Consider the following 56687-nt stretch of genomic DNA (forward strand, 5'->3'; position numbering starts at 1 on the left):
CTGACATCCTGATCCGGCCGCACCCTCAGGACCGGGAACTCTCCCGTCGTATGCAGGAGCGGCTGCTGACCGACCACCAGGCATCACTCGGCGCCACCTTGGTGGACCAGGCCGATCGCTCGACTCTCGCTGTGCTCCGCTCCTGGGGGTGGCTGGACATCGGAGAGCTTCGCAGGCCACTGGGCGTCACCACGTTCCGCGCGCTGATACTTCCCCTCGGGGAACGCACCACGGCAAGGCTCGAGATGCCTGGAGGCGATGGCCCCGGTGGGCCCTGACAGGCGGTCGGCCCGCATTCAGATGCTGGTGGCCGAGCAGGCGGTCCGACGAGGTGCCCGGGTCGGTGTGGTGGACGTGTGCACCGCGGCCGTGGCCGCGCTGCCGGTCGGCGGGGCCGGGCTGTCGGCGATGTCCCGGACCGCGCCAAGCCATCCGCTGTGCAGCACCGACGACATCAGCGAGCAACTGGAACAGCTCCAGCTCACGCTGGGTGAAGGGCCTTGCGTGGACGCCTTTGCACGCGGCTCGGCCGTCCTGACACCCGATCTGCTCACTGTAGAACTGCAGGATCACTGGGTCGTGTTCGCCGATGCGGCCCTGGAAGCAGGAGCCCGTGCGGTCTTCTCGCTCCCCCTGCAGAAGGGAGCGATCAGCCCGGGAGTTCTGGACCTGTACGCCAGCATTCCGACCGTACTGGACACGGAGGAACTGGCCGACGCACTGGCGTTCGCCGATCTCGCGACGCTGCTCCTGCTCGATACAAGGATCGACGAGACGGGCGCACCGACCGACGGGCCGATGCCCGACCGCAGCTTCGAGGACTTGAGCGGATACCGGGCGGAGATCGACCAGGCTGGCGGGATGCTCACGGTTCAGCTCGGAGTCGGCATCGAGGAAGCCTTCGTCCGGCTCCGCGCCTACACCTATGTGCACGGACGCCGACTCGCCGACGTGGCCGCTGACGTGGTGGCCCGTCGGCTTCGTTTCTCACCGGACGCGGAGCCGGATCAGGCCGAGGAGGAAACCTGACGTAGAGGTGCCGGCCGAGGAACATGCCGTACTTCCCGTTCTCTTCAGGCAGGGACTAGTCTCAATCGAGGGTGCCCACGATGGATCAACAGCTTCTGGCCAAGACCTTCGTCGAGCTGGCCGACAACTTGGTTGCCGACTTCGACCTCATCGACTTCCTGCGCCTGCTGACCGACCGCTGCGTCGGCATGCTCGATGCGAGCGCCGCCGGGGTGCTGCTCGCCGACCGGGACGGCAAACTCCGCGTCATGGCCGCCTCCGACGAACAGGTGCGTCTGCTGGAGCTCTTCCAGCTGCAAAACGACGAAGGTCCCTGTCTCGAGTGCTTTCGCACCGGCGTACCGGTGATCATCCCCGACCTGACCCGGGAGGTCGACCGCTGGCCGCGCTTCGTCACGGTGGCCCACCGCAGCGGGTTCGGGGCCGTCCAGGCCCTGCCCATGCGCCTGCGGGACGAGACAGTGGGCGCCCTGAACCTTTTCCGCTCCGCGCACGGCCCCTTCGATCCGGCCGCCACACTCATCGCCCAGGCGCTGGCAGACGTCGCCACCATCAGCCTGCTGCAACAACGCACCGCCCAGCGCAGCACGGTGCTCAACGAGCAGCTGCAGACGGCGCTGAACAGCCGGGTGCTGATCGAACAGGCCAAGGGGAAGCTCGCCGAGCGCCAGGGCATCGACATGGAGCAGGCGTTCAGCGCGCTGCGCGGCTACGCCCGCGCTCACAACCGGCGCCTGGCCGATGTGGCTCGCGCCTTCATCGACGACTCCGAACCCCTTGCCGGTCTGGGGTCCTGACCCACGGCCTGGCGGGGATCCGCTACTGCTCTGCGCCGTCCTCGATCAGACGGCGGTGCGGTTCTGCGGTCATGACTTGGATCGCTCGCGTCAGCTCGGTGCTGGTCTTGAGTTCCAACTCCTGCTCGATGAAGTCGTGGTCGGCCTTGATCACGCCGAGCTGATCTCGGCCGAGCAGGCCGAGAAGATCGTCACGAAGGACCAGGGGAAGAGCGGTGTTGATCTCGGTGCGCTCCATGTCCGCGCGGACATGCTTACCGGTGAGGTCTACGCCGGCTGAAGCAAAGTCGCCGACCTCTGTGTGAGCGAGGTCGCCGACCCCTGTGTGTTCGTGCGCCCCTGCCCACAGCCCGAAGTGCGCACATCCCACCCCCCTCCTACCGTTGAAGGGCAAGTCGCCGACGTGCGGGGGCACCGGTCGGCTCCGTGCGGGAATGGGAAGGTGGTGCGGAGATGGCCACGACGTCGGACACTCCGGTTCTGGACACGATCGCCGCCATGACGGTCGACTCGATCGAGCGTTGTGGGATGGACGAGGGCTCGCTGATCCTCACGCGTATCGCCGCGCTCGTGGCCATGGATGCGCCGGCGGTCAGCTACCTCGCTCACGCGGGTGCCGCCATGGAGGCCAACCTGACCTCCGAGCAGGTGCAGGACGTGCTCGTTGCGATCGCCCCCGTCGTGGGCACGGCGCGGGTCATGTCGGCCGCGGGGCACATCGCCGAGGCGTTCGGGTTCGCCATCGCCATGGCGGAGGCCGAGGCCGAGACGATCTCCCAGGCCGAAGGGAAGAGTCGTAGCTCGTCATGAGAAGGCGGCCCTGTCGTCGCCCCCGCCTCGCGTCTCAGTCCGTGACGAGGTCCTCCGGTGCGGACCGGGCCAGTTCGGCGAGGGTGGCCAGGGCCTGGGAAAGGGCGTCCGGCTGGGGTGTGGCCAGGCCCAGCCGGACGGCGTTCGGCGCGTGGTTGTCGCCGACGGTGAACGCGGCCGCCGGGACCACGCCGATGCCGTGACGGGCGGCTGCCGCGACGAAGGTGTCCGCGCGCCAGGGGTGGGGCAGCCGCCACCAGCAGTGGTAGGAGCGCGGGTCGCTCTGCACCGCGAAACCGTTTAGGTGCCGCGCCGCGATCCGCTGCCGTACCGCCGCCTCCCGCTGCTTGGCCTCGACCAGCGCGGCCACCGTGCCGTCCTGCTGCCAGCGGTGGGCCGCCTCCAGGGCGAAGCGTGCCGGTGCCGAGCCGGACGCGCGCAGGGTGGTGTTGATGTCGGTCGACAGGGCTGCGGGCGCCACCACGAAACCCAGGGTCAGGCCCGGCGCGATGCGCTTGCTCAGGCTGTCGATCAGGATCGTGTGCTCGGGCGCGTGGGCGGCCAGGGGTGGCCGTTCGTTGTGGAGGAAGGACCAGATGGCGTCCTCCACCGCGGGGATGCACAGATTCTGCAGGACGGCGGCCAGGCGCTCGGCTCGGGCCTCGGGCATGGTCAGCGAGAGCGGGTTGTGCAGTCTTGGCTGTACGTAGACCGCGTGCAGGGGGGCGGTGGCGTGGGCCTCCTCGATCGCCTCCGGGATCAGTCCCTCGCCGTCCATGGGCAGGGGGACCAGCGTGATGCCGAGCCTCGTGGCGATCGCCTTGACGACGGGGTACGTCAGCTCCTCGACTCCGAGTCGCGCGCCTGGGGGTACGACGGTGACGATGGCGGCCGCGATGGCCTGCCGTCCGTTGCCCGAGAAGAGGATCCTCGACGGGTCGGGGCGCCAGCCGCCTGCGGCGAGGATGTCGGCGGCGGAGTCCTGTACCGCCGGGAGGGCGGCGGTGCCCGCGGGGCGCAGGGCCTCGGCCAGGGCGTCGGGGCGGAGGAGTCCGGCCAGGCCCTCGGCCAGGAGTGCGCTCTGCTCCGGTACCACCGGGTAGTTGAGCTCCAGGTCGATACGGGTGGTGGCCGGTTCGGTGAGTGCGGGGTCGGTGGCCGGGGAAGCCGCGCGGACGAACGTGCCCCGTCCCACCTCGCCCACCGTCAGTCCCCTGCGGGCCAGTTCCTGGTAGACGCGCGCGGCCGTGGAGTTGGCGATGCCGTGCCGCCTCGCGAACTCGCGCTGCGGAGGGAGGCGGTCACCGGGGCGGAGACCGCCCGACCTGATCTCCTCCGTCACCGCGTCGGCGACGCTCTGGTAATCCCGCACCCTGTTCTCCCCCCTCGGCCGACAGCTTCCTTCATCCCACCCCGCCCCACCCCACCACAGAATTGCACTGAGAGCAATATTCTCATTGCACTGAGTTATTGCACTGCCATATGCTCCGAGGCATTCCGGCGGGGAGCGGTGCTCGTCCGAGGCAGGGGGCGTTTTCATGGTTGATCCGGTCATCGTTGATCCGAGCGGAATCCTCGGCGTGACCGCGGTGGGGCTCGGCATGGTGCTCACCCCCGGCCCGAACATGATCTATCTCGTCTCCCGCAGCATCACCCAGGGCAGACGCGCCGGGATCATCTCCCTCGGCGGTGTTGCCCTCGGCTTCCTGGTGTATCTGCTCGCCGCGAACCTGGGCCTGGCGGTCGTCTTCGTCGCCGTACCCGAGCTGTATCTCACGGTGAAGCTGGCGGGCGCCGCCTACCTCGGCTTTCTGGCCTGGAGCGCCCTGAAGCCGGGCGGCATCTCCGTGTTCGCCCCGCAGGACGTGCCGCACGACCCGCCCCGCCGGCTGTTCATGATGGGTTTGATGACGAACCTGCTCAATCCCAAGGTCGCCATCATGTATCTGTCGCTGATCCCCCAGTTCATCGACCTGGACCGGGGCCATGTGCTGCTCCAGGGCCTCGTTCTCGGCTCGGCCCAGATCCTGGTCAGCATTGCGGTCAACCTCACCATCGTGCTGGCGGCGGGCACGATCGCGGCCTTCCTCGCCCGCCGCCCCTCCTGGCTCCGGGTGCAGCGCTACCTGATGGGCACGGTGCTCGGCGCCCTCGCCGTGTCACTGGCCGTCAACTAGCCTCCGCCGGCCCCGCAGGAACCCACTCAGTTGTTCCACGTCTCGTCGTACGGGTCGTGCGGCGTCGGCACCGGCCGGGATCCGGTGACCCGGAGGAACGGGATCGGGCCGTTGTTGACCGGGTCCCGGGTCTGCTTCGTGGTGTATGTGCCCGTCACCTCCAGCCAGGCGTCCGGCTGGAGGACCGGAGGGATCTTCCCGGTCAGGCCGATCTTCACCGGCTGGGCGTCCGCGGCACAGCAGTTGAGGGCCATGCGGACGAGGTAGGGCGTGCCCGCGCGGTCCACGGCGACGAAGCCGGTGATCCGGACGCTGCGGCCGCCCAGGGAACGGCCGTGGTCGTAGACCGCGCGGCCCGCGTAGTCGACCACGTTGACCGGCACGGGGTCGCCCGCCGGCAACTTCATGTAGCCGTACGGCTGTTGCAGGGCCGTACCGGTGCGCATCGCGCTGTACGAGCCGAGGGCCGGCGGCGCGACCAGGATCAGGGCGAAGAGCGGGAGGACGAGGAGCCAGGAGATACGGGGCTCGTGGTGGACGTGACCGTGGCCCTCATCGCCAGCGGCGACGGCACCATCGGCACCGGCCCCCTTCCTCCGCCGCGCGTTCTTCCACTCGTACCAGGCCGTCGCCAGCGCCGTCACGATCAGTACGACGCCCGCCGCCAGCAGCAGCGGGCGCAGGCCCGCCTTGACGTAGCGCAGATAGAGGTCGGTGAAGCCCGCGTGCAGCAGGGCCGCGCCGATCAGGAACAGGACCGCCGCCTGTGCCTGCCGGTTCACAGCAGCACCGCCCCGGTCGCGACCGCGCCCACGATGGCGAGGACGAAGGTGGCGGGGGCGAAGCGCAGGGCGAAGCCGCGGCCGAAGGTGCCGGCCTGCATCGCGAACAGTTTCAGGTCGATCATCGGGCCGACGACCAGGAACGCCAGCTTGGCCGTCAGCGAGAACTGGGTCAGCGACGCCGCCACGAACGCGTCCGCCTCCGAGCAGATCGACAGCACCACGGCCAGGACGGCCAGGGCGAGGACGGAGAACACCGGGTTGTCGGCGGCCGTGCGCAGCCAGTCCGCCGGGGCCACCGCCTTCAGCGTCGCCGCGGCCATCGCGCCGAGCACCAGGAAGCCGCCCGCGTGCATCATGTCGTGCCGGACGGACCCCCAGAACGCCTCGCCCTTGCTCTGCCCCTCGTGCGAGGCGTGCGCCGGCAGGCGCAGCCAGTCGGTGCGCCCGAGGCGCTGCCACAGCCAGCCCATCAGGCACGCGACCAGCAGACTGGCGACGAAACGGCCCAGCACCATCTCCGGGTTGCGGGGGAAGGCGACGGCCGTCGCCGTCAGCACGATCGGGTTGATCGCCGGAGCGGAGAGCAGGAACGCGATCGCCGCGGCCGGTGTCACACCCCGGCGGACCAGCGCCCCGGCCACCGGCACCGACGCGCACTCGCAGCCCGGCAGCACCGCGCCCGCCACCCCGGCCACCGGTACGGCCAGCGCGGGCCGGCCGGGCAGGGCGCGGGCGAAGAACGACGGCGGTACGAAGACGGCGATCGCGGCGGACAACAGCACCCCGAGCGCCAGGAACGGCAGTGCCTGGACGACCACCGCGACGAACACCGTCATCCAGCTCTGCATCACCGGCGTGGACAGCGCACCGCGGATCGGCCCCTGCGCCACCACCACCAACAGCATCAACATGGTCAGCGCGAGCGGGGAGTTGAGGTGCCAGCCCTCCTTGTCGGGCCGCTGGTCGGACCCGGTGCCGGGCGGCGCCGCATCGCGAGCGACGTCCCCGGGCGGGGCTTCTTCGGTGATGGCCACGGGTCGGGTACCTCCGGCGTACGGGCGCTGCTTCGCTGTTCTCCCTCCCCTTGGGTACGGCGGTCCCGGCACGCGCGTTCAGCCCGTTGCTGGAACCATCCGCCCCGTTGGGGCACTCTTTGCCCTTGTGGGGAGCGTTCCGTATCAGGGTGGCCATGGTGGTGCGCCGGCCCGGATGGTGGTGTGCGGCGACGACGGGCTCGCGCACCGGCTGGCCGCCGAACTGCGCGGAGTGTACGGCGAGCAGGTGACGCTCGTCGTACCGCCGAACGTGCGCACGGCACGGCCGCCGGTCGTCGGGCGGGCCCGGGCGGCTTCGGCGGCGCTGCTGGACCGGGTGGTGAACGCGGCCGTGGGACGGACCGCGACCAACGGCAACGGCGGCGCAGGCGGAGGCGGGGGCGGCGCCGGCAGCGGTGAACCCGCCCGTGGCGAAAGGCTGTTGGAGGCCGCCGAGCCGACCGAGGCGGTGCTCGCCGAGGCCGGCGTGGAGCGGGCCACCGCGCTGGCGCTCGTGTACGACGACGACGAGACCAACATCCGCGCCGCCCTCACCGCCCGCCGCCTCAACCCACGGCTGCGGCTCGTCCTCAGGCTCTACAACAGGCGGTTGGGCCAGCACATCGAGGAACTCCTCGACCAGTCGGCCGCGTTGGCGGCCGGGGACGGCGAGAGCGGGGAGTCCGGGAGCGACGCCTCGACGACCGTGCTGTCCGACGCCGACACCGCCGCGCCCGCGCTGGCGGCGACCGCGGTGGCCGGCACCACCAAGGTCGTCCAGACGGACGGGCTTTTGCTGCGCGCGGTGGAACGGCCGCCGGCCCGTCCCGGACAGATCGTCGACCCCGGGCTGTGCACACTGGCGCTGCTGTCGGCGACCAGCAGCGATCCGGCCGGCGCGGACGGCGCCGAGGGCAGCGGGGAGCGGGGACCGCGGCTGCTGCCCGACGAGGCGGAGGTACGGGAGGCCGACGGGCGCGGGACGGTCGTACTGGAGCAGGTGTCGTACGCCGCCGGGCCGCCGTTACCCGCGGGGCGTGCCGGGGTCGTACCGCCGTTCGCCTCGCTGTTCTCCCGGCGGCTGCGGTGGTCGCTGGCCGGGCTCGTGGGGTGTGTGGTGGCGCTGGCCGTGGCCCTGTGGCTGGTGACGGGCATCCATCCGCTGCGGGCCTTCTATCTGACGCTGCTGGACCTCTTCGCCATCGACGACCCGGCCATCGGGGCGTCCCTCGGGCGGCAGATCCTGCAACTCCTGTCCGGTCTGGTCGGGTTGCTGCTGCTGCCGGTGCTGCTGGCCGCGGTGCTGGAGGCGCTCGGCACCTTCCGGACCGCGTCCGCCCTGCGCAAGCCCCCGCGGGGCCTCGGCGGACATGTGGTGCTGCTCGGGCTGGGCAAGATCGGCACACGGGTGCTGACGCGGCTGAGGGAGCTGCACATCCCCGTGGTGTGCGTCGAGGCCGACCCCGAGGCCCGCGGACTCGCCACGGCGCGGCGGCTGCGGGTGCCGGTGGTGCTCGGGGACGTGACCCAGGAGGGGGTCCTGGAGGCCGCCAAGATCCATCGGGCGCATGCGCTGCTCGCGGTGACCAGCGCGGACACGACGAATCTGGAGGCCGTGCTGTACGGGCGGTCCGTGCGACCGGATCTACGGGTGGTCCTGCGCCTGTACGACGACGACTTCGCGACCGCCGTGTACCGCACCCTCCGGGCAGCGCATCCGCGTGCGCTGACCCGGAGCCGGAGCGTGACGCATCTGGCCGCGCCCGCCTTCGCCGGGGCGATGCTCGGCCGGCAGATCCTGGGGGCGATCCCCGTCGAGCGCCGGGTGCTGCTCTTCGCCGCGGTGGACGTCGAGGGGCACCCCCAGTTGGAGGGGCGGACGGTGGCCGGGGCGTTCCGGGCCGGCGCCTGGCGGGTGCTGGCTCTGGAGGGGCGGCAGTCCCTGCCGGCCGACCATGTGCTGCGTGCCGGGGAGCGGGTGGTTCTCGCAGCGACCCGGCGTGGGCTGGCGGAGTTGCTGGGCCGCCCCGGTGCTCCGCCCCAGACCCCGCCAGGGGCTCCGGACCCCGTTTTCCCACCCGCCCAGCCGTCCCGGTAGGCCGAGAGGCACCCCGGCACACGGACTACTTGGGCAGATGCCGCTCCGCGAACTCCATCTCCAGTCCCACCTGCTTGATCCGCTCCTCCACCACCAGCGACCCGTGCCCCGCGTCATAGCGGTACACCTCGTGCGTCGCGCCCCGCGCCGCAAGGCGGTCGACGTAGTTCTCCACCTGGCGGATGGGACAGCGCGGGTCGTTGACGCCGGCCGAGATGTAGACGGGGACCTTGACCTGGTCGACGTAGGTGAGGGGGGAGGACGCCTCGTAGCGCTCCGGGACCTCCTCGGGGGTGCCGCCGAGCAGAGTGCGGTCCATCGCCTTCAGGGTCTCCATCTCGTCGTGGTACGCCGTGACGTAGTCCCCGACCGGGACGACCGCGATGCCCAGGGTCCAGCCGTCCGGCTGGGTGCCGAGGCCGAGCAGGGTGAGGTAGCCGCCCCAGGAGGCGCCCGTGAGGATCAGCCGGCCGGGGTCGGCCAGACCCGAGGACACCGCCCAGTCACGGACCGCCGCCACGTCCTCCAGCTCGATCAGGCCGACCCGGTGGCGGAGCGCGTCCGTCCAGGCCCTGCCGTAGCCCGTCGAACCGCGGTAGTTGATGCGCACCACCGCATAGCCGTGGTCCACCCAGGCGGCCGGGCCCGCGGCGAAGGAGTCGCTGTCGTGCCAGGTCGGGCCGCCGTGCAGGTCGAAGACCGTCGGCAGCGGGCCGGTGGCCCCCGCGGGCTTCTGGACCAGCGCGTGGATACGGCCGCCGGGGCCCTCGATCCACACGTCCTCCACCGGCACCGAGCCGGGGCACTTCATACCGGGCGGGTCCAGGACCACCTTGCCGGTCGTCGAGCGGACCGCCGGCGGCTCGGCGGCCGAGGACCACAGGAACTCCACGCTGCCGTCGGGGCGGGCCGTCGCGCCCGAGACCGAGCCGGGCGGGGTCGGGATGCTCGTCAGCTCGCCGGTGGCCAGGTCGTAGCGGAACAGTTCGCTGCGGGCCTCGAAGCCGTGGGCGATCAGCAGGGCGGAGCCGTCCGGATACCACTCCGCGCTCACATCGCCCGGCAGGTCCAGCGCCAGGTCGGTCTCCTCGCCCGTCGCCACGTCCCACACCAGCGGCTCCCAGCGGCCGCGGCGCTGGTGTCCGATGAGCAGCCGGGTGTCGCCGTCGACCGGTGCGAAGCCCAGCACCTCCAGGCCCAGTTCCTCCGCGCCGCCCTTGGTGTCGTCCAGCTCGGCGACCTGTGTGCCGTCCTGGCGCAGGACGCGCAGCGCGGAGTGCATCGCGTCGCCGTGCTCCGTGTGCTCGATCGCGAGCAGCGTGCCGTCGTGGGAGAGGTCGCCGACGTAGGCGGACTCGCGGTGGCGGTAGAGCTCGACGGGCGCCTCGCCGTCCCGGGAGACGTGGATCGTGGTGCCCTCCTCGTCGGTCGAGCGGCCGACGACCGCGGTGCGGCCGTCCCGGGCGAGGGCGAGTCCCGCGGGGTAGGAGGGCTTCAGGCCCGGTGTGGCGAGCTCGTCCTCGCCGCCCGCGAACGGCTGCCGGCGCCATACGCCGAACTCGTCGCCGTCCTTGTCGTCGAACCACCAGATCCACGCGCCGTCCGGCGACACCAGACCGTCCGTGGTGCCGTTCGGCCGGTCCGTCACCTGCCGCTGCTCCCCTGTCGCACGGTCCCAGGCGTACAGCTCGTACGTCCCTGTCGCGTTGGACACGAACAGGGAGCGGTCGGGGGCGTCGTCCGCCCAGTCGGGCAGGGAGACACGTGGGGCACGGAACCGCTTCTCCCACTCGGGCATGGCTGCTGCGTCGGTCATGGCCTCTATGTAACCCGATCAGCACCAAGTCGTACGGGGTAAGTCCGGAGCGGGCGCGGACGGCGCATCCCCGCCCACCGAACTTGTATGAACAAGCTGCGTCGCTACTTGTATGAACAAGTTTGGTCGCGGTTCTTCCGCCCGACAGCGGCCGCCGGTACCTATGTCCCGTTCATGTCATCCCTCAGGCACCCTCATCGACGGGACGAGGTACACGAATGAGACTGCGCTGGAGATCCTTCGGCGGGCTGGTCGCCCTCCTCGGTGCACTGATCGTCTCCGCTCCCGCTCCCGCCCAGGCGGCGGGCGGCAGCGGCAATCTGATCGTGAACGGCGACGCGGAGACCGGCGGGTACTGCACCAACGACTGGGGCGCGGCGTCCACCGTGCCCGGCTGGACCACCGAGGCGGGCGGTCTGGACGTCATGTGCCACACCGCCGGGTCCTTCGGGCTGCCCGGCGACGGCAAGGCGCCCGGCAAGGCCTTCTTCGGGCCCGGCAACTTCGGCGACGGCGCGATGACGCAGACCGTGGACCTCTCCTCGGCGGCCGGGGCCATCGACGGCGGCACGGTGAGCTACGACCTCTCGGGCTGGCTCGGCGGCTGGACCGTCTACAGCGGCCATGTCGCGGTCGGCCTGCACTTCCAGGACGCGGGCGGCCACCCGATCGGTGCGACCGCCAAGCTGCCGACGGTCTTTGCGAGCGACCGGGGGCTGGCCACCAAGTTCCTCTCCCGCAGCGCCACCGGCCCGGTCCCGGCCGGGACCCGCTCCGTCCAGGTCGAGGTGCAGTTCCTGTCGACGTCCAACGAGACCGGCTACCTGGACAACCTCTCGCTCACCCTGAACACCCCGGTCGCCGCGCCGGCGCCGGTCACCCCGCCCGTGTCGCGCGTGCCCGGCTACGACCATGTGTTCATGATCATGATGGAGAACACCGACTACTCCGCGATCATGAACGACCCGGCGGACACGCCGTACATGCACAGCCTGATGAACCAGGGCGCCACGCTGACCGACTTCCACGGCGTCTACCACCCGAGCGACGAGAACTACCTCGCCGTCGCCGGCGGTGACACGTACGCCAAGGGCGCCGTCTACTGGCCCAACATCAACTCCCCCCAGCGCAACCTGGGCGACACCGTCGAGGCGGCCGGCAAGAGCTGGAAGGCCTACGAGCAGGGCATGGGCACGCCCTGCAACACCAGCAACAACTTCGACCGCTACTACGAGCCCGACGACGCGCCGTTCATCAACTACACCGACATCAGCGGCAACGCCTCCCGCTGCGCCGCCCACCTGTTCGACACCTCGCAGCTGACCACCGACCTCCGGTCGGCCGCGACCACCCCGGACTTCTCCTGGATCGCCGCCGACGACTACTACGACGGCGAGGCCTCCGGCAACGGCAGCCCCACCAGCCTGAAGACGCAGGACGGCTGGCTGAAGCAGACGCTGACCCCGGTGCTGGCCTCCCCCGCCTGGACCCAGCAGCGCTCGCTGCTCGTCCTGACCTGGGACGAGAGCAACAGCGAGGCCTACAACCACATCGTCACCACGGTCGTCGGATCGCAGGGCACCGTCCCGGCCGGCACCAGCAGCCCGGCCCACTACGACCACTACGGCATCGCCCGCACCATCGAGTCGGCCCTCGGCCTGCCCGCCCTCACCGGCAACGACGCCTACGCGACCCCGCTGAACGCCGCGTTCGCACCGTCCACCGTCACGGCCCCCACCCTCACCGGCGACCTGAACGCGATCGCGGGCGGCGACAACGTCACCCTTCGCTACTCAGTGCCATCCACGTCCCAGGTGAGTGCGAAGAACTGGATCGGCATCTACCCGGCAGGCGTCAGACCGGGCCAGCAGTCCTCCCTGAGCTGGGCCTACGCCCCTGACGCCAGCGGCGCCCTCACCTTCTCCACCGACAAACTGAAGGGCAACGGCACGTACGACGCGTACTACCTCGCGAACGACGGCTACTCGGTCCTGGCCGGCCCGTTCACCCTGACCGTCGGCTGATCCACCGCCGCCGGGACCCCCGGCCCGGTCTCCGCGCCGTCGCCCCGTACCGTTGACGGCGTGTACCGGTTTCTGCTGACACCCCGCTGGTGGGGCATCAACGTCTTCGTGCTGCTCTCCATCCCGTTCTGCATCTTCATGGGGTCGTGGCAGCTGGGCCGGTTCGAGGCGCGGGTGCAGGACCACCGGGCCGCCACCGAGCAGGCCTCCTCGGCCAGATCGGAGGCGGCCCGGCCGCTGGCCGAGCTGCTGCCCGTCGACAAGAGCACGTCGGGCAAGCGGGTCACCGCCACAGGCCGGTACGACAAGCAGTTCCTGGTGCCCGGCCGGGAACTGGACAACAGGAGCGGCTTCTATGTGATGACGCTGCTGCGCACCGACTCCGGCAAGGCACTGCCGGTGGTGCGGGGCTGGCTGCCGGGCAACGCCGACCCGGCGAAGGCGCCCGCCCCGCCCGCCGGCGAGGTCACCGTCACCGGTGCGCTGCAGGCGTCCGAGACGCCGGGGGACAACGGCGTCAGCGCCCAGGGCGGGCTGCCGTCCGGGCAGACGGCGGCGATCAGCTCGGCATCGCTGGTGAACCTCGTGCCGTACCGGGTGTACGACGCGTGGGTCACGCTCGACAAGGGCGACTCCGGGATGAAGGCCGTGCCCGCGTCCGCCCCGGACAACACCGGGCTGGACCTCAAGGCGTTCCAGAACCTCGGCTACACCGGTGAGTGGTTCGTCTTCGCGGGCTTCGTGGTCTTCATGTGGTTCCGGCTGCTGCGCCGCGAGCTGGAGTTCGCCCGGGACGCGGCGCTGGGCCTCGTGCCGGACGAGGAGGGCGTCTCCGCCCCGTCCGGCGTCTGAGGCGGACGCACGACGGCGGACGCACGACGCGCGGCCGCCCGAGACAGATCGGCGGACCGGCGGATCGGCTACGACCGATCGACCAAGGCCGATCGACTACGACGCCGACAGCACCCCGGTCCAGTAGACCGTCCCGGCACACGCGTTGGACACCGTCGCCGAGACCGCGGGCGAGCCCGCCTGCGGGGTGTGGGTCACCACGATGCTGCCGTCGGCCGGGCCGTCCTCGGTGAGCAGCTGGGTGGTGACGCCCGAGGACGTGGCGCCGCCGTCCGTGCCGCCGCTCGCACTGGCGTCCTGGGAGGGCGACGGCGAGGGAGAACCGGTGGGGTCCGTGCCGCCGTTGTTGCCGCCGGTGGTGGGGCAGGTCGTCGAGGGCACGAAGGCGAACTTCTCCTCGTAGGCCGCGCCGGGCTGCAGGACCAGCGCCGTGGCCTCCAGGGACGGGTCGGGCAGGCCCGCGGCCGCGTCGCCGGACGCGTGCCGCGCCGTACCGATCTTGGTGGCGTCCGCGGCGCCCTGCGCGAGGGTGCTCACGCTGCCCGCGCCGTCGACGGTGCAGCTGGTGGTGGAGATGTTGGTGACACGGAAGGTGCCGTAGACGACGCCCGCGGAGTCCGGTGCGTTCACGGTCCCCGTGGCCGAGCCCAGCTGGGCCGCCGTGCACACCGGGGCGCTCTTGCCCGTGGACGCCGAGGGGTCGGTGCCACCGGTCGAGCCGGTGCCGGTCCCGCCGGTCCCGCCCTTGCCGGACTCCTTCTTGCCGTCCTGCCCGGTGCCCGAGGTCTTGCCGCTGGAGCCGCCCGAGGTGCTGGCACCTCCGTCCGGGTTCTTGCCCTGGCCCGCGCCGCCCTGGGCCTGCGAGGCCTGGCCGGCGTTGGAGGTGTTGGGGTCGAAGCCGCCGGAGTTGGAGACGTGGACGAGGGCCGGGATGGCGGTGCCGATGAACAGGGCGGCGGCCGCCATGCCGACGGCGGCCTGGCGCTTGCGGGCCCGCCGGGCGGGTACCGCGCGCCGCAGGTGGTCCAGCGTGCCGTCGCTCGGCTCGATGTCCTGGACGGCCGAGTGCAGCATCCGGCGCAGTGCCAGCTCGTCCGAGCCGAGCCCCTCGGGGCCCTTGTCGTCGGGGCTGTCGTTCACAGTTCCGTTCCCAGCGTGCGATTGCGTGTGCTCTTGCTCAGGCCGTTCCATCGGCTCATGCCAGGCGTAGGGCTCGTGGCGATCATGGGAGTCCCGCCCTTCGGCTTCTTCTCTCATGCCGGTGCCTCCATCGCCACGCGCAGCGCCGCGATGCCGCGCGAGCCGTACGCCTTGACCGAGCCCAGGGATATCCCGAGCGTCTCGGCGACCTGCGCCTCGGTCATGTCCGCGAAGTAGCGCAGGACCAGGACCTCGCGCTGGCGGCGCTGCAGGCCCTTCATCGCCTTGATGAGGGAGTCGCGCTCCAGCTGGTCGTAGGCGCCCTCCTCGGCGCTCGCCATGTCCGGCATCGGCTTGGAGAGGAGCTTCAGGCCGAGGATGCGGCGGCGCAGGGCCGAGCGGGAGAGGTTGACGACCGTCTGGCGCAGATAGGCGAGGGTCTTCTCCGGGTCCCGGACGCGTTTGCGGGCCGAGTGGACGCGGATGAAGGCCTCCTGGACGACGTCCTCGCAGGAGGCGGTGTCGTCGAGGAGGAGCGCGGCGAGTCCGAGCAGCGAGCGGTAGTGCGCCCGGTAGGTCTCGGTGAGGTGGTCGACGGTCGTGCCGGCCACCGCGGACTCGTCGGCGCCGTCACGCTGGTTGGGTATGCGGGCGGGCCGCGCTGCAGGCATGGGCGCGATCACCGGCATGCCGCCGGGCGCGCCGGGCATGCGGGGCCGCAGCACCGCGCGGGGCGGCCGAAGGGCCGTACCGCGGGTCGCCGCACTGAGTTCGAGTACCTCTGCCACGCAAGTTGGACACGCTCACCCCCACCGGGGTTGTACGCGCAGAGCATCACTTTTGCGTCAGACACGTCGGATGGCACGGCCGACGGCGTCTCCGCGGCCGGCAGTACACCCGACGGAACCTCAAGTGCCGTCATGCGTCCCGCTCTTCCCCTATGTCCCATATGAATGAGCGTCCCCACGCCCGGATCGCGGCGTCCCCACGCCGCGAAAGGGCGTCCGCAAAGACGCTCCCCGCCCTTCGCGCGGTTGCGGGGGCGGGGAGAAAAATCTTCGGACGCCGAGAGGCCCGGATCAAGTGGTACGGACCATTAACCGGACCGCTTGCGTCTTACACAGATCCTACAAATGGATCCGCTCCCATCCACAGGTTTTCCGGTGCGATGTGGGCATCACGACACCTCATGTGGGCGTCACGAGAACTCCGCCGCCACCAGCTCCGCGATCTGCGCGGTGTTCAGCGCGGCACCTTTGCGCAGGTTGTCCCCGCATACGAAGAGTTCGAGGGCGGTGGGGTCGTCGAGTGCCCGCCGCAGCCGCCCGACCCAGGTCGGGTCGGTCCCCACCACATCGGCGGGGGTGGGGAACTCACCGGCGGCCGGATCGTCGAAGAGGACGACACCGGGCGCCGTCGCGAGGATCTCGCGGGCGCGGTCGACGGTGACCTCTTCCTGGAAGCGGGCGTGGACGGTGAGGGAGTGCGTGGTGATCACCGGCACGCGCACACACGTCACGGCCACCGGCAGCTTCGGCAGTCCGAGGATCTTGCGGGACTCGTCCCGCACCTTCATCTCCTCCGACGACCAGCCCTCGTCCCTGAGCGAGCCGGCCCACGGTACGACGTTCAGCGCGACCGGCTCCGGGAACGGCCCGGTGTTCTCCCCGATGGCCCGGCGTACGTCACCGGGGCTGGTCCCCAGCTCCGTACCGGCCACCAGGGACAGCTGGGCCCGCAGGGTCTCGACACCGGCGCGCCCCGCCCCGCTCACCGCCTGGTACGACGACACCACCAGCTCGCGCAGCCCGAACTCGGCGTGCAGCGCGCCCAGGGCGACGATCATCGACAGGGTCGTGCAGTTGGGGTTGGAGATGATCCCGCGCGGCCGGCGACGGGCGCAGTGCGGATTGACCTCGGGCACCACGAGCGGCACCTCCGGGTCCATCCGGAACGCGCCGGAGTTGTCGACCACCACCACGCCCTTGGCCGCGGCGATCGGCGCCCACTGCGCGGCGACCTCGTCGGGCACGTCGAACATGGCGACGTCGACCCCGTCGAAGGCCTCCTCCGACAGGGCCACCACCTCGACCTCCGCACCGCGCACGGCCAGCTTGCGGCCGGCCGAGCGCGGGGAGGCGAGCAGGCGGATCTCGCCCCAGACGTCCTTGCGCTGGGACAGGATCTGGAGCATGACCGTACCGACGGCCCCGGTCGCTCCCACGACCGCGAGCGTCGGACGTACGGCCGGTCCGGTCGCGGCCATCAGCGGCCGGTGCCTCCGTAGACGACGGCCTCGTCGGTGTCGGAGTCGAGCCCGAAGGCGGTGTGCACGGCCCGGACGGCCTCCGGCACGTCGTCGGCGCGGGTGACGACCGAGATACGGATCTCCGAGGTGGAGATCAGCTCGATGTTCACCCCCGCGTCGGACAGCGCCTCGAAGAAGGAGGCGGTGACGCCCGGGTTGGTCTTCATGCCCGCGCCGACCAGGGAGATCTTGCCGATCTGGTCGTCGTAGCGCAGCGAGTCGAAGCCGATGCCGGCCTTGCTCTTCTCCAGGGCGTCGATGGCCTTGCGGCCCTCGGTCTTCGGCAGCGTGAAGGAGATGTCCGTCAGGCCGGTGGAGGCGGCGGACACGTTCTGCACGACCATGTCGATGTTGATCTCGGCGTCGGCGATGGCGCGGAAGATGGAGGCGGCCTCGCCGGGCTTGTCGGGAACACCGACAACCGTGATCTTGGCCTCGGAGGTGTCGTGCGCGACACCGGAGATGATGGCCTGCTCCACCTTCTTGTCCCCTTGCTCGATCGGCTCGCTGCTGACCCACGTGCCCTGCAGCCCGCTGAACGAGGAGCGGACGTGGATCGGGATGTTGTAACGGCGCGCGTACTCCACGCAGCGGTGGAGCAGCACCTTGGAGCCGGAGGCGGCGAGCTCCAGCATGTCCTCGAAGGCGATCCAGTCGATCTTCTTCGCCTTCTTCACCACACGCGGGTCGGCGGTGAACACGCCGTCGACGTCGGTGTAGATCTCGCAGACCTCGGCGTCCAGGGCGGCCGCGAGGGCCACCGCCGTGGTGTCGGACCCGCCGCGCCCGAGCGTGGTGATGTCCTTCTTGTCCTGGCTGACGCCCTGGAACCCGGCGACGATCGCGATGTTGCCCTTGTCCAGGGAGTCCCGGATCCGGCCCGGCGTGACGTCGATGATCCGGGCTTTGTTGTGGACCGAGTCGGTGATGACGCCTGCCTGGCTGCCGGTGAAGGACTGGGCCTCGTGGCCCAGGTTTTTGATCGCCATGGCCAGCAGGGCCATGGAGATCCTCTCTCCGGCGGTCAGCAGCATGTCGAACTCACGCCCGACAGGCATCGGGGATACCTGCTCGGCGAGATCGATCAGCTCGTCCGTCGTGTCGCCCATCGCGGAAACGACGACAACCACCTGGTTGCCGTTCTTCTTCGCTTCCACGATCCGCTTGGCGACGCGCTTGATGCCCTCGGCATCGGCTACGGAGGAGCCTCCGTACTTCTGCACGACAAGGCCCACGTGCGCTCCTCGCTCAGTCCGTCGATTGCCCGCTCAGTCTAACGAGCGTCCGAATTTTGCCCTCGGGGAACCGCATCGTGAGATGTCCGGCCACCCGCTCGTGACTCCTCTGCCCAATGTCACGCAAGTGATGGCTGTGATCTGCGCTTCACACGGATCTCACTGGCTTCGCCTGCTTGACCGGCTTCACTGAGCCTGGCGCATGCCCAGGGGGCCGGCGATCTCCTCCTCCATCACCTTGCCCGCCTCGAACTCCAGGGTGTCGTCGCCCATGCTCTGGTCGGTGTCCAGGCCGTCCAGCTCCTCCAGGGGCTGGTTGAGGCGGACGTGGGCGAGGACGGAGTGCAGGGCGCGGAGGGTGGCGGAGGCCGTGGAGCCCCAGTTGGAGAAGTAGGAGAACTGCCACCACCACAGGGCCTCGGTGGTGCGGCCGGCGCGGTAGTGGGCCATGCCGTGGCGGAGGTCGGTGATGACGTCCGCGAGGTCGTCGGAGATACGGGCCGGGACGGAGGCCTTGCGCGGCTCGTAGGGGTCGAAGACCTCCGAGTAGACGTCGACCGGCTCCAGGAGGCGGGCCAGGTTCTCCCGGAGTCCGTCCACGTCCGGCTCGAAACCGGGATCGGGCTCGTAGCGCTCGTCGGGGACGATGTCCTCGTGCGCGCCGAGCCGGCCCCCGGCCAGGAGCAGCTGGGAGACCTCCAGCAGGAGGAAGGGGACCGCCGAGTCCGGCTCGTCGCCCCTCGCTACCTCTGTGACGGCCACCAGGAAACTCTCGACCTGATCCGCGATCTGGACCGCGAAGTCGTCCGGGTTCTGCGTCGTGGCGTGCAGCGTGGCGTCAGACATCTAGGAGTCGTCTCCCCTCGAAGGCGCGGCCGAGCGTGACCTCGTCCGCGTATTCCAGGTCGCCACCCACCGGGAGGCCGCTGGCCAGGCGGGTGACCTTGAGGCCCATGGGTTTGATCATGCGGGCGAGGTACGTGGCCGTCGCCTCGCCTTCGAGATTGGGGTCCGTGGCCAGGATCAGTTCGGTGACCGTTCCGTCGGCCAGGCGGGCCAGGAGTTCCCGTATCCGGAGATCGTCGGGGCCCACGCCCTCGATCGGGCTGATCGCGCCGCCGAGGACGTGGTAGCGGCCCCGGAACTCACGGGTGCGCTCGATCGCGACGACGTCCTTGGGCTCCTCGACCACGCAGATGACCGACTGGTCGCGGCGGGGGTCGCGGCAGACCGCGCACAGTTCCTCCTGTGCGACGTTGCCGCAGGTCGCGCAGAAGCGGACCTTCGCCTTCACCTCCAGGAGGGCCTGGGCCAGGCGCCGTACGTCCGTCGGCTCGGCCTGCAGGATGTGGAAGGCGATCCGCTGCGCGCTCTTGGGACCGACGCCGGGCAGCCGCCCCAGCTCGTCGATCAGGTCCTGGACCACGCCTTCGTACAACGGACTGCCCTTCCTGGAGTCTTCCTGTACGTACCGTAGTTGGCCGCGGCCCGTCTTAGAAAGGCAGGCCGGGAATGCCGCTGCCGCCGCCCAGTCCCTGGGCCAGCGGGCCGAGCTTCTGCTGCTGGAGGGTCTGCGCGTTCTCGTTGGCCGCCTGGACGGCCGCGACGATCAGGTCGGCGAGGGTCTCGGTGTCCTCCGGGTCCACCGCCTTGGGGTCGATCACGAGGCCGCGCAGCTCGCCGGCGCCGGTGACCGTGGCCTTCACCAGACCCCCGCCCGACTGACCGTCGACCTCCGTGTTCGCCAGTTCCTCCTGGGCCTTCGCCAGGTCCTGCTGCATCTTCTGGGCCTGCTGGAGCAGCTGCTGCATATTGGGCTGGCCACCACCGGGGATCACGATCAGCTCCTGGTTCGGTTCTCGTTGTTCTCCGTTGTGCACGAGCCTACGTGGTCCACGCAGGCATCGCCCCGCCACTCTTTCGAGTGAGATTGTCGTGAGTCCTATACCTGATCAAGGCCCCCTTCCGAGCGGAAAAGAGGCGAAAGCTTCGCCTTCGCCACCCATTGGGCGGTAGGAAAGGTGCCGCGCGCGTCAGCAGCAAGATGTCACTCAACGTGACCGGTCGCGATCAGTAGGGAGTGCCGGGTGGGTCAGCCGGAGATGCAGCCCGAGGGTCCGCCTCAGGACGGGCGGGGCGAGGGGGCGGCCGGGCTGCGGCCGGGCGATCTGGCCGGGCGGATGTTTCCGCCCGGGGACTGGGGGGAGCCGGCCGAGCGGCTGGACGAGCTGTACCGGTGGGTGGAGCGGGGGGCTCTGGAGACGGCGGCCTGGTATCTCACGGACCGGGTGTGGAAGCGGCGCGGGGCGCGGGCGCTGCGGGCGGGGGCGGCGACGGGGGCAGTGTGCGGGAGCGTGCTGCCGCTGCTGGATCTGACCGGGGTGCTCGGTGGGGGTGCGCCGTGGGGGTATCTGGCGCTGATGGTCGCGGTGGCGTGTGTCGGGGTCGACCGGTTCTTCGGGGTCACGTCGGGGTGGATAAGGGACGTGGCCACCGCGCAGGCCGTGCAGCGGCGGTTGCAGGTGTTGCAGTTCGACTGGGCGACGGAGTGTGTGCGGGAGGTTCTGGGGCCGGCCGAGGGGACGGCGAGTGAGGCCACCGAGCGGTGTCTGGGGGTGCTGCGGAGGTTCTCCGAGGACGTGACGGAGTTGGTGCGGGTGGAGACTGCCGACTGGATGGTGGAGTTTCGGACCGGGTCCGCGCCGTTGGGGATTCAGGCGGCTGTGGCGGGGTCCGGGGGGCGGGGGGAATCGGGGGGGTTGCCTGGGCGGTTTCCGTTGCCGCCGGGGGCTGCCGCCCGGCCCAATATGCCTCGGCAGCGGCCGCCGGAGCCGCGGTAGCGGGTGCGGGGGGGTTCACTTCCCGGTGCTGACAAGGTGCCCTGTGCTGGGGCTGGGCGGGGGTGGGTGCGCGGCCCGGCGCTTACGGGGTGCCGCTGCGCCCACCCGTGCCGCCTGGGGCCCCTGCTCGAAGAGCTTGGGGGAGGCACGACTGCCCGCAGCTATGGCGGCCAGGCCGGCCCCAGCTATGGCGGGCGACCCGGACCGCGGCTGCGGCGGCCGGCCCGGCCCGCAGCTATGGCGGGTGGGGTGGACCACGGCCATGGCGGGTGGGGTGGACCGCGGGTGGGGTGGGCGGGGTGCCGTTTTGTGGGTGGGGTCAGGCGCAGAGTTTCAGTCCCTCTGGGGTCCAGCACGGGATGTGGCCGTGGGTGCGGATTACGTCCTGGCCGTTTCCTCGGGAGAGGTACGTCAGGAAGCTGGAGACCAGGGAGTCGGCCGGGGGCTGGCCGTAGGTGTAGGCGTACTCGATCTCCCGGTAGGGGTACGCGCTCCGGCCGTGTTCGATGGCGTCCACCGACGGCTCGTTGCCGTCGAGGCGGAGGATGTGCAGGCCCTTGGCCCGGGTGGCCAGGTTCAGTTCGCTGTAGCCGACGGCGCCCGGGAGCTTGGCCACCTCCGTCAGGACCTGGTCGGTGGAGTCCAGCTCGCAGCGGGTCACCGGGGCCGACGCGTCGTCCCTGCGGACGCAGTCGACGGAGGAGTTGGCGATCTCGCCCCGGCCCAGCACCCGCTGCTGGAACACCTGCCGCGTCCCGGAGTTGGCGTCCCTGCTGACCAGGTGGACCGGCAGGTCCGGGCCGCCGAGCCGGCGCCAGTTGGTGATCTCGCCGCGGTACAGGCGTCGTACGTCCTTCGCCGACAGGTTCTTCAGGGTCACGTCGTCGTTCACCACCAGCGCGAAGACCGACACCGCGACCCGGCTCTCGCGCAGCTCCGGCATGTCGCTGGGCTTGGGACCGTCCGAGAGGGCGACCAGGGGCGGGGAGCCCCTCCCCTTCCACTGGGCGCCGGTGGCCTCCAGCTCCCGTACCCCGGCGGTGGAGCCGTGCGGGTCCACCGTGACCGTCGAACCGTCGCAGTCCCCCTCGTACTTCTCCGCCACCTCCCGCAGCACGGGCGCGAAGGCAGTCGAACCGGTGACCGTCAGCGTGCCCTTCTCGCAGCCGATCGGCGGCGGGGTGTCGTCCCGGGCCACGACGATGGTGGCGAGCGTGACGACACAGACCGTGAGCATGATGGTGATCAGCCGGGAGGCCCGGCTGAACAGGGGCGGCTTGTCGTCGGGCGTGGCGCTGCGGTTGGGGTGGACCTCGCCCTCCCGGATCCCCCCGATGAGCCGGATCTCCCGGCCCACGTCCCCGCCGGACAGCAGGACGAGCAGCTTGAAGTGGTCACCCCTGTTGAGCGGGACCCGCGGGATGCGCAGGGTGTTGCCCTCGTAGCCGAACCCCCGCTCGGGGGTGAAGTGGTCCATGAGATGGTCGGTGTCGTTCGGCTGGGTGACCGACACGCCCCGGACGGTGCGGTCGGTGAACACCGCGGTCAGTCCGTGCCGTTCGGGACTGGTGTAGTCGTCGCGGTCGATGCCCTGCGAGCCGTCGTTCTCCACGCGGAGCAGGACGAGCGTGGCGTCCGCCATGACCGGGGCCTCGTCGAAGAGGCCCAGGCGTCGGTTGGCGCGGCCCGAACGGACGTCGTCGCCGATCGGGTTGTCCATCTGCACGCGGTAGCCGACCCGCTTGCGGCGCGGCACCCGGCGCTCGTACCAGACCATGCCGGCCGACGCGGCGATACCGAGCACCGCCGTCCCCACGGCCACGACGTTCTCCGCACTCAGCCACTCCATGTGGGTGCCCCCGCTACTCCCCGGAGTCGAATGGTGGGGTCACAGTACGGGCACCCGGGCGGACAATCCGGTCTCGTGGGCTGAAGTTCGCCGGGCGTTCAACGACCTCACAGGAAACGGGAGTTGGCCCTCACCGCATCACCGCTTCGTGTAGGTCAGGCTCTCCCCGTTGCCCTGCTTCGCCCGCCGCAGCCGTCCGTCCGACAGCAGCGTGACCTCGGTGGCCTCGCCGGGCGAGCAGGACGAGAGCGGCTCGCCGGAGGAGACGGTGGACGGGCCGATCTCCAACGGGCCGTTGCCGCTGGGCTGTTCGGCCAGCGCCGCGGTGAAGACACAGTGGTAGCTGCCGCCGCCCACGATGGGCCCGTCGGCGACGAGCGTGAGGACCGTGTCCCCCACATCACCCTGCTGGATGGTCAGTTCGCGGGTGTTGTGCCCGGTGCCGTTGTCGATCGACGTCTCCCAGGTTCCCAGGTAACCGGCCGGGATCGTGCCGTCCGACGGTGCCGGGGTGGTGGGCTGCGAGGTCGTCGGGTCGGGCCCGGAGGTGGTCGGGCCGTTGGTCGTGGGCGCGCCGGTGGTCGGGCCGGGGGAGACGGTGTTCCCGCCCTTGTCGTCGGTGCCGCCGCCCTTCATCAGCGCGTACACCGAGCCGCCCGCGGCGAGCGCGACGACCAGCGCGATCACCACGAGGAGCGCCGTGGACCGGCCGCTCTGGCGCGGCTCGCGCGGCGGAATGCCGCCGGGTCCGTGCGGCGGGGTCGAGCCCATCGGCGGCGGACCGTACGGCGGGGTCGAGCCGACGCCGCCCGCGTACGGGTTGTACGGCTGCCCGGAACCGGGCCAGGCACCGGCGCCGGGCGGCTGCGGATGGCCGTAGGCGGAGGGCTGCGGGTGCTGCTGCGGGTAGCCGTACGCCGGGTGGGCCGGGGGCACCCCGGGCGGGGGCGTCTGGCCCGCGACCATCGTGGGCAGATGGTTCACCCCCGGTCCGCCGCCGTTCGGCCGGGGGTCCCCGGGCGGGGGCGGCACGGAGGCGTCGCCGGAGGCGGGGGCGTGCTCGGGGGACGAACCGGGCGCGGGAGCTTGCCCGGGGGGCGAGCCGGGCGCGGGGGTCTGCTTGTGGATCCACGCCGGGGCGGGGTCGGGCGTACCGTCCCCACCGGGGCCGGGCGCGGCCACGGGAGAGCCGGACGCGGGCCGGCCGGGCGCAGGCGCGGGCAGAGCCGGCCGGGAGTCCGCCCCCACCGGTCCCCCCGCCGGGCCTCCAGCCGGGCCTCCCGCCGGGCTCCCCACCGGCCCCTCCGCCGCCGCCTCCGGATCCTCGGCCTCCAGCAGCTGCACCGCGTGCCGCCCCAGCTGGGCCACCAGCGCCCCCGGCAGCCACGGGTCCCGCGAGCGGCCTCCGGACACCGTGTCCTCGGCGCCGGTGCGCTCCAGGATCCGGTCCAGCGTCGGCCGGGCGGCCGGGTCCTTCTTCAGACAGTCGCGCACCAGGTCGGCGATGCCCTCGGGCACGCCCTCCAGGTCGGGCTCCTCCTGGGCGATCCGGAACATCAGGGCGTGCACCCCGCTGTTGGCGGCGCCGAAGGGGAGCCGGCCGGTCGCCGCGTAGGCGAGCACGGAGCCGAGGCAGAAGACGTCGCAGGCGGGCGTGATCCGGTCGCCGCGCACCTGCTCGGGCGCCATGAAGCCGGGCGAGCCGACCAGGGAGCCGGTCCGGGTCAGCCCGTCCCCGGCCAGGGTCTCCAGGGCCCGCGCGATGCCGAAGTCGATGACGCGCGGCCCGTCGATGGTCACCAGCACGTTGGACGGCTTGAGGTCGCGGTGCACGATCCCGGCGGCGTGGATGTCCTTGAGCGCGTGCGCGAGCCCGGCCGCCAGGATCCGTACCGACCGCTCGGGCAGCGCTCCGTGGTCGTGCCCGACGACCTGCTGGAGGCTGGGTCCGGCGACATACCCGGTGGCCACCCACGGCACGGCGGCCTCGGTGTCCGCGTCCAGCACGGGTGCGGTCCAGTGGCCGCCGACCCGGCGCGCGGCCTGCACCTCCTGCCGGAACCGGGCCCGGAACTCCTCCTGCTCGGCGAGCTCCTCGCGCACCAGCTTCACGGCGACGGTACGGCCCCGGTCCGACCGGGCCAGATACACATGCCCCATGCCGCCCGCGCCGAGCCGCGCCAGCAGCCGGTACGCCCCGATGCGCTGCGGGTCACCGGGCCCGAGCTTCTCCATGGCTGCGCCGCCTTCCCCCCGTAGGTGTGCAACGAACCGAGAATAGTGCGGTCGTGAGGGTGGTCGCGCGGGGCGGTGTCTACGGTTCCGTAACAGACAATCTGTCGTGGAAACCCCCCGACCAGGGAACAGGTCGCCGATATCGCGTTCGCATCGCGGACACTTACGCTCGCTCGCATGACCCCTCAGCCGAATCCCGAAGCCGGCGCCGCCGTGAAGGCCGCGGACCGTGCACACGTCTTCCACTCCTGGTCCGCCCAGGAGCTCATAGACCCGCTCGCCGTGGCCGGCGCCGAGGGGTCGTACTTCTGGGACTACGACGGCAAGCGCTACCTCGACTTCACGAGCGGGCTCGTCTACACCAACATCGGCTACCAGCACCCGAAGGTCGTCGCCGCGATCCAGGAGCAGGCCGCACGCCTGACCACCTTCGCGCCCGCCTTCGCCGTCGAGGCGCGCTCGGAGGCGGCCCGGCTGATCGCCGAGCGCACTCCGGGCGACCTGGACAAGATCTTCTTCACCAACGGCGGCGCGGACGCCGTGGAGCACGCGGTGCGCATGGCCCGGCTGCACACGGGCCGCGCGAAGGTGCTGTCGGCCTACCGCTCGTACCACGGCGGCACGCAGCAGGCCGTGAACATCACCGGCGACCCGCGCCGCTGGCCCTCCGACAGCGCCACCGCCGGTGTCGTCCACTTCTGGGCGCCCTACCTCTACCGCTCCCGCTTCTACGCGGAGACCGAGGAGCAGGAGTGCGCGCGGGCCCTGGAGCACCTGGAGACGACGATCGCCTTCGAGGGTCCCGGCACCATCGCCGGGATCGTCCTGGAGACGATCCCGGGCACCGCGGGGATCATGGTCCCGCCGCCCGGCTATCTCGCGGGCGTGCGGGAGCTGTGCGACAAGTACGGGATCGTGTTCGTCCTGGACGAGGTCATGGCCGGGTTCGGACGCACCGGTGAGTGGTTCGCGGCCGACCTGTTCGACGTCGTGCCCGACCTGATGACCTTCGCCAAGGGCGTGAACTCCGGTTATGTGCCGCTCGGCGGTGTCGCCATCTCCGGGAAGATCGCGGAGACCTTCGGCAAGCGGGCCTACCCGGGCGGCCTGACGTACTCCGGCCATCCGCTGGCCTGCGCCGCCGCCGTCGCCACCATCAACGTGATGGCGGAGGAGGGCGTCGTCACCAACGCGAAGAACCTGGGCGCGAGCGTCGTCGAGCCGGGTCTGCGCGCGCTGGCCGAGCGGCACCCGAGCGTCGGCGAGGTGCGCGGTGTGGGCATGTTCTGGGCCCTCGACCTGGTGAAGAACCGGGAGACCCGGGAGCCGCTGGTGCCGTACAACGCGGCGGGCGAGGCGAACGCGCCGATGGCCGCTTTCGGTGCCGCCGCGAAGAAGAACGGCCTGTGGCCCTTCGTCAACATGAACCGCACGCACATCGTCCCGCCCTGCAATGTGAGCGAGGCCGAGCTGAAGGAGGGTCTTGCGGCCCTGGACGCCGCGCTGAGCGTGGCCGACGAATACACGGTGTGAGTGAGGGCCGCAACACCGAATCTCACCAGGGGGAACTCGAACGCGTAAGGTGACGTGCTCGTAGATATGGACGAGCACATCACCCATACGCGTGAGGAGAGCCCCGACCATGCTCGGCAACGGCGCCGTGACCCGCAGTACCTTGCGGCAGCAGATCGCGGACGCACTTCGTGACGAGGTGCTGGCCGGCCGGCTCCAGCCGGGCCGGGCGTTCACGGTCAAGGAGATCGCGGAGCAGTACGGGGTCTCGGCGACGCCGGTCCGTGAGGCGCTGGTCGACCTGTCCGCGCAGGGCATCCTGGAGGCGGACCAGCACCGCGGCTTCCGCGTCCCGGAGTACTCGCTCGACGACTACCGCGGCATGATCGAGGCGCGCAGCCTGGTCACCGACAGCATGTTCCAGGCGCTCGTCGACGGCCGCAAGCCGTTCGCCGACCCCGAGGAGCCCCGTACGGCGGCCGCCCTCGCCGCGGTCCGCCGGCGCGGCGAGGAGGCCCAGCGCGCGTCCGCCGCCGGTGACCTGACCGTACTGATCGGCTACGACCTGCGCTTCTGGCGCGAGCTGGGCGCCCTGTTCGGCAACCCCTATCTCGCCGACTTCCTGAACCGGCTGCGCGTCCAGTCCTGGGTGTGCGCGGTGCAGCACCTGCGCCGCCTGCCCGATCTGCGCGGCCGCCTGTGGTCCGGGCACACCGAACTGGTGGACGCCCTGGTCCGTCGGGACCCCGCGCGCGCCCGCGCGATCGTCGCCGGGTACAACGCGCACGCCCTCGCCCTCATCGAGCGGCTGGCGGCCGGATGAGCGGCCGCCGCACCGAGGTGGTCGACCTCTCCGTCGTCGTCCCCGCCTACAACGAGGAAGAGCGTCTCGGCCCCACCCTCGAAGCCGTCACGGCCTATCTGAGCGAGAACGAGGGCCGCTGGGGCGAGTGGGAGGTGATCGTCGCCGACGACGGGTCGACCGACGGCACCCGGGAGACAGCGGCCTTGGAGCACCCACGGGTCCAACTCGTCACCAGTGACCGCAACCGCGGCAAAGGCAGCGCCCTGCGCCTCGGGGTCGCGGCCTCGCGCGGCCGCCGGGTGCTGGTCACCGACGCCGACCTGGCGGCGCCCATAACGGAGCTGGAGCGGCTCGACAAGGCGCTCAGCGAGGGGCACACGGCGGCGATCGGCTCGCGTTCGGTGCCGGGTGCGGCGATCGACAACCGCCAGCACCGGGTGCGTGAACTGCTCGGCCGTGCCGGGAACTTCCTGATACGCACGACGGCCGTGCCGGGCATACGGGACACCCAGTGCGGCTTCAAGCTGTTCGAGGGCGACCGGGCCCGTGAGGCCTTCGCCGCCTCCCGGCTCGACGGCTGGGGCATAGACGTGGAGGTGCTCCAGCACTTCCACCGCAGCGACTGGCCCGTGGCCGAGGTCCCGGTCCGCTGGAGCCATCAGCCCGGCTCGAAGGTCGGCCCCCTCGACTACGCCCGCGTCCTGACCGACCTGGCCCGGCTCAGAGCCCGCGCCGTGCGCCCCGCCGACCTCCTGGTCACCGTCCTCTTCCTGCTGATGGCGGTGGCCCTCTACTCGGGCCGTGTCTTCGACCCGGACCACCGCTATCTCCCCGACTCCCTCCAGGACCAGAACCAGTGGGAGTGGTTCTTCGCGGTGACCGCCGACAACGTCGCCCATCTGCGCAGCCCCCTCTTCACCGATCTCCAGGGCTTCCCCGACGGCGTGAACCTGATGGCCAACACGGTCATGCTGGGCCTGTCCGTCCCCTTCGCGCCGCTCACCCTCGCCGCGGGCCCCGCGGTCGCGCTGAGCGTCTGCATGACGCTGGGCCTGGCGGCGACCGCGGCCGCCTGGTACTGGCTGATCGTGAAACGGGTCGTACGGCAGCGGGCGGCCGCCTTCCTGGGCGCCTCGCTGGCCGCCTTCGCGCCCCCGATGGTCAGCCACGCCAACGCGCACCCCAACTTCGTGATCCTCTTCATGATCCCGCTGATCATCGACCGCGCCCTGCGGCTGTGCGCGGGCACGCGGGTGGTGCGGGACGGGGTCGTGCTCGGCCTGATGGCCGCCTACCAGGTCTTCCTGGGCGAGGAACCTTTTTTGCTCGCCGCACTTGGCATGACCCTGTTCGCAGCCGCCTACGCCGCCGTACGACGGGACGTGGCACGGGAGGCCTGGCGGCCGCTGCTGAAGGGCCTGCTGATCGGCGCGGCGGTCTGTCTCCCCCTCGTCGCCTATCCCCTGTACTGGCAGTTCACCGGCCCGCAGAGCTATCGCAGCGTCCTGCACGGCGACGACGTGGGCAACAGCCCCCTGTCCCTGATCGCCTTCGCCGAGCGCTCGCTGTTCGCGGGCGACGCGCAGACGGCGAACTCGCTCTCCCCCAACCCCACCGAGCAGAACGCGTTCTACGGCTGGCCGCTGGTCGCCCTGGCCTTCGCGATCCTCGTACGGCTGTGGGAGCAGGCCCTGGTCAAGGCGCTGGCGTTCACCGCGATGGCCGCCGCGGTGCTGTCCCTCGGCCCGAAGATCCGCATCCCGCTCACCGACACCGTCTACCCCGGCCCCTGGGCCCTGCTGGCCGACAAGCCGCTGTTCGAGTCGGTGATCGAGGGCCGGGTGGCGATGGTCTGCGCCCCCGCGCTGGGCATGATGGTGGCGATCGCGGTGGACAGGCTCGCGGCGACCCGCGCCGTGGGCACGATGTACTTCGGCTTCCTCGGCGTCCTGCTCGCCCTGGCCCCACTGGTCCCGGCGCCGCTGAAGTCCGCGGAGCGGGCCGAGGTGCCCGCGTTCTTCACGGACGGGACCTGGAGGTCGTACGTCCGCGAGGGCGAGTCGCTCGTCCCCGTGCCGCTGCCCGACTCCGGCGTCGCGGAGGCCCTGCACTGGCAGACGGCCGCCGATCTGGGCTTCCGACTCCCCGGCGGCTACTTCAACGGCCCGTACGGCGAGGATCGCATCGGCATCTACGGCGCCTCCCCGCGCTACACCTCCAACATGCTCCGGGACGTGCGCTGGACCGGCGTGGTCCCGATCATCGGCAAGAACTGGCAGGCGCAGGCCAAGCGGGACTTCGCCTACTGGAAGGCGGGCGTCCTGGTGGTCGTACCCCAGCCAAATGACGACAAGCTGCGCACGGCCCTGCACAAGCTCACCGGCCGTGCCGGAAAGTGGACGCACGGTGTGTGGGTATGGGACCTGCACCAGGGAGGCAAGGGCCTGTCCGGCGGATCAGGCCGGAGAAATCCAACGGCAACGGATCAGCGAAGGTGAGCGGGGTCTGGAGCGTGCAACTGCAAGGCGGAGGAGGGCGTCGACGCGATGGGGGTCCCCCCTGCTCGAAGAGCTTGAGGGAGCGCGTGCCAGACCCCGCGTCTCCGGCAGGATCCGCCGGGCAGACCCTGAGGCTGCGCCGCACCGATTACCCTTCCCTGACCACCCTGCAATGCGTGTACGCGTGCTGATGCGAGGAGCTCTCTTTGGCCTGTGACCTGTGGCTGGTGCCGCTCGTGGACGTCCTGTGCCACACCCCGGACAACCCGTTCGCCGAGGAACTCGCGCAATACAACAAGGTGCTCGCCGAGGCCGGACTCCCACCGGTGCCGGTGTACCAGTACATGCCGGGCCTGTCCGGCGAGGTCGCCCCGGTGGCCGGCTTCGACTACGACGCGCTGCACTTCCTGCGCCGGGTCTACCTCCTGCAGATGTGCGGGCTGCCGGTGACCCCGGTGGACGAACTGGGCGGCGACTACGAACAGCTCCTGGAGATGTTCGAGTCCACCGCCCAGCAGTCGCACCTGGTCTGGCACTACGACCACGCGGGCGCCTACGTCCCGGTCGACTTCCCCAACCCGCTGTCCAACGACGAGCTGCTGGCGAGCGGCGGCCCGCTGGGCTCCTCCCAGACGCTGCTGCGGGAGCTGGAGTTCGTCGCCCCGTCGATCGGCATCGATCCGGCCAACCCCCCGGCGGCACCGGAACCCCCGCGTGGCCCCACGGAGTTGGAGGAGCCGGCGGTCCCGCCGCCGTACGATCCCAGCCCCTTCGCCCGCGAACGGCACGTCTGGCTGGGGCTGCACGCGGCGGCGACCCGGAGCCTGGCCCAGGGGTCCATGATCGTCTTCAGCTGACCGTGGTCGCCGACGCCGGGCTGGGCCACCGTCTTTCCGGGGCGCCCGCTCGCCTGGAAGCGGGCGCCCCCTACTGCCACCCCGCAGCCGACGTTCAGAACACCGGCGTCCCGGCCTGCGTCAGCTTCCAGTTGGCGTCCGCGAAGTCCGACGGGTTCAGCGTGCCCTTGGACACGACGTAGTCGATCATCAGCTGGCGGATCTCGTTGGTGGAGCTGTACGCGATGTCGGCGGACGCGATGTGCGGGTAGCCCGAACCGCCGTTGGCGCGGTAGTTGTTGACGGCGACGACGAAGACCTGGTCGGCGGCGACCGCGGCGCCCTTGTAGGTGAGGTTCTTGATGCGGGAGCCCTCCGGCTGGGCGATGTCGATCTCGTAGGACACGCCCGCCGCGGTGTCGTACATGTAGTCCCAGAATTTGTTGGCGTTGGTGAGGGTGGAGGTGTCCACCGCCGTGCCCGCCGGGACCTGGTGGTAGTACTTCGCCGCGTACTCCAGGTAGTCCTTGAGCTGGGCGCCGGTGAGCTTCTTGCCGTAGAGGGTGTTGTCGTAGATGTAGAGCCCGGCGATGTCCTTGATGGTCACGCTGCCCTGGGGGATGTCGGCCGTGCGGCTGAAGGGCGCGGCGACGGAGATGAGCGGGAGCGCGGCGTCGGCGGCGGACAGGCCCGCCGCGACCGTCTTCATCTGTACCTCGTGGATGAAGTCCATGATGGGGACGTCCTTCCAGCAGGACTCGGCGGCCGAGAGGTCGGCCGTGCAGGTGCCGACGGGCGTGTTGACGTACTTCACGACGAGGTCGTGGTCGGCCTTGAGGAGCCGGGTGATCTCCGGGTCCTCCTCGACGTTGTTGGGGTTGAGGGTCTGGGCCGTCTTGCTCGTGACCTTCCAGCGGCCGTGTTGCAGTTCGACCTCGAAGTCGAAGACGCTGAGCCGGTAGCCCCAGCAGTACGGCTCGGAGAGGAGGACCTCCTCGCCGGTCTCCTCGTTCTTGACGGTGTACGAGGAGACCTCGACGTGGGTGTGGCCGACGAGGATGGCGTCGATGCCGGGGACCTGCTCGGCGACCAGGTTGGAGGCGTTCTCGACGTACGGGAGCGAGTCGCCGTAGGAGGAGGAGCCGTCGAGGCCGGAGTGGTCGGTGAGGAAGACGACGTCACAGCCGAGGGCGCGCAGCCGCGGGACGTACTTCTTGGCCTGCTCGACCAGGCCGGGGAACACCATCTTCCCGCTGACGTTGTCCTTGTCCCACAGGGCGATGCCGGGGTTGGTGAGGCCGAGGATGCCGACCTTGATGTCGGGGGCGCCGGGAACACAGATGCGCTTCACGGTGTACGGCAGGAACGCGGGCCTGAGGGTCTTGGCGTCCAGGGCGTTGGCGCCGAGCAGCGGGAAGCGGCACTGGCTCTCAAACTTGCGCAGGACCTCGATGCCGTAGTTGAACTCGTGGTTGCCGAGGGCCGCGGCGTCGTAGCGCATGTGGTTCATGGCGACGGCCATCGGGTGCTTGGGGCCCCGCTTGCCGTCGGTGCCGGTGATCGGGTCGACGCGGGCGAAGTAGTAGGCCAGGGAGGTGCCCTGGATGATGTCGCCGGCGTCGACGAGCAGGACGCGCTCCTCGCCCTTGGCCTCGCGCTGCTGCTTGACGAGGGTCGCGACGCGGGCGACACCGCAGGAGTTGCCGACCTTGTCGGTGTAGGCGGCGTCCTTGTAATAGTCCCAGTCGAAGACGTGACTGTGCAGGTCGGTGGTGCCGAGGATGGAGAACGACCAGGTGCGGGGCGTGTGTTCGGGCTCGTGGTCGGATGCTTCTGCGGTACCGGTGCCGACCGCTCCGGCGGCGACGGCGGCGGCACCGGTGACGGCCGACTTCTGCATGAACTGCCGGCGGTTCATGGGCTGGACGGGCATTCGGGGCTCCTGGAACGGAAGAGGCTGAAGGAACGGCACTACCCGCGTAGATGCTTGCCCTGCGCCGGTTCCGCGCGGAACCAGGAACAGCCCAAGGGCCGGTCAAGGATGTTCATGTCCATGACCGGCCCGTGGGCCCCGCTGATGACCCGTGGGTCCCGGATGCTGACCCCTGGGTCCCGGATGACTACAGGAACGAGTTGATCTCGATCGTCTCGTCGCGGCCCGGACCCACGCCGATCGCGGAGATCGGGGCGCCGGACATCTCCTCCAGCGCCTTGACGTAGTTCTGGGCGTTCTTCGGCAGGTCGGAGAAGGACTTCGCCTTGGTGATGTCCTCGGACCAGCCCGGGAGGTTCTCGTAGACCGGCTTCGCGTGGTGGAAGTCGGTCTGCGAGTACGGGAGCTCCTCGACGCGCTTGCCGTCGATCTCGTACGCCACGCAGACCGGGATCTGCTCCCAGCCGGTCAGCACGTCCAGCTTGGTGAGGAAGAAGTCGGTCAGGCCGTTCACGCGGGTCGCGTAGCGGGCGATCACGGCATCGAACCAGCCGCAGCGGCGGTCGCGGCCCGTCGTCACACCCCGCTCACCGCCGATGCGGCGCAGCGCCTCGCCGTCCTCGTCGAACAGCTCGGTCGGGAACGGACCGGCGCCGACGCGGGTGGTGTAGGCCTTGAGGATGCCGATGACCCGGCTGATCTTCGTCGGGCCCACGCCGGCACCGGTGCAGGCACCGCCCGCGGTCGGGTTCGAGGAGGTGACGAACGGGTACGTGCCGTGGTCGATGTCCAGGAGCGTGCCCTGGCCGCCCTCGAACAGGACGACCTTGTTCTCCTCCAGGGCCCGGTTGAGGACCAGGACCGTGTCGGCGACGTACGGGGCGAGCTTGTCGGCGTAGCCCAGCAGCTCCTCGACCACCTGCTCGGCGGCGATGGCGCGCCGGTTGTACAGCTTGGTGAGGATCTGGTTCTTGACGTCGAGGGCCGCCTCGACCTTCTGCTCCAGGATCGACTCGTCGTACAGGTCCTGGACCCGGATCCCGACGCGGTTGATCTTGTCCGAGTAGGTCGGACCGATACCGCGCCCCGTCGTCCCGATCTTCCGCTTTCCGAGGAAGCGTTCCGTCACCTTGTCCACGGTGACGTTGTACGGGGTGATGATGTGCGCGTTACCGCTGATCATGAGCTTCGACGTGTCGACGCCGCGCTCGTTCAGACCGCTCAGCTCGGAGAGCAGGACCGACGGGTCGACGACGACGCCGTTTCCGATGACCGGCGTACAGCCGGGAGAGAGGATTCCGGAAGGGAGGAGGTGGAGTGCATACTTCTGGTCGCCGACGACCACCGTGTGGCCGGCGTTGTTGCCGCCCTGGTAGCGAACGACATAGTCCACCGAGCCACCGAGCAGGTCGGTGGCCTTCCCCTTGCCTTCGTCACCCCACTGAGCACCGAGCAGCACAAGTGCGGGCACGCGCGTACACCCCTTCCGGGCGGGGCATGTCCAAGGTCAGGGCGTGGGCGTAAGGTTCACCGCCGCGTACCACCGCGACCGCCTTTGGTCGCACAACCGTCGGACCGGATGCCCCGGAATAGACGAAGCCCCTGGCGCAATAGCGCAAGGGGCTCTTGCACAAAGATGCTACCCGAGGAAGCGAGGCAGGACCGAGGTGGCGACTTTTGCGACGTCCGATCAGCTGCTGGTGGTCATCGACCCGGTCGCCCGGTGGACGGACGGGGAGTCCGTACGGATCGCGAAAGACGTGCTCAGCGCGGGTGCGACCACCAAGGTCTGCCTGCCGGAGGGGCCGGAGGAATTCGCCCGCGCGCTGGCGCGGCGCGGCTCGCGCCGCCCCGTGGTGATCGGCGACGACCGGGCGCTGGTCCGCGCGGTGTCCCTGCTGCACCGGCAGCGGGAGCTGGCCGGATGCGTGCTGTCGGTGGTGCCGGTGGGGGGCGCGCTGACGCTGGCGGAGACCCTGGGGGTGCCGACGGGGGCGGTGGCCGCGGCGCGGGCCGTGCTCGACGGGGTGGAGCGGCGCATGGACCTGCTGGTCGACGACAGTGACGGGGTGGTGCTCGGCGCGCTGCGGATCCCGCCGGTGCCGGTGCGGCGGGCCGCGCAGCCGGAGCCGGTGCCCGTGGCTCAGGGGCGCCCTTGGCTGCGGACGACGTACCGGTCCCTCGTACGGACGCTGGGCGCCCGCCCCGCCCGGCTCGCCACCACCGTGCCCGCCCCCGGGCCCGCGCGGCTGCGGGTGGAGGTCGACGGGGTGACGCTCGTCGATCTGGACCAGCCGGTGGAGGGCGTCTCGGTGGCGACCGGTTCCGCCGGGCTGGCCGAGGTCGAGGTGCGGCCGGCGTCGGTGGGCGCGGAGGCGTGCCCGCTGCGGGCCTCCGGGCGGACCGTGACCGTGGCCGGACCGGACTTCCGGTACCGGGCGGACGCGGGCGTGGCGGGGCCGGTGCGGAAGCGGACGTGGCGGGTCGTGGAGGGGGCCTGGGGGCTCACGGTGCCCCAGCGGGCCGGCGCCTGAAAGGGGCCGGGTTCAGTCCTGCCCGAAGAGCTGCTCGCGGTGCACCCGCCAGCGCTCCATCATGGCCGCGATCTCGCCGTCGACGAACTCGAAGAAGGCCAGCGTCTCGGCCATACGGCGGCCCGCCGGGGTGTCCGTGCCGAGGCTGACGACCCCCTCGCGCAGGGCGCCCTCCCAGCGCTTGATGACCGCCTCGCGGTTGGTCAGGGCCTCGTACCACTGGTTGCTGTGCACCCGGTAGCGCTCGCGCCGCGAACCGGGCTCGCGCTCGCGGGACACCATGTGCTGCTGTGCCAGGTAGCGCACCGCGCCGGAGACCGCGGCGGGGCTCACCTGGAGCTGGTCACCCAGTTCGGCGGAGCTCATCGCGCCGTCGTCGGAGGACAGGAGCGCGGCGAAGATCCGGGCCGGCATGCGCTGCATCCCGGCCTCGACGAGCTGGGCCGCGAAGGACTCGACGAACTTCGACACCGCCTCGGGGTCACGCTCCGTACGGGCTGATTCCGTCATGACCGCATCCTATCCGAGCTTCATAGCCTTCCTTAACTTCACAAATTTCTGAAAGAAGCGTACGTTCTGAGCCATGACGAAGGCAATCACCGTCTCCGGACTGCACAAGTCCTTCGGGCGGACACACGCCCTGGACGGCCTCGACCTGGAGGTCGCCACCGGAGAGGTCCACGGCTTCCTCGGCCCCAACGGCTCCGGGAAGTCCACCACCATCCGGGTGCTGCTCGGCCTGCTGCGCGCCGACTCGGGCGCCGCGCAGATACTGGGCCGCGACCCGTGGAGGGACGCCGTGGAGGTGCACCGCCGGATCGCCTACGTCCCCGGCGACGTCACCCTGTGGCGCAACCTCTCCGGCGGCGAGGTCATCGACCTGTACGGCCGGCTGCGCGGGGGCCTCGACAAGGCGCGCCGGGCGGAGCTGATCGAGCGGTTCGAGCTGGACCCCACCAAGAAGGGCCGCACCTACTCGAAGGGCAACCGGCAGAAGGTCGCCCTCGTCGCCGCCTTCGCCTCCGACGTCGACCTGCTGATCCTGGACGAGCCGACCTCGGGCCTGGACCCCCTGATGGAGGAGATCTTCCAGCGCTGCGTGGAGGAGGAGCGCGACCGCGGCCGCACGATCCTGCTGTCCTCGCACATCCTCAGCGAGGTCGAGGAGCTCTGCGACCGGGTGAGCATCATCCGCAACGGCCGCACCGTCGAGAGCGGCTCGCTGGCCGACCTGCGCCACCTCACCCGCACCAGCGTCAGCGCCGAACTCGCGGGCCCGCCCAACGGCCTGTCCCACCTCCCCGGCGTCCACGACCTCGACGTGCAGGGCCGCCGCGTCCGTCTCCAGGTGGACACCGACAAGCTGGACGCCGTGCTGCGGCAGCTGGGCGAGTCGGGCGTACGGTCCCTGACCTCGACCCCGCCCACGCTGGAGGAACTGTTCCTGCGCCACTACCAGGACGAGGTGTCGCGATGACCACCCTCGCGGTACGGACGCGTGGCGGCACCCGTCAACTGGCCGGCACCGGAACCCTGTTGCGCTTCGCCCTGCGCCGCGACCGGGTGATGATCCCGGTCTTCGTCGCGGTGAACGCCCTCATGATCCTCTCCATGCCGGGCACCCTGAAGTCCCTGTACGACACCACCGCCGAACGCACCGACCTGGCACGGCAGATGGAGACCAACGCCTCGTTCCGCGCCCTGATCGGCCCGGTCTTCGACACCTCGATCGGCGCGCTGACGGCCTGGCGCGTGGGCGTGTACGCCGCCGCCCTCGCCGCCGTGATGAGCCTGCTGATCGTCGTACGGCACACCCGGGACGAGGAGGAGAGCGGCCGGCAGGAGCTGGTGGCGTCGGGGATGGTGGGCCGCCGGGCCTCCCTCACGGCGGCGCTGCTGGCGGCGGCCGTCGCGAACGCCGTACTGGCGCTGCTGGTCACAGCCGGCCTGGCCGGGCAGGGGGCCTCGGGCGCCGTGTCCTTCGGCCTCGGCCTCGCCGGGGTCGGCATGCTCTTCGCCACGATGGCGGCGATCGTCGCCCAGCTGACGGAGAGCGCACGGCTCGCCCGGGGGCTGACCTCGGCGGTCCTCGGGGCGGCCTTCGTCCTGCGCGCGGCGGGCGACTCGGCGTCCGACGACGGTTCCTCGGTGCTGACGTGGCTGTCGCCGCTCGGCTGGCTGGAGAACCAGCGGTCCTTCGCGGACGAACGCTGGTGGGTACTGCTGCTGTTCGCCGCCGCGATCGCCGCCCAGGGCGCCCTGGCCTACGGACTCGCCGGGCGCCGGGACGTCGGCATGAGCTTCCTGCCCACGCGGCCCGGACCGGCCGAAGGCCGCATGGGCACGGCGGGCGCGCTGGCCTGGCGGCTGCAACGGGGCAGCGTCCTCGGCTGGTCGATCGGCTTCTTCCTGGCCGGGGTCGTCTACGGCGGGCTGACCGACGGCGCGGCCGACCTGGTCCGCGGCAACGACCAGGCACGGGAGATCTTCGAGCGGATGGGCGGCCAGAGCGCGTTGACGAACGCGTTCCTCGCGGCGATGGTCGGCATGCTAGGCCTGATCGCCTCCCTGTACGTCGTGGCCTCGGTTCTGCGGCTGCACGGCGAGGAGACCTCGGGCCGCGCGGAACCGGTACTGGCCTGCGCAGTGGGCCGCCTGCGCTGGGCCGCGAGCCATCTGACCATCGCCTTCGGCGGCTCGGCCCTGATCATGCTCCTGGCGGGCCTGGGCTTCGCCGTCGGCTACGGCAAGGAGATCGCCCCGATCCTGGGCGCCTGCCTCCTCCAGCTCCCGGCGGTATGGGTGATCGGCGGGGTGGCGGTCCTGCTCTACGGAATCGCCCCCCGAGCGGCAACAGCAGCCTGGGGAGTGGCAGTCGCCGTCCTCCTGATCGGCTGGGTGGGCCCGGCCCTGAACGCCCCCCAGATCATCCTGGACCTCTCCCCCTTCGGCCACCTCCCGAAGCTGCCGGGCGCCGAGATGCAGTGGACCCCGGTACTGACCCTTGCGGCGCTGGCGGTGCTCCTGGTGGGCGCGGGGCTGACGGCACTGCGGAGACGGGACTTGACGACGTGAGGGTGACCTCCCGTCAGTCGACGTACTGCTTGAGCTTCTCGGTGTCGAGTTCGATGCCCACGGGGGCAGGAAGCGCGACTTTGCCGCCGAGCCTCACCGTGTGGATGTCGCTGTATCCGTCCTTTTGACCGGGTTCGGTGTGCACGAGGACCGAGCGGGCGCGCCGGTCGACGAGCAGACAGACCGGGATGCCCGCGCCCGCGTAGGCAGAGGCCTTCACCACACGGTCGCGGTGGTGCGTGTACGAGTCGTGCGACGTGACTTCGACAGCCATGAGGACGCCGTCAGGGTCGGACCAGTCACCGTGACCCGTGAAATGGCCTTGAGCCCCCGGCAGGGGTAGGGGTGGAGTTCAGGTCTGGCCCACATCCACTGGCGGACCAGCCACATCACGACCGTGCCATGGGTACCGTCCGACGCCTTCCTGAACCCGATCCGGCCGTCGAGGAACTCAAGTCGGACGGTCTCGATCTCCCGTTCAACAAATGCCGCGACCTGCTCGAACTCATCCACCAACATCTGGTCCGTGCCTGTCATGGCGCCCCCCTTCACCGGCAGGCAACAGCTTGACGAGCCACAGGCGCCCGTCGGCCGGAATCGCTCGGCGATCAGCCGAACGGGTGATCAACCCACCTCGACGCTCAACCCCTCCAAACCCCGGATCACAAAGTTCGGCTTCCTCTGCGGCTCTGCCGTCAGGCTCAGGCGTGGGGCCTGCTCCAGTAGCGCTGTCATCGATGCCGCCAGTTCGATGCGGGCCAGTGGGGCGCCGATGCAGTAGTGGATGCCCGCGCTGAAGGAGATGTGGGGGTTGTCCGTGCGGGTGAGGTCGAGGGTCTCGTGGGCGGTGAAGACCGCCGGGTCGTGGTTGGCGGAGCCGAAGAGCATGGCGATCTCCGCGCCCCTCGGGATCGTCGTGCCGTCGATCTCGATCTCGTCCAGCACCCAGCGCTCGAAGAGCTGGAGCGGGGTGTCGTAGCGCATCAGCTCCTCGATGGCCGAGGGGACCAGGGAGTGGTCCGCGCGCAGGGCGGCCAGCTGAGCCGGGTTGCGGAACAGGGCCCACCAGCCGTTCACCGTCGCGTTCACCGTGGCCTCGTGGCCCGCGTTGAGGAGCAGGACCGCCGTGGAGATCATCTCCTGCTCGGTCAGCCGGTCGCCCTCGTCGTGCGCCGCGATCAGGCCCGAGACCAAGTCCTCGCCGGGCTCCTTGCGGCGCGCCGCGATCAGCTCCCGGAGGTAGTCCGAGAACTCCACCGAAGCCCGGACCGCCTTCGCCGCCGTGTCCTCGGAGGGATTCAGCTCGTACATCCCGCAGATGTCCGCCGACCAGGGGCGCAGCTGGGCGCGGTCCGACTCGGGGATGCCCAGCATCTCCGCGATCACCGCGACCGGAAGCGGCTCCGCGACGTCCTTCAGCAGATCGCCGCCGCCGGCCGCCACGAGGGCCGACACCAGTTCCCCGGCCAGCTCGCCGACGTACGGCTTGAGCCGCTCCACCGTGCGCGGGGTGAACGCCTTCGACACCAGGCGCCGGATACGGGTGTGGTCCGGCGGTTCGAGGTCGAGCATCCCATGGTCGTTCAGGACGTGGAACGGCTCGTGCTCCGGCGGGGGCGCCGTGCGGCCGAAGTCCTCGTGCGAGAACCGGTGCTGATACGTACGGCCGAGGCGGCGGTCCCGCAACAGCGCCGAGACGTCCGCGTGGTGCGGGACCAGCCACTGGTCGGTCGGTTCGTAGTAGAGCACGCGGCCCCTCGCCCGCAGCTCGGCATAGGCCGGGTACGGATCGGCGAGGAACGCCGGGTCCCAGGGGTCGAAGGCGAGATCGGAAACAGCTGCCATGGACGGACGCTAGCCCGGTTCCTCCCTCCGTGACCAGGGGTCTCTCACCCCGGCGTGACCAGTCTCGCCTCATAGGCGAACACCGCCGCCTGGGTACGGTCGCGCAGGCCCAGCTTCACCAGGATGCGGCTGACATGGGTCTTGATCGTGGACTCGGCGACCACCAGCCGCTCGGCTATCTCCGCGTTGGACAGGCCCTGGGCTATCAGGACCAGCACCTCCGTCTCCCGCTCGGTCAGGTCCCCGTACGCCAACTGTCCGGTGGGGGCCGGCCGCGGTGCCTCGAACAGCCGGGAGAACTCCGTGATCAGCCGCTTGGTGACCGTGGGGGCCAGCAGCGCCTCACCGGAGGCCACCACACGCACCCCGTCGGCGAGCTGGCGGGCCGAGGCGTCCTTCAGCAGGAACCCGGAGGCCCCCGCCCGCAGTGCCTGGTACACATACTCGTCGAGGTCGAACGTGGTCAGCACCAGCACCTTCGCCGTGCCGTCCGCAGCGACGATCTCCCGCGTCGCCTCGATGCCGTTCAGCTCGGGCATCCGGATGTCCATCAGCACGACGTCCGGGGCGAGTTCCCGCACCCGCTCGACGGCCTCGCGGCCGTTGACGGCCTCGCCGACGACCTCGATGTCCGGCATCGCGTTCAGCAGGACCGAGAAGCCCTCACGCACCATCATCTGGTCGTCCGCGATCAGTACACGGATCGTACGAGTCGTCATGCACCGTTCCTGTGGTCGTGCCCGTCGCGTCGGTCGTCTCCGCGGCCGTCCCGGTCGAATTCCAGGGCGACCGGCAGGAACACCGTCACCTCATAGCCCCCGTCCTCGGCCGGCCCTGCCGTCATCTCGCCGTTCAGCATGGAGACACGCTCCCGCATCCCGGTGATCCCGTGTCCGGCGCCCGGTGACGGCTTCACCAGGTCCGGCGCGGGCGGCGGGCCGTTGACTATGCGCAGACCGAGCCCGCCGAGGACATACCCGATCTCGACCCGCGCGCTCGCCCCCGGCGCGTGCCGCAGCGAGTTGCTCAGTGCCTCCTGCACGATCCGGTACGCCGACAGCTCGACGCCCTGCGGGAGTTCGCGCACCGCGCCGGTCACCGTCTTCTCCACCCCGAGCCCGGCCTCCCGCACATTGTCGAGCAGGGAGTCCAGGTCCGCGAGGGTGGGCTGGGGGGCGTCCGGTGCCTCGTAGTCCTCGGCGCGGACCACGCCCAGGACACGGCGGAGCTCGGTCAGCGCCGCGACCGCGTTCTCCCGGATCGTGGCGAAGGCCTTCTCCAGCTCCGGCGGCGGGTTCTCCACCCGGTACGGCGCCGCCTCCGCCTGGATGGCGACCACCGACATGTGGTGGGCCACCACATCGTGCAGTTCGCGGGCGATCGTGGTGCGCTCCTCCAGCAGCGTGCGGCGGGAGCGCTCGTGCGCGGTCACCGTCTGCTGGGCGGTCACCTCCTGCACGGCGTCCCGGCGTATGTGCCAGACCGTGACGGCCAGCAGGATTATCGCCGAGAGCACGAGCATCGGACCGGCGTTGGTGTTGAGCCGGCCCCCGCCCAGGGTGGCCTCGACCACGAAGCCGTAGCCCGCGGTCAGCACCCACATCCAGGCCGCCGTACGCGGGCGGGTCCGTATCGCCACCACCGTGAGCACCACGAGATGGGCGAGGAAGCTGCCCGGCAGCCACGGCCAGTCCATCCAGGACGAGCCCACGATCGAGGCGGCCGCCGTCGCCGCCAGGGACAGCCAGAAGGCTCCCACCGGACGGGCCAGGGTCAGCAGGACCGGAAGCAGTGCGAGGAGACCGCACAGCACGGCCGCTCCGCCGCCGGTACCACTGCCCGAGAACCCGATGAGCATCGCCAGCGCGCCTGCGGCGGCCACCAGCATGTGCGCTCTCCAGGCCGCGTAGTCCCGGGCGTGACCGGTGAGACGGCGGGTCAGCCGGCCGTCGACACGCATCCGGGGCAGCGGGACATACGCGAACGCGTCGTGGAACAGGTCCTGCCGCAGCCCCCGCAGGGCGTCCGCGACGAGCCGGAACTCCGGGCTGCGCGGCCTGGCGGCTGCGCCCGGCGGTGTCGTCTGCATGTGCGTCGTCTCGGTCACGATGAAAACGGTATGCGGCGGCCGGGGTCGCGGTCGTCACCTCTGAGAGGGTCCTTGGGAATCCGTCTCAGGTACTACGCGGGGCAGGCCCGGGCTGGTTTCAGCGGGCCCCGGGGCGGACCAGACCCGACTCGTAGGCGAACACCGCCGCCTGAGTGCGGTCGCGCAGGCCCAGTTTCACCAGGATGCGGCCGACGTGGGTCTTCACGGTCTGCTCGGCCACCACCAGCCGGTCGGCGATCTCCGCGTTCGACAGCCCCTGGGCGATCAGGGCCAGCACTTCCGTCTCGCGCTCGGTCAGGTCGCCGACGCGTTGCTTCAGCGGGGCGCGACGTGGGCCGTCCAGTCGGGAGAACTCGGCGATCAGACGGCGGGTGATCCCGGGCGCGAGCAGGGCGTCTCCGGCGGCCACCACTCTGACCGCCTCGGCGAGTTGGTCCGCGGAGGCGTCCTTGAGGAGGAAGCCGGAGGCACCGGCACGCAGCGCCTCGTAGACGTACTCGTCCAGGTCGAAGGTGGTCAGGACCAGGACCTTGACGGCGGGGTCGTCGGTGGTGATGCGGCGGGTCGCCTCGATGCCGCTCATTTCGGGCATGCGGATGTCCATCAGGACCACGTCCGGGGTCAGTTCGGCGACCTTGGTGAGGGCATCCCTGCCGTCCACCGCCTGGCCGATCACATCGATGTCGGGCTGGGTGTTGAGCAGGACCGTGAAGCCCTGGCGGACCATTTGCTGGTCGTCGGCGATCAGTACGCGGATGGGGCCTGGGCCGACGGGTGTCATGGGGTCTGGGCTCCTTCGTCGGGGACGGGTGCGTGGCTTTCGATTGCGGGTGCGGGTGACCCCTGTAGGGGGATTGCGGGTGCCCCCTGTAGGGGGATTGCGGGTGCCCCCTGGAGGAGGATCTCGCCGCCGGCGGCCGCTGGATCCGGGTCCGTGGGGGGCCGGTCCACGCGTGCGTCCTTGGGGAGGAAAGCCGTCACCATGAATCCGCCGTGCAGGGTGGGGGTCGCCGTGACATGGCCGCCCAGCATCGTCGCGCGTTCTCTCATGCCCAGCAGGCCGTGGCCCGTGCCCGGGGAAGGGGGAACCGGCCGGCCGGGGCGGGAGTTGATGACTCCCAGATGGACGCCCTCGGAGAAGTGGCTGACCTCCACCCGGACCTTGGAACCCGGCGCGTGGCGCAGGGCGTTGCTGAGGGCCTCCTGGACGATCCGGTACGCGGACAGCTCCACGCCGGGCGGGTAGGGGTGGGGTTCGCCGCGGATGTCGGTGACCACGTCCAGGCCGGCGGCCCGGGTGTTCTCGATGAGCGCGTCGAGCCGGTCGAGGGTGGGCTGCGGGGAGTCCGGGGCCGGTTCGTCCGGGTTCTCGGAGCGCAGGACGCCCAGTACCCGGCGCAGTTCGGTGAGTGCTTCCAGGGCGTTCTGGCGGATGCCGGCCAGGTTCTCCTTCAGCTCCTCGGAGGGGTTGTCCACCAGATGCGGGGCCACCTGGGCCTGGATGGAGATCACCGACATGTGGTGCGCGACCACGTCGTGCAGCTCGCGCGCGATACGGCTGCGCTCCTCCAGCAGCGTGCGGCGCGCCCGTTCCTCCGCGGTGATCGTCTCCTGCTCGACCAGCTGGGTGCGGGCCTCGCTGCGGGCGCGCAGGGCGGTGCCCACCAGGACGGCCACGGAGAAGACGGCGACCGCGACCAGGCCGGTCGCGGTGTATCCCGCCCCGCCGATGACACCTTCGATGACGAAGGTCGCCACACCGGACACCGCCAGTGCGGCGATCGCCCTGCGGATCGGGAGCCGTAGGGCGAGAAGGAAGAACACGAAGGCGTGGGCCAGGACTTGGGGGGTCGCCCAGGGCCAGTCGGGGCCGGGCTGCGGCGCGTCGGCCAGGACGGGGCGGGCCGCCGTGGCCGTGGCGACCATCGCGCCGAGGGAGATGCCCCAGGCAGGGACCGGGCGCGACAGGGCCAGCACGACGGCCAGGCCCTGGGCGAAGCCGGCCAGGAGGCCGTCTGCCGTGTCGAACCCGTAGGACGTGGCGAGTTCGTCGCCGCCGGCCAGGGTGATGCCCAGGGCGATCCATGTGGCGATCAGGTACTTCAGGATGCGGAGCCAGCGGCGTGTTCGGGCGCGCAGGCGGTTGAGGAGCGTTTCGCGCGCGGGTTCGGGGGCGGCTTCGGGGGTGGGTTGGGGTGCGGGTTCGGGGGTGGGGGTCGGTTCGGGGGTGGGCTCCGGGCCTTCGGCCGCGTGGGGTGGCGTCTCGCCGTCTCCGGCCGCCGGGTCCGTGGGGGTCATCTCCTCAACCCTAGGCATGGTGGGACTTCTTCGGTTCCGTTCGGTGCGCGTGGGAGTGGGAGTGGAAGTGGCGGCGGATCACCCGGGAAGGGCGGTTCCGCGGGCGGCGCGGGCCCTGTTCGCAGGAGCGGAAGGCCGTCCAGCACAGGGTCAGGGCCAGGGCGAACAGGGGGAGGCAGGCCAGCCGGGCCGCCACCCAGGTCAGTTGGTCGGGCACGGTGTGCAGGCCGGGCAGCGGGCCGGCCGGGCGGGTCACGGCCGTCGTGGCCATGAGCGCCGTCTGATGCCAGAGGAAGATCGTCATCGCGGAGAGGTTGACCAGCGCCACCGCGGCCCAGGCCACCGGGCGGGCCATCGCGCGGCGCAGCCGGTCGCGGAGCAGCAGGGCCAGCCCGCACTGGGCCAGCCCGAAGGTGACCGCCGCCAGCGTCGGGGGGTTGAGATTCGAGATCGCCGTACCGGGGACGCCGACCATCGACGCCGGATAACCCGCCCACGCGACCAGCACCGCGGTGGCCGCCGTACCGCCCGCGAACAGGACCCAGCCCGCCCTGCGGCCCTCCAGCTCGCCGCGGGTCCAGGCCGCGCCCAGGGTGTAGGGCACCAGCCAGCCCGCGGCCACGTTCACCCAGCCGAGCCAGGACGGGACGCCGCCCAGCCCGAATCGGAGGAGGTCCACGTGGATGACGACGGCCAGGGGCCACAGCGGGTTGAGCCGGGTCACCAGCGGGGTCGCCGCCGTCAGGGCCGCGAAGACCAGCAGGAACCACAGCGGGGACAGGGCCAGTTTGACGAGCGTGTGGATCGTTTCGAACCGGGCACCCGAGACGAGCAGGCCCGCGGCCGCCACCGCCCACAGGGTCAGCAGCGCGGCCACCGGCCGGAACAGCCGGGACAGGCGGCCGCGCAGCCACTCGCCGTAGGTCGTTCCGCGGGCCCGGGCAAAGGCGTAGCCGCGGGTCGCCACATGGCCGCCCACCAGGAAGAAGACGGCAAGGGTCTGGAAGGCCCAGGAGACGGGCGCCAGCCAGGGCATGTGCCGCAACGGACTCGCCGCGTGCAGCGAGCCGTCGTCCGCGACCAGGGCCGTGACCAGCCAGTGGCCGAGGACGACACCGAGGATCGCGAACGCGCGCAGGGCGTCGACGGCACGGTCCCGGGAGGCGGGCGTGGCGCTGTCCACACGACGGGCGCCCTGCCGTATCCCGTTCGGCATCACGGTCAGCGCGCGGCGCAGGGTCGGCTCACGCACGGGTCACCTCCGAGGTCTCGCCGAGGGTGATCCGGGCCAGGTTGGCGAGGACGGTCGAGCCCGGAGTGAAGTAGCCGCTGTGACCGGCGTCGGCGGCGTCGAAGACGCGGGCTCCGAAGGCCGGGGAGACCGGGTCGGTGCCGAAGCCGATGGTGGTGTCGAACAGTTCGGCGCTGACGTGCGGCACATCCGCCACCCAGTCGTCGGAACCGCGGGCCGCCCAGACCCGGGCCGGCGTGTGCAGCGCGGCGGCAAAGTCGGCGCCGGTGCCGGGGCTGCCGACGAGGACGAGGTCGTCGATGTCCAGGCCGGCGGCGGCACGGCCGCACACGACCGAGCCGTAGGAGTGGCACACGGCGGACACGTGCGGCTCCTCGCCCACGACCGCGCGCAGCTGCCGTATGAACGCGCGCAGTTGGGGCGCGGCTTGCTCGGCGCGGCTCGTGGTGGTGACCGTGGTGCTGATCGCGCCCGGGGTGTCGTAGCCGAGCCAGGCCACGACGGCCGCCCGGCTGTCGGCGGGCGCGCGGCGGGTGAGTTCGGTGTACAGGGCGGCCGCGGCTCTGTGGAAGCGGTCGTAGGTGTCTATGGAGGTGTCGGAGCCGGGGACCAGGATCGCGATGCGGTCGGCCCGGGCCAGGTCCCCGAGCACCTCCGTGGCCCGGCCGGAGCCGCGGCCGTCGAAGACGAGCAACTGGCGGGAGGGGGCGGCCAGCGCGCGGTCCGCGGCGGCACGGTGACGGTCGCTGTGCGCGGCCGCCATGGCGGCGGCTTCGGTGGCGTTGGCACGGTTGGCTGCGTACGCCTCCCCCAGCGTGGCCGCCGTCGGCGGGGCGAGGACGGCCGGGGCCGGGGCGGGGACCTCCGGCCGGGCGGCGGCTGAGAGGGGGACCACGACGGCGGCGGTGATGAGCGCGGCGAGGAGGGCTCGGCGCCACCGCTGAGCGGCGGGGCGCGTCGCTCCGGAGCCTCGGCTCCTCTTGCCGGTTCGTTCGCCTGCGGATCGTTCGCCTGCGGATCGTTCGCCCGCGGTTCGCTCCCCCGCAGCCCCCGTCACCTGCCCCATGGCTCCGTCCCCTCCAGTCCCCCGCCCGGCCGTCGGGCTCGTCTGGATGGGAAATTACGGATCGGGACTCGTCGTTCGCGTCCCGCCAGGGAACTCTTCTCCTGCGTAGCTCTCAGGTACTACGGGTATGACCGGGTCGCCTCCTCGGGGGCGCCGGCACAGGCGCTGTCACCAGGCCAACTGCGCAATCTCCTCCGCCACCACCGCACACGCGTCCGCCGCGGGATCGATCAGCGGGAAGTGCCCGACGTCCTCCAGGAGCGTCAGCCCCACGACCTCCCCGGCCTTGGCCGCCGCCTCCGCGTACGACTCGGCCACCGCCTGCGGCACGACCACATCCGTCCGGCCCTGGACGAGCGTGGTCGCGATCCCGGTGGGCAGCAGGAGGGCCGGGTCCGCGTACGGCTGGCGTTCCGCGAACTTCTCCTGCCCGCCCAGGAGTTGGAGGGCCGCGTTGCCGCACACGTCGAGCTTCTCCGCGACCGCGAAGTCCGCGATGGGTGCCAGGGCGACCACACCGCGCAGGGGGGTGGGCCGGTCCGTGCGCCAGGGGGCGTCGGCGGGCAGGACGTGCCGGGCCGCCGCCCACAGCGCCAGCTGACCGCCCGCCGAGTGGCCGGTGAGCACCGTGCGGCGCGGGTCGGCCTGCGGAAGCAGCTCGTGGACGAGCGCGGGCAGGGCGTCCAGCGCGGCGGCGACGTCGTCGAAGGTGTCCGGCCAGCGGCCGGCGACCGGGCCGTCGCCTCCCTGGGCCGGGATCGCGCTGCCGCGGCGGTACTCGACGTTGGCCACGGCGAAGCCGCGGCGGGCCAGGTAGTCGGCGAAGGGGGTGATGTGGCGTCGGTCGTACGGTGCGCGCCAGGCTCCACCGTGCAGAACCACGACCAGAGGGGCGAGGGAGCCCGGTTCCGAGGGCTCGGAGCCGCGCGGGACGTAGAAGTCGATCACCTGGTCGGGATGGTCGCCGTACGTCGCTGTGACGTCGGGGTCGACCGGCGGGTGCGAGAAGGCCGACTCCTCTTCGGCGGCGGCGCGGGCTGCGGCGGCGTCGTCCGGCATGCTCCAACCTCTCAGCGGTGTAACGGGTTTGGCGGACCAGGTGGGAAATCGGCCGTTGGCGGGGACGGTATCAGGCCGATGACGTGCGGGGACACGGGGATGTCACGCTGGGTGAGATTAAACGGTTCTCCTCCCCTGGCGCACCACTGCCCGGCCCGCGTGCGCACGGGCCGGGCAGTGGATTCCGGCGGCCAGGGGAACACCTGCCGGGACAGCCACCGGTGCACCTACCGGGACAGCTGTCCGAGCATCTACCGGGGCAACTCCCCGAGCACCTCACCCAGCACCCGGGCCGCCCGCTCCACGTCCCCGAACCCGACGTACAGCGGTGTGAAGCCGAAGCGGAGGACGTCGGGATGGCGGAAGTCCCCGACCACACCCCGCTCGATCAACCGCTTCATCACGTCCCCGGCGTTCCCGCAGCGCAGCGCGACCTGGCTGCCGCGCTCCTCGTGGGCCGACGGGGTCAGCGACTCGACGACGCCCTGCGGGACGTACGACGCCACGCACTCCAGGAAGAAGTCCGTCAGGGCGAGGGACTTGGCGCGCACCGCCTGCACGGAGACCTCGTCCCAGACCTCCAGCGCGGCCTCCAGGGCGAGCATGGAGAGGATGTCCGGCGTGCCGACGCGGCCGCGCAGGGCACCCGGCGCGGGCGTGTAGTCCGTGCGCATGCCGAAGGGGTCGGCGTGGGAGTTCCAGCCGGGCAGGGGCGAGTCGAAGCGGTCCTGCAGTGTGCTGCGCACATACAGGTACGCCGGTGAACCCGGTCCGCCGTTCAGGTACTTGTAGGTGCAGCCGACCGCCAGGTCCACGCCGTGCTCGTCCAGGCCCACCGGCAGCGCGCCCGCGCTGTGGCACAGGTCCCAGACCGCGATCGCGCCCGCCGCGTGGATCGCCGACGTGAGCGAGGGCAGGTCGTGCAGGCGCCCGGTGCGGTAGTCGACGTGGTTGAGCAGCACCGCGGCCGTACGGCCGGACAGCGCGCCCGGCACCTCCGCCGGGGTCACCGGTCGCAGCGTACGGCCGGTCAGCCGGGCGGCCGACTCGGCGATGTACCCGTCGGTGGGGAAGGTCGTGGCGTCGACCAGGATCTCGTCCCGGTCCTCGCCCGCCATTCGTACGGCGGCCACAAGTGCCTTGAAAACGTTGACGCTTGTGGAGTCGCCGACGACGATCTGCCCCGGCGCCGCACCGACCAGCGGGGCGATGCGGTCGCCGATCCGCTCGGGCGCGGTCCACCAGCCGCTCTCGTCCCAGGAGCGGATGCGCAGTTCGCCCCACTGGCGGCGGACGACATCCTCGACCCGGCCGGGGACGTTCGCGGGGAGCGCGCCGAGGGAGTTGCCGTCCAGGTAGACAACGTCGTCCAGGACGAACCGCTCCCGCTGGTGCGCGAGTTCGTCCTCGGCGTCCAGCTTCTCCGCGCGTGCGATCTTCTCCGCGCGTGCGACGAGGTCAGACATGGGACCTCGCCGTCCACAGCTCCGGGAACACGTTCTTCTGCGCGCGCTTCTCCAGCCAGGCCACGCCTGCCGAGCCGCCGGTGCCGGGCTTCGCGCCCATCGCGCGGCGGGTGGCGACCAGGTGGTCGTTGCGCCAGCGCCAGACGAGCTCGCCGACGTCGGTCAACGCCTCGCCCAGGCGGGCGAGTTCGTCGTCCGGGTCGCCGGAGTACACAGCGGTCCAGGCTGCCTCGACGGCCTCCGAGGGCTCGTGGCGCTGCGATGCGTCACGGTGCAGGACGGAGGCGGGGATCGCGTGGCCGCGGCGCGCGAGGAGCCGTACCACCTCGTCGTAGAGGCTCGGCTCGTGCAGCGCCTTCTCCAGCTCGGCGTGGACGCGAGGCGCGCCCCGGTGCGGGACGAGCATCGACGCGGACTTCTCGCCGAGCAGGAACTCCATACGGCGGTACATCGCCGACTGGAAGCCGGAGCCCTCGCCGAGGGCGGAGCGGTACGAGTTGAACTGGGCCGGGGTGAGCTGGCCGAGCGGCTTCCAGGAGGCGTTCAGCGCCTCCAGCTCCCGTACGGAACGCTTCAGCGCGTCGATCGCGACGGGGACCCGGTCCTTGCGCAGCGCCTCGGCCGCGGTCTCCCACTCGTGGACGATGACCGTGAACCACAGCTCCATCACCTGGGTCGTGACCAGGAAGACCATCTCTCCGGGATCGTCGGAGAGGGTGTGCTGGAGGTGGGTGAGCACGTCCGCCTTGACGTAGTCCTCGTACGGCGTCGTGCCTGCGAAGTCGAGATGCGGGGTCTCGGGCTCCTGAGTCTCGGGGGACTGGTGAGCCTGTTGGGACATCGCTGTCTCCTGTGTTACTCCGGGTAGCGGTCCGCCCCTGCCGATTCCGGCACGGGGGCCCCGGTCCCCACCGGCATCCTCTGTAATCCCCCCGGTTACGGCAAGGCCCGTCCAGTGCCAGACGGGCCACACCGTATGTGCCGATCAGCCCAAGGTCTGGGCCGCCGTCGGCGAGGAGTCCTTCAGGAACTGCGTGCAGCGCTCGTACTCCTCCTGCTCGCCGATCGACTGCGCGGCGCGGGCGAGGGCGTGCAGGGCGCGCAGGAAGCCGCGGTTCGGCTCGTGCTCCCAGGGGACGGGGCCGTGGCCCTTCCAGCCGTTGCGGCGCAGCGCGTCCAGGCCGCGGTGGTAGCCCGTACGGGCGTAGGCGTACGACTCGACGACCGAGCCCCGCTCGAACGCGTCGTCGGCCAGCTGGGCCCAGGCGAGCGAGGAGGTCGGGTACTTCGCGGCGACGTCCGCCGGCGCGGTGCCCTGCGCGAGCAGCTCGCGGGGCTCCGGGTCGTCGGGGAGGTGGGTGGGGGGCGGGCCGCCGAGGAGGTTCTCGTGAATGCTCATACCCCAAGTCTGCGGGATCCCTCCGGGGGCTGGCAGGTGGGAGCGGCGGGTGCCGCCCACTTCCTGGGGGCTGCGCCCCCAAACCCCGCCATCGGCCTGAACGGCCTCGTCCTCAAACGCCGGACGGGCTGGATTTGGCCGGGCTATGGCGTTGCCTGCGGGTGGGTGGAGGTTTGGGATGGCACGTCTCGTCCCCAAGCACCGCACGGACCAAGTGCGACCGAGCTATGCCGCCCCCCACGGGTGGGTGGGGGATCGGGACGGCACGTCTCGTCCCCAAACGCCGCACGGACCAAGTGCGACCGAGCTACGCCGCCCCCTGTGGGTGGGGGACCGGGACGGCACACCTCGTCCTCGAACGCCGGACGGGGCTGGATTTGGCCAGGCCATGCCGTCCCCTGCGGGTGGGTGGCGGATCGGGACGGCACGTCTCGTCCCCAAACGCCGCACGGACCAAGTGCGACCGAGCTACGCCGCCCCCAGTGGGTGGGTGGGGGACCGGGACGGCACACCTCGTCCTCGAACGCCGGACGGGGCTGGATTTGGCCAGGCCATGCCGTCCCCTGCGGGTGGGTGGGGGATCGGGACGGCACGTCTCGTCCCCAAACGCCGCACGGACCAAGTGCGGCCGAGCTACGCCGCCCCCAGTGGGTGGGTGGGGATCGGGACGGCACACCTCGTCCTCAAAACGCCACCCGGGCTGGATATGGCCGAGCGGGGGTCAGGATGGTTCTCCTCGTCCCTCGGACAAGCGGCCTCAGACAGCGCACAGCACACCGCACCGCACACCGCACACCCCACCCCGCACACCCCTCCTCACTTGCTGAGCCGGCCGGATGGCGTCGGGCCCCGTTCCAGTGGGGGTGCCGTCACGCAGCCGTGGGTTCGGCATTCGGGGTGGCGGCAGTCCGGGGGTGGGCGGCGTACCAGGGTGAAGGCCAGGATCGCCCCGGCGACCAGTACCGCCGCGCAGATCGGCATCGCCCTGCGGAACGACGTCTCGAAGGCGTCAGCCGAGCGGTACGCCTCCGGGCCCATCCCGGTCAGCAGGGGCAGCGCGGCCACCGCGATCAGGCCGGCCGCGCGGGCCGCCGCGTTGTTGATGCCGCTGGCCAGGCCCGCCCGCGAGGCGTCCACGGAGGCGAGGACGGTGGCGGTCAGCGGGGCGACCAGGGTGACCATGCCGGTGCCCATGACCAGCAGAGCCGGAAGCACGTCGGTCAGATAGTTCGCGTCCTTGCCCACCCGCAGCATCAGCAGCATCGCGACGGCGCACACCAGCGGGCCTACGGTGAGCGGGATGCGGGGGCCGATGCGGTCGGCCAGGGCGCCGGAGCGGGCCGAGAACAGCAGCATCAGGACCGTGGTCGGCAGCAGTGCCGTACCGGCCTGCAGGGCCGAGTACCCGGCCACGACCTGGAGCTGGAGCGCGGTGAGGAAGAAGAAGCCGCTGAAGGCCGCGTACACGCACAGGGTGACCAGGTTGACTGCCGTGAACTGGCGCGACGAGAAAATGCCGAGCGGCATCATTGGGTCGGGACTGTGCTTCTCGACGTATACGAAGGCCACTGCGGCCGCCACGCCCGCCACGGCGGTGACCGTGACGACGATCGACCCGCCCGGCGCCTCGATCAGCGCGTAGGTCACCAGGGCCAGCGCCAGGGCGCCCAGGGTCGCGCCGAGGACGTCGAAGCGGCCGTGGCCGCCTCCGTCGGACGACTCGGGCACGTGCCGTACGGCGATGGGGGCGCACACGAGGGCCAGCGGGACGTTCAGCAGGAACACCCAGCGCCAGCCGGGGCCGTCCACCAGCCAGCCGCCCAGGAACGGGCCCACGGCCGCGCCGACGCCCCCGAAGCCCGACCACAGGCCGACGGCCTTGGCCCGGTCGTCCGGGTGGAAGGAGGCCTGGATCAGGGCGAGGGAGCCCGGTGTGAGGAGGGCACCGCCGATGCCCTGGAGGGCGCGGGCGGCGATCAGGACGGTGGCGTTCGGGGCGAGCCCGCACAGCAGGGACGCCGTGGCGAACCAGACCACGCCCAGCACGAAGATCTTCCGGCGGCCGTAGCGGTCGCCGAGCGAGCCGCCCAGGAGGATCAGGCCCGCCAACGTCACCATGTACGCGTTGACCGTCCACTGGAGCGCGGCCAGGCTCGCGTCGAGGTCCTCGCCGATGCGCGGCAGGGCCACGTTGACGACGGTTGAGTCCACCATGGCCATGCTGGAGCCGAGCACCGTGGTGAGCAGGATCCATCTGCCCTGGGACGAGGCCAGCCGGACGTCGGGCATGCCCCCAGGTATACAGCGAGCCCGGCGCCGTAGACAGACGCCGGGCCCACCGGGAGGTACCGCGAACGGTTACTCGATCTTCGTGCCGACCGAGTTACTCGATCTTCGTGCCGGCCGAGTTACTTGATCTTCGTGCCGGCCGACCGCAGGTCCTGCGTGGCCTGGACGACGCGCTGGGCCATCGAGCCCTCGGCGGCCTTGCCCCAGGTGCGCGGGTCGTAGGTCTTCTTGTTTCCGACCTCGCCGTCGACCTTCAGGACGCCGTCGTAGTTCTGGAACATGTGGGCGGCCACGGGGCGCGTGAACGCGTACTGCGTGTCCGTGTCGATGTTCATCTTCACGACGCCGTTCTCCAGCGCGGTCGCGATCTCCTCCGGCGTGGAGCCGGAGCCGCCGTGGAAGACGAAGTCGAACGGCTGCGAGCCGGCCGGCTTGCCGAACTTGGCGGCGACGCCCTCGCTCAGCTGCTTCAGCAGGTCGGGGCGGAGCACGACGTTGCCCGGCTTGTACACACCGTGCACGTTGCCGAAGGACGCGGCCAGCAGGTAACGGCCCTTGTCGCCCAGGCCGAGCGCCTCGGCGGTGCGGATGGCGTCGTCGACGGTGGTGTAGAGGGAGTCGTTGATCTCGTGCGAGACGCCGTCCTCCTCGCCACCGGTCGGGGTGATCTCCACCTCGAGGATGATCCGCGCGGCGCGGGTGCGCTCCAGGAGCTCCTGCGCGATGGCGAGGTTGTCGGCGAGGGTCTCGGCCGAGCCGTCCCACATGTGCGACTGGAACAGCGGGTTCTGGCCGTTCTTGACGCGCTCCTCGGAGATCGCGATCAGCGGACGTACGTACCCGTCGAGCTTGTCCTTCGGGCAGTGGTCCGTGTGCAGGGCCACGTTGACCGGGTACTTCTCCGCGACGATGTGCGCGAACTCGGCCAGGGCGACCGCGCCGGTCACCATGTCCTTGCTGTACTGGCCGCCCAGGAACTCGGCGCCACCCGTGGAGATCTGGACGATGCCGTCGCTCTCCGCCTCCGCGAAGCCGCGCAGTGCCGCGTGCAGGGTCTGGGTCGAGGTGACGTTGATGGCCGGGTAGGCGAACTTGCCTGCCTTCGCCCGGTCGAGCATCTCGTTGTAGACCTCGGGGGTTGCGATGGGCATCTGTCCGCTCCTTGAGTGTGCGGGTCGGCGTTCTGCGTGCTTACGGCCCTGACCTAGACCTTGGGGGTGACGTCATCGTCGGCCCCATCTTTCCAGAGATGAGCCGATGCTCAATGCCCCTGGTCAAGGAGTGGTCACCCCCGGGTCAAGCCGGTGCGTCAACCTCGCGCGTCAGTCGAGGCCCAGGTCGTCCTTCGAGTAGGCGAACACGTAGGGCACCCCGGCCTGTTCGGCGATCGCCTCGGCGGCCCCGGTCGCCCGGTCCACGATCGTGGCGACGGCGACGACCTCGGCACCGGCCTCGCGCAGCGCCTCGACGGCGGTCAGCACGGAGCCGCCGGTGGTGGAGGTGTCCTCGACGGCGAGGACGCGGCGGCCCTTGACCTCCGCCCCCTCGATCCGGCGCTGCAGGCCGTGCGCCTTGCCCGCCTTGCGCACGACGAACGCGTCGAGCACCTTCCCGCGCGCGGCGGACGCGTGCAGCATCGCGGTGGCGACGGGGTCGGCGCCCAGCGTCAGCCCGCCGACCGCCTCGAAGTCCAGCTCGGCGGTCAGGTCGAGCATGACCTGACCGACCAGCGGCGCGGCCTCGCCGTCCAGCGTGATCCGGCGAAGGTCGATGTAGTAGTCGGCTTCCTTGCCCGACGACAGGGTCACCTTGCCGTGCACCACGGCCTTGTCCTTGATCTGCTGCAGCAGCGCGCCGCGTACGTCCGTCATGCCGACCAGCTTAGAGGCGGCGCCACGTCCAGGTGGTCGTGGCCTCCAGCGGCTCCAGCGGTGTGACCAGGCGCGGCCGGGTGTTCAGCCCGTTCGGCGGGCCCGTCTGGGGCTCCACGCACACGGCCGCCTCCTGCTCGTCGTAGACGACGACCCACTGCTCGCGGCTGGTGACCTTCAGCTCCAGCTGCCCGGGCCAGGTGAGCGTGACGTCGACGCCGCCGGGCATGCCGAAGCAGTCGTCCCAGGGGCCGGGCTTCGGGTCGATGCGGTTGCCGGTGGGCAGATGGTCGTCGCCGCGCTCCTCCTGCCAGGCGGGGCTGAAGTCGAGCCGCGCGTCCTCGCCGCCGAGGTTCCGGTTGAACCACGGGTGCCAGCCGATCTGCGCCGGGAAGGAGGAGTCGTACGTCTCCACGGACATGGTCAGCGTCAGGCTGTCCTCGGTGAGGGCGACCACCTGGGTGACGCGGCCGGGGTAGGGCCAGGGGTCGACCAGGTCGTACGTGATGACCGCCTCGTCGGCGGAGGAGCGGGCGGTGCGCCAGGCGCCGTCGCGGGCCGTGCCGTGGATGGCGTGGGGCGGGGAGTTGAGCGGCATCTGGTGGACGGTGGCGCCGTCCAGGAAGCGGCCGTCCCTGATCCGGCCGCACCAGGGGACCATCGGGAAGCAGCCGAAGCGGTCGCCCTGCCGGAGCAGTTCGACGCCGCCGACCCGGAGCCCTCCGATACGGCCGCCGTTGCCGGGCTGCACGGTCACGTCCGCGTCGCCCGCGGTCAGCGTGATGTCTTTGTTACTCACGGGACGACCCTACTGGGGCGATCAGGGGTCAGCGGCGTCTGCGCAGGGCCCGGCCCAGAACGATCGCCCCCGCCACGACGAGTGCCGCGGCGGGGACCGCCCAGCGCAGCGTGCTGCTCGCGGCGACGGTCTGCGGGGCCGGTACGGGGGCGTAACGGCCGCGCGGCGGGGCGTGGTCGACCTCCTCGGCGCTGCGGCCGATCATCGTGCGCCGTGCGTGGGCCGCCTCGGCGGGCGGCTCGGGCGACTCCGCGAAGTCGTCGGAGGGGCCGTCGTGGAGGTTCTCGTCGGCACCCCGGTCCAGGGAGGGCGGGGGGATCTCGGTGTCGAAGACGGAGGCTTGGGCGTCGGGTTCGGGGCCGGACTCCGGTTCGGGGCCGGCCTCTGCTTCAGGCAGGGACTCGGGCTCCGGCTTGGGTTCGGGCTGGGCCAGCCCCTCCACGAAACGGTTCAGCAGGCGGGTCGCCGCCGAAGTCACCGACGCCGTCGGCAGTTCCGCGACGCGGCCGTCCGCGGAGGCCGTGCCCTCGACGGTGACGGTGGTGCCGCCGTCCGTGTCCCGGAGGCGGAGGGTGAGGGCGAGTTTGACGGAGCCGGTACCGCGGGCCTCGGTGGCCTCGCCCTCGACGGCGTACGAGCCGTCGTCCCGGGCGGTGACCCGGGCCGATCCCCGGTAGGTGACGGAGTGGCTGCCGACGCGCACCTTCAGCCTGCCCGCGACCGGCTCGGCACCGGCGTCCTGCTGGAACCCGGGAACCGCCCGGGCGACCCGCGCGGGGTCGGCGAGCGCCTCGCGCAGCCGCTCGACCGGGACCGGAACGAAGACCTCGTGCTCCATGTCGGCGAAGCCTACCCAGCAGGGGGCGGTACGTACCCTCCCCTGCACTGGTGAGTCACCCGGCGTTGGGGCCGCCGTCACCGGGGGTTGCCACCCGCCGTCACCACGGGTTGCCGCCCCCGCTCAATGGCGCGGATGCCCCCGCTCAATAGCGCGGATGCACCAGCGTCGAT

52 protein-coding genes (2 of these 52 cut by a window edge) are annotated in these 56687 nt (G+C 71.3%); 16 read left to right on the forward strand and 36 right to left on the reverse strand.

Features of this window, described 5'->3' with window-relative positions:
- The 3 genes from ACFY1J_RS28540 to ACFY1J_RS28550 all read left to right on the forward strand — a co-directional run.
- Positions 1-278, forward strand: the end of a protein-coding gene (locus tag ACFY1J_RS28540) for a hypothetical protein (RefSeq protein ID WP_390708114.1). It extends 382 nt beyond the left edge of the window; the window shows 278 of its 660 coding nt (coding positions 383-660); its start codon lies off the left edge, out of view; the stop codon is at positions 276-278.
- 22 nt (positions 279-300) lie between these two features.
- Positions 301-1029, forward strand: a complete 729-nt coding sequence (locus ACFY1J_RS28545) for an ANTAR domain-containing protein (protein ID WP_390732217.1) — start codon at positions 301-303, stop codon at positions 1027-1029.
- Between the two features lie 80 nt (positions 1030-1109).
- Entirely contained in the window at positions 1110-1826 is a 717-nt protein-coding gene (locus tag ACFY1J_RS28550; RefSeq protein ID WP_390708116.1) for an ANTAR domain-containing protein, read from the forward strand.
- A gap of 22 nt (positions 1827-1848) precedes the next feature.
- On the opposite strand, the gene ACFY1J_RS28555 is transcribed toward ACFY1J_RS28550, so the two are convergent.
- A complete protein-coding gene (locus ACFY1J_RS28555) occupies positions 1849-2064 on the reverse strand; it encodes a hypothetical protein (protein WP_390708117.1) in 216 nt (71 codons plus the stop codon).
- Positions 2065-2279: 215 nt separating this feature from the next.
- Between ACFY1J_RS28555 and ACFY1J_RS28560 the strand changes: the two genes are divergently transcribed.
- Complete coding sequence (locus ACFY1J_RS28560; protein ID WP_390708118.1) at positions 2280-2636, forward strand: carboxymuconolactone decarboxylase; 357 nt, start codon at positions 2280-2282, stop codon at positions 2634-2636.
- A 34-nt stretch (positions 2637-2670) separates the two neighbouring features.
- Here the strand turns inward: ACFY1J_RS28560 and ACFY1J_RS28565 are convergent, their stop codons facing one another.
- A complete protein-coding gene (locus tag ACFY1J_RS28565; protein ID WP_390732218.1) occupies positions 2671-4008 on the reverse strand; it encodes a PLP-dependent aminotransferase family protein in 1338 nt (445 codons plus the stop codon).
- 181 nt (positions 4009-4189) lie between these two features.
- Here ACFY1J_RS28565 and ACFY1J_RS28570 point away from each other — a divergent pair, with 181 nt between their 5' ends.
- The gene (locus ACFY1J_RS28570) at positions 4190-4813 is read left to right on the forward strand and encodes a LysE family translocator (protein ID WP_390708537.1); all 624 of its coding nucleotides are present in this window, start codon (positions 4190-4192) and stop codon (positions 4811-4813) included.
- 26 nt (positions 4814-4839) lie between these two features.
- Here ACFY1J_RS28570 and ACFY1J_RS28575 read toward each other — a convergent pair whose 3' ends face one another.
- Together ACFY1J_RS28575 and ACFY1J_RS28580 are read right to left on the reverse strand one after the other, a co-directional pair.
- Positions 4840-5595 carry a TIGR03943 family putative permease subunit gene (locus ACFY1J_RS28575; protein WP_390732219.1) on the reverse strand — a complete coding sequence of 252 codons (756 nt, stop codon included), beginning with the start codon at positions 5593-5595 and terminating at the stop codon, positions 4840-4842.
- A complete protein-coding gene (locus ACFY1J_RS28580) occupies positions 5592-6632 on the reverse strand; it encodes a permease (protein WP_390732220.1) in 1041 nt (346 codons plus the stop codon). Before ACFY1J_RS28580 ends, ACFY1J_RS28575 begins: the two co-directional genes overlap by 4 nt.
- 175 nt (positions 6633-6807) lie before the next feature.
- On the opposite strand from ACFY1J_RS28580, the gene ACFY1J_RS28585 reads away from it, so the two are divergent.
- Positions 6808-8730, forward strand: coding sequence for an NAD-binding protein (locus ACFY1J_RS28585; protein ID WP_390732221.1), 1923 nt, complete (start codon positions 6808-6810; stop codon positions 8728-8730).
- 25 nt (positions 8731-8755) lie between these two features.
- On the opposite strand, the gene ACFY1J_RS28590 is transcribed toward ACFY1J_RS28585, so the two are convergent.
- Positions 8756-10546 (reverse strand): prolyl oligopeptidase family serine peptidase, encoded by a 1791-nt coding sequence (locus ACFY1J_RS28590; RefSeq protein WP_390708123.1) that lies wholly within the window; start codon positions 10544-10546, stop codon positions 8756-8758.
- Positions 10547-10764: 218 nt separating this feature from the next.
- Here ACFY1J_RS28590 and ACFY1J_RS28595 point away from each other — a divergent pair, with 218 nt between their 5' ends.
- Positions 10765-12570, forward strand: a complete 1806-nt coding sequence (locus ACFY1J_RS28595; RefSeq protein ID WP_390732222.1) for an alkaline phosphatase family protein — start codon at positions 10765-10767, stop codon at positions 12568-12570.
- A 60-nt stretch (positions 12571-12630) separates the two neighbouring features.
- Positions 12631-13422 carry an SURF1 family protein gene (locus ACFY1J_RS28600; protein WP_390708125.1) on the forward strand — a complete coding sequence of 264 codons (792 nt, stop codon included), beginning with the start codon at positions 12631-12633 and terminating at the stop codon, positions 13420-13422.
- 96 nt (positions 13423-13518) lie between these two features.
- Here ACFY1J_RS28600 and ACFY1J_RS28605 read toward each other — a convergent pair whose 3' ends face one another.
- The 7 genes from ACFY1J_RS28605 to ACFY1J_RS28635 form a co-directional block, all read right to left on the reverse strand.
- Complete coding sequence (locus ACFY1J_RS28605; RefSeq protein ID WP_390708126.1) at positions 13519-14562, reverse strand: hypothetical protein; 1044 nt, start codon at positions 14560-14562, stop codon at positions 13519-13521.
- A 113-nt stretch (positions 14563-14675) separates the two neighbouring features.
- On the reverse strand, positions 14676-15350 hold the full coding sequence (locus tag ACFY1J_RS28610; protein ID WP_390708127.1) for a SigE family RNA polymerase sigma factor: 675 nt from the start codon (positions 15348-15350) through the stop codon (positions 14676-14678).
- A 410-nt stretch (positions 15351-15760) separates the two neighbouring features.
- Positions 15761-16828: an aspartate-semialdehyde dehydrogenase gene (locus tag ACFY1J_RS28615; protein ID WP_390708128.1), complete on the reverse strand. Its 1068-nt coding sequence runs from the start codon at positions 16826-16828 to the stop codon at positions 15761-15763.
- Positions 16828-18105 carry an aspartate kinase gene (locus ACFY1J_RS28620; RefSeq protein ID WP_390708129.1) on the reverse strand — a complete coding sequence of 426 codons (1278 nt, stop codon included), beginning with the start codon at positions 18103-18105 and terminating at the stop codon, positions 16828-16830. Before ACFY1J_RS28620 ends, ACFY1J_RS28615 begins: the two co-directional genes overlap by 1 nt.
- A 186-nt stretch (positions 18106-18291) precedes the next feature.
- Complete coding sequence (locus ACFY1J_RS28625; protein ID WP_390708130.1) at positions 18292-18951, reverse strand: DUF5063 domain-containing protein; 660 nt, start codon at positions 18949-18951, stop codon at positions 18292-18294.
- A complete protein-coding gene (gene recR, locus ACFY1J_RS28630) occupies positions 18944-19543 on the reverse strand; it encodes a recombination mediator RecR (RefSeq protein WP_235460829.1) in 600 nt (199 codons plus the stop codon). The genes ACFY1J_RS28625 and recR overlap by 8 nt, the downstream gene beginning before the upstream one ends.
- A gap of 55 nt (positions 19544-19598) precedes the next feature.
- Positions 19599-19943, reverse strand: a complete 345-nt coding sequence (locus ACFY1J_RS28635) for a YbaB/EbfC family nucleoid-associated protein (RefSeq protein WP_361617076.1) — start codon at positions 19941-19943, stop codon at positions 19599-19601.
- A gap of 249 nt (positions 19944-20192) precedes the next feature.
- Between ACFY1J_RS28635 and ACFY1J_RS28640 the strand changes: the two genes are divergently transcribed.
- On the forward strand, positions 20193-20945 hold the full coding sequence (locus tag ACFY1J_RS28640) for an SLATT domain-containing protein (protein ID WP_390732223.1): 753 nt from the start codon (positions 20193-20195) through the stop codon (positions 20943-20945).
- Positions 20946-21264: 319 nt separating this feature from the next.
- Here ACFY1J_RS28640 and ACFY1J_RS28645 read toward each other — a convergent pair whose 3' ends face one another.
- Both ACFY1J_RS28645 and ACFY1J_RS28650 read right to left on the reverse strand, forming a co-directional pair.
- Positions 21265-22794 carry a substrate-binding domain-containing protein gene (locus tag ACFY1J_RS28645; protein WP_390732224.1) on the reverse strand — a complete coding sequence of 510 codons (1530 nt, stop codon included), beginning with the start codon at positions 22792-22794 and terminating at the stop codon, positions 21265-21267.
- 138 nt (positions 22795-22932) lie between these two features.
- The gene (locus tag ACFY1J_RS28650) at positions 22933-25029 is read right to left on the reverse strand and encodes a protein kinase (RefSeq protein ID WP_390732225.1); all 2097 of its coding nucleotides are present in this window, start codon (positions 25027-25029) and stop codon (positions 22933-22935) included.
- Between the two features lie 177 nt (positions 25030-25206).
- On the opposite strand from ACFY1J_RS28650, the gene ACFY1J_RS28655 reads away from it, so the two are divergent.
- The 4 genes from ACFY1J_RS28655 (at position 25207) to ACFY1J_RS28670 (ending at position 30701) form a co-directional block, all read left to right on the forward strand.
- Positions 25207-26562, forward strand: coding sequence for an aspartate aminotransferase family protein (locus tag ACFY1J_RS28655; protein ID WP_390708134.1), 1356 nt, complete (start codon positions 25207-25209; stop codon positions 26560-26562).
- A gap of 109 nt (positions 26563-26671) precedes the next feature.
- Entirely contained in the window at positions 26672-27364 is a 693-nt protein-coding gene (locus ACFY1J_RS28660; RefSeq protein ID WP_390708135.1) for a GntR family transcriptional regulator, read from the forward strand.
- Positions 27361-29844, forward strand: coding sequence for a dolichyl-phosphate beta-glucosyltransferase (locus ACFY1J_RS28665; protein WP_390732226.1), 2484 nt, complete (start codon positions 27361-27363; stop codon positions 29842-29844). Before ACFY1J_RS28660 ends, ACFY1J_RS28665 begins: the two co-directional genes overlap by 4 nt.
- 206 nt (positions 29845-30050) lie before the next feature.
- Positions 30051-30701: a hypothetical protein gene (locus ACFY1J_RS28670; protein WP_390708137.1), complete on the forward strand. Its 651-nt coding sequence runs from the start codon at positions 30051-30053 to the stop codon at positions 30699-30701.
- A 94-nt stretch (positions 30702-30795) separates the two neighbouring features.
- Here ACFY1J_RS28670 and ACFY1J_RS28675 read toward each other — a convergent pair whose 3' ends face one another.
- The gene (locus ACFY1J_RS28675; protein WP_390732227.1) at positions 30796-32613 is read right to left on the reverse strand and encodes a bifunctional metallophosphatase/5'-nucleotidase; all 1818 of its coding nucleotides are present in this window, start codon (positions 32611-32613) and stop codon (positions 30796-30798) included.
- A gap of 187 nt (positions 32614-32800) precedes the next feature.
- Entirely contained in the window at positions 32801-34084 is a 1284-nt protein-coding gene (locus ACFY1J_RS28680) for an adenylosuccinate synthase (protein WP_390708139.1), read from the reverse strand.
- 196 nt (positions 34085-34280) lie between these two features.
- Between ACFY1J_RS28680 and ACFY1J_RS28685 the strand changes: the two genes are divergently transcribed.
- Positions 34281-35147 carry a diacylglycerol kinase gene (locus tag ACFY1J_RS28685; RefSeq protein WP_390732228.1) on the forward strand — a complete coding sequence of 289 codons (867 nt, stop codon included), beginning with the start codon at positions 34281-34283 and terminating at the stop codon, positions 35145-35147.
- Positions 35148-35159: 12 nt separating this feature from the next.
- Here the strand turns inward: ACFY1J_RS28685 and ACFY1J_RS28690 are convergent, their stop codons facing one another.
- Positions 35160-35657: a GbsR/MarR family transcriptional regulator gene (locus ACFY1J_RS28690; RefSeq protein ID WP_390708141.1), complete on the reverse strand. Its 498-nt coding sequence runs from the start codon at positions 35655-35657 to the stop codon at positions 35160-35162.
- A gap of 73 nt (positions 35658-35730) precedes the next feature.
- On the opposite strand from ACFY1J_RS28690, the gene ACFY1J_RS28695 reads away from it, so the two are divergent.
- Together ACFY1J_RS28695 and ACFY1J_RS28700 are read left to right on the forward strand one after the other, a co-directional pair.
- A complete protein-coding gene (locus tag ACFY1J_RS28695) occupies positions 35731-36624 on the forward strand; it encodes an ATP-binding cassette domain-containing protein (protein ID WP_390708142.1) in 894 nt (297 codons plus the stop codon).
- Positions 36621-38222, forward strand: coding sequence for an ABC transporter permease (locus tag ACFY1J_RS28700; RefSeq protein WP_390708143.1), 1602 nt, complete (start codon positions 36621-36623; stop codon positions 38220-38222). Before ACFY1J_RS28695 ends, ACFY1J_RS28700 begins: the two co-directional genes overlap by 4 nt.
- 13 nt (positions 38223-38235) lie before the next feature.
- On the opposite strand, the gene ACFY1J_RS28705 is transcribed toward ACFY1J_RS28700, so the two are convergent.
- The 19 genes from ACFY1J_RS28705 to ACFY1J_RS28795 all read right to left on the reverse strand — a co-directional run.
- Entirely contained in the window at positions 38236-38496 is a 261-nt protein-coding gene (locus tag ACFY1J_RS28705; protein WP_390708144.1) for a Uma2 family endonuclease, read from the reverse strand.
- Positions 38439-38759 carry a hypothetical protein gene (locus tag ACFY1J_RS28710; protein ID WP_390732281.1) on the reverse strand — a complete coding sequence of 107 codons (321 nt, stop codon included), beginning with the start codon at positions 38757-38759 and terminating at the stop codon, positions 38439-38441. Before ACFY1J_RS28710 ends, ACFY1J_RS28705 begins: the two co-directional genes overlap by 58 nt.
- A gap of 87 nt (positions 38760-38846) precedes the next feature.
- Positions 38847-40067, reverse strand: coding sequence for a cytochrome P450 (locus ACFY1J_RS28715; RefSeq protein ID WP_390732229.1), 1221 nt, complete (start codon positions 40065-40067; stop codon positions 38847-38849).
- A 44-nt stretch (positions 40068-40111) separates the two neighbouring features.
- Entirely contained in the window at positions 40112-40786 is a 675-nt protein-coding gene (locus tag ACFY1J_RS28720) for a response regulator (protein WP_390732230.1), read from the reverse strand.
- Positions 40783-42174 (reverse strand): sensor histidine kinase, encoded by a 1392-nt coding sequence (locus ACFY1J_RS28725; RefSeq protein ID WP_390708146.1) that lies wholly within the window; start codon positions 42172-42174, stop codon positions 40783-40785. Before ACFY1J_RS28725 ends, ACFY1J_RS28720 begins: the two co-directional genes overlap by 4 nt.
- 100 nt (positions 42175-42274) lie before the next feature.
- Positions 42275-42958, reverse strand: coding sequence for a response regulator (locus ACFY1J_RS28730; RefSeq protein ID WP_390708147.1), 684 nt, complete (start codon positions 42956-42958; stop codon positions 42275-42277).
- Entirely contained in the window at positions 42955-44475 is a 1521-nt protein-coding gene (locus tag ACFY1J_RS28735; RefSeq protein WP_390708148.1) for a sensor histidine kinase, read from the reverse strand. Before ACFY1J_RS28735 ends, ACFY1J_RS28730 begins: the two co-directional genes overlap by 4 nt.
- 10 nt (positions 44476-44485) lie before the next feature.
- Positions 44486-45691, reverse strand: coding sequence for an acyltransferase (locus ACFY1J_RS28740; protein ID WP_390732280.1), 1206 nt, complete (start codon positions 45689-45691; stop codon positions 44486-44488).
- Positions 45692-45719: 28 nt separating this feature from the next.
- Complete coding sequence (locus ACFY1J_RS28745) at positions 45720-46622, reverse strand: alpha/beta hydrolase (RefSeq protein ID WP_390708149.1); 903 nt, start codon at positions 46620-46622, stop codon at positions 45720-45722.
- A gap of 339 nt (positions 46623-46961) precedes the next feature.
- Positions 46962-47852, reverse strand: coding sequence for an alpha/beta hydrolase family protein (locus ACFY1J_RS28750; RefSeq protein WP_390708150.1), 891 nt, complete (start codon positions 47850-47852; stop codon positions 46962-46964).
- A 251-nt stretch (positions 47853-48103) separates the two neighbouring features.
- Positions 48104-49318, reverse strand: a complete 1215-nt coding sequence (gene kynU / locus ACFY1J_RS28755) for a kynureninase (protein WP_390732231.1) — start codon at positions 49316-49318, stop codon at positions 48104-48106.
- Positions 49311-50159: a tryptophan 2,3-dioxygenase family protein gene (locus ACFY1J_RS28760; RefSeq protein WP_390732232.1), complete on the reverse strand. Its 849-nt coding sequence runs from the start codon at positions 50157-50159 to the stop codon at positions 49311-49313. The genes kynU and ACFY1J_RS28760 overlap by 8 nt, the downstream gene beginning before the upstream one ends.
- A 144-nt stretch (positions 50160-50303) precedes the next feature.
- Complete coding sequence (locus ACFY1J_RS28765) at positions 50304-50717, reverse strand: DUF3151 domain-containing protein (RefSeq protein WP_390708153.1); 414 nt, start codon at positions 50715-50717, stop codon at positions 50304-50306.
- Positions 50718-51533: 816 nt separating this feature from the next.
- The gene (locus tag ACFY1J_RS28770) at positions 51534-53006 is read right to left on the reverse strand and encodes an MFS transporter (protein ID WP_390708154.1); all 1473 of its coding nucleotides are present in this window, start codon (positions 53004-53006) and stop codon (positions 51534-51536) included.
- A 119-nt stretch (positions 53007-53125) separates the two neighbouring features.
- Entirely contained in the window at positions 53126-54157 is a 1032-nt protein-coding gene (gene fbaA, locus ACFY1J_RS28775; protein WP_363296342.1) for a class II fructose-bisphosphate aldolase, read from the reverse strand.
- A gap of 171 nt (positions 54158-54328) precedes the next feature.
- Entirely contained in the window at positions 54329-54877 is a 549-nt protein-coding gene (pyrE, locus tag ACFY1J_RS28780; RefSeq protein WP_390708155.1) for an orotate phosphoribosyltransferase, read from the reverse strand.
- A gap of 10 nt (positions 54878-54887) precedes the next feature.
- Positions 54888-55676: an aldose 1-epimerase gene (locus tag ACFY1J_RS28785; RefSeq protein WP_390708156.1), complete on the reverse strand. Its 789-nt coding sequence runs from the start codon at positions 55674-55676 to the stop codon at positions 54888-54890.
- 28 nt (positions 55677-55704) lie between these two features.
- Positions 55705-56514, reverse strand: a complete 810-nt coding sequence (locus tag ACFY1J_RS28790; protein WP_390732233.1) for an SRPBCC domain-containing protein — start codon at positions 56512-56514, stop codon at positions 55705-55707.
- A gap of 145 nt (positions 56515-56659) precedes the next feature.
- On the reverse strand, positions 56660-56687 hold the final stretch of the coding sequence (locus tag ACFY1J_RS28795; protein ID WP_390708158.1) for a polyamine aminopropyltransferase. The gene runs 1613 nt beyond the window's last position; 28 of the gene's 1641 nt are visible here — the last part of the coding sequence; its start codon lies beyond the right edge, outside the window — the gene reads right to left on this strand; it ends in the stop codon at positions 56660-56662.

Origin of the sequence: Streptomyces sp. NPDC001406, from assembly GCF_042895285.1 — a bacterium.
In the GTDB taxonomy this organism is placed as follows: Bacteria; Actinomycetota; Actinomycetes; order Streptomycetales; family Streptomycetaceae; genus Streptomyces.

Excerpts from the sequence above, each read along its gene's own strand:
- ACFY1J_RS28545 (WP_390732217.1), top strand. The coding sequence starts at position 301 with ATGCTGGTGGCCGAGCAGGCGGTCCGACGAGGTGCCCGGGTCGGTGTG.
- ACFY1J_RS28550 (WP_390708116.1), top strand. The coding sequence starts at position 1,110 with ATGGATCAACAGCTTCTGGCCAAGACCTTCGTCGAGCTGGCCGACAAC.
- ACFY1J_RS28555 (WP_390708117.1), bottom strand. The coding sequence starts at position 2,064 with ATGGAGCGCACCGAGATCAACACCGCTCTTCCCCTGGTCCTTCGTGAC.
- ACFY1J_RS28560 (WP_390708118.1), top strand. The coding sequence starts at position 2,280 with ATGGCCACGACGTCGGACACTCCGGTTCTGGACACGATCGCCGCCATG.
- ACFY1J_RS28585 (WP_390732221.1), top strand. The coding sequence starts at position 6,808 with ATGGTGGTGTGCGGCGACGACGGGCTCGCGCACCGGCTGGCCGCCGAA.
- ACFY1J_RS28590 (WP_390708123.1), bottom strand. The coding sequence starts at position 10,546 with ATGACCGACGCAGCAGCCATGCCCGAGTGGGAGAAGCGGTTCCGTGCC.
- ACFY1J_RS28595 (WP_390732222.1), top strand. The coding sequence starts at position 10,765 with ATGAGACTGCGCTGGAGATCCTTCGGCGGGCTGGTCGCCCTCCTCGGT.
- ACFY1J_RS28615 (WP_390708128.1), bottom strand. The coding sequence starts at position 16,828 with ATGGCCGCGACCGGACCGGCCGTACGTCCGACGCTCGCGGTCGTGGGA.
- ACFY1J_RS28625 (WP_390708130.1), bottom strand. The coding sequence starts at position 18,951 with ATGTCTGACGCCACGCTGCACGCCACGACGCAGAACCCGGACGACTTC.
- ACFY1J_RS28645 (WP_390732224.1), bottom strand. The coding sequence starts at position 22,794 with ATGGAGTGGCTGAGTGCGGAGAACGTCGTGGCCGTGGGGACGGCGGTG.
- ACFY1J_RS28650 (WP_390732225.1), bottom strand. The coding sequence starts at position 25,029 with ATGGAGAAGCTCGGGCCCGGTGACCCGCAGCGCATCGGGGCGTACCGG.
- ACFY1J_RS28655 (WP_390708134.1), top strand. The coding sequence starts at position 25,207 with ATGACCCCTCAGCCGAATCCCGAAGCCGGCGCCGCCGTGAAGGCCGCG.
- ACFY1J_RS28660 (WP_390708135.1), top strand. The coding sequence starts at position 26,672 with ATGCTCGGCAACGGCGCCGTGACCCGCAGTACCTTGCGGCAGCAGATC.
- ACFY1J_RS28665 (WP_390732226.1), top strand. The coding sequence starts at position 27,361 with ATGAGCGGCCGCCGCACCGAGGTGGTCGACCTCTCCGTCGTCGTCCCC.
- ACFY1J_RS28675 (WP_390732227.1), bottom strand. The coding sequence starts at position 32,613 with ATGCCCGTCCAGCCCATGAACCGCCGGCAGTTCATGCAGAAGTCGGCC.
- ACFY1J_RS28690 (WP_390708141.1), bottom strand. The coding sequence starts at position 35,657 with ATGACGGAATCAGCCCGTACGGAGCGTGACCCCGAGGCGGTGTCGAAG.
- ACFY1J_RS28695 (WP_390708142.1), top strand. The coding sequence starts at position 35,731 with ATGACGAAGGCAATCACCGTCTCCGGACTGCACAAGTCCTTCGGGCGG.
- ACFY1J_RS28700 (WP_390708143.1), top strand. The coding sequence starts at position 36,621 with ATGACCACCCTCGCGGTACGGACGCGTGGCGGCACCCGTCAACTGGCC.
- ACFY1J_RS28705 (WP_390708144.1), bottom strand. The coding sequence starts at position 38,496 with ATGGCTGTCGAAGTCACGTCGCACGACTCGTACACGCACCACCGCGAC.
- ACFY1J_RS28710 (WP_390732281.1), bottom strand. The coding sequence starts at position 38,759 with ATGACAGGCACGGACCAGATGTTGGTGGATGAGTTCGAGCAGGTCGCG.
- ACFY1J_RS28715 (WP_390732229.1), bottom strand. The coding sequence starts at position 40,067 with ATGGCAGCTGTTTCCGATCTCGCCTTCGACCCCTGGGACCCGGCGTTC.
- ACFY1J_RS28720 (WP_390732230.1), bottom strand. The coding sequence starts at position 40,786 with ATGACGACTCGTACGATCCGTGTACTGATCGCGGACGACCAGATGATG.
- ACFY1J_RS28730 (WP_390708147.1), bottom strand. The coding sequence starts at position 42,958 with ATGACACCCGTCGGCCCAGGCCCCATCCGCGTACTGATCGCCGACGAC.
- ACFY1J_RS28735 (WP_390708148.1), bottom strand. The coding sequence starts at position 44,475 with ATGACCCCCACGGACCCGGCGGCCGGAGACGGCGAGACGCCACCCCAC.
- ACFY1J_RS28740 (WP_390732280.1), bottom strand. The coding sequence starts at position 45,691 with ATGCCGAACGGGATACGGCAGGGCGCCCGTCGTGTGGACAGCGCCACG.
- ACFY1J_RS28750 (WP_390708150.1), bottom strand. The coding sequence starts at position 47,852 with ATGCCGGACGACGCCGCCGCAGCCCGCGCCGCCGCCGAAGAGGAGTCG.
- kynU (WP_390732231.1), bottom strand. The coding sequence starts at position 49,318 with ATGTCTGACCTCGTCGCACGCGCGGAGAAGATCGCACGCGCGGAGAAG.
- ACFY1J_RS28760 (WP_390732232.1), bottom strand. The coding sequence starts at position 50,159 with ATGTCCCAACAGGCTCACCAGTCCCCCGAGACTCAGGAGCCCGAGACC.
- ACFY1J_RS28765 (WP_390708153.1), bottom strand. The coding sequence starts at position 50,717 with ATGAGCATTCACGAGAACCTCCTCGGCGGCCCGCCCCCCACCCACCTC.
- ACFY1J_RS28770 (WP_390708154.1), bottom strand. The coding sequence starts at position 53,006 with ATGCCCGACGTCCGGCTGGCCTCGTCCCAGGGCAGATGGATCCTGCTC.
- fbaA (WP_363296342.1), bottom strand. The coding sequence starts at position 54,157 with ATGCCCATCGCAACCCCCGAGGTCTACAACGAGATGCTCGACCGGGCG.
- pyrE (WP_390708155.1), bottom strand. The coding sequence starts at position 54,877 with ATGACGGACGTACGCGGCGCGCTGCTGCAGCAGATCAAGGACAAGGCC.
- ACFY1J_RS28790 (WP_390732233.1), bottom strand. The coding sequence starts at position 56,514 with ATGGAGCACGAGGTCTTCGTTCCGGTCCCGGTCGAGCGGCTGCGCGAG.